This is a genomic window from Polyangium sp. 15x6, assembly GCF_029960785.1.
In the GTDB taxonomy this organism is placed as follows: domain Bacteria; phylum Myxococcota_A; class Polyangia; order Polyangiales; family Polyangiaceae; genus Polyangium.
Genome location: NZ_JASBQE010000061.1, coordinates 1 through 57,671 on the forward strand (window position 1 = coordinate 1; position 57,671 = coordinate 57,671).

At 69.7% G+C, this 57,671-nt stretch carries 32 protein-coding genes (1 of these 32 running past the window's edge); 9 read left to right on the top strand and 23 right to left on the bottom strand.

Annotated elements, in window-relative coordinates:
* Positions 1–126: 126 nt before the first annotated feature.
* Entirely contained in the window at positions 127–1,614 is a 1,488-nt protein-coding gene (locus QHF83_RS34165; protein WP_282422209.1) for a hypothetical protein, read from the bottom strand.
* A gap of 230 nt (positions 1,615–1,844) precedes the next feature.
* Here QHF83_RS34165 and QHF83_RS34170 point away from each other — a divergent pair, with 230 nt between their 5' ends.
* The 5 genes from QHF83_RS34170 to QHF83_RS34190 all read left to right on the top strand — a co-directional run bounded on the left by QHF83_RS34170 (position 1,845) and on the right by QHF83_RS34190 (position 8,343).
* Positions 1,845–3,068, top strand: a complete 1,224-nt coding sequence (locus QHF83_RS34170) for a hypothetical protein (RefSeq protein ID WP_282422210.1) — start codon at positions 1,845–1,847, stop codon at positions 3,066–3,068.
* Positions 3,069–3,109: 41 nt separating this feature from the next.
* Positions 3,110–4,381, top strand: a complete 1,272-nt coding sequence (locus QHF83_RS34175) for a hypothetical protein (protein ID WP_282422211.1) — start codon at positions 3,110–3,112, stop codon at positions 4,379–4,381.
* 2 nt (positions 4,382–4,383) lie between these two features.
* Positions 4,384–5,217 carry a hypothetical protein gene (locus QHF83_RS34180; RefSeq protein WP_282422212.1) on the top strand — a complete coding sequence of 278 codons (834 nt, stop codon included), beginning with the start codon at positions 4,384–4,386 and terminating at the stop codon, positions 5,215–5,217.
* Between the two features lie 11 nt (positions 5,218–5,228).
* On the top strand, positions 5,229–6,752 hold the full coding sequence (locus QHF83_RS34185) for a hypothetical protein (protein ID WP_282422213.1): 1,524 nt from the start codon (positions 5,229–5,231) through the stop codon (positions 6,750–6,752).
* Between the two features lie 142 nt (positions 6,753–6,894).
* The gene (locus tag QHF83_RS34190; RefSeq protein WP_282422214.1) at positions 6,895–8,343 is read left to right on the top strand and encodes a hypothetical protein; all 1,449 of its coding nucleotides are present in this window, start codon (positions 6,895–6,897) and stop codon (positions 8,341–8,343) included.
* Between the two features lie 335 nt (positions 8,344–8,678).
* Here the strand turns inward: QHF83_RS34190 and QHF83_RS34195 are convergent, their stop codons facing one another.
* A complete protein-coding gene (locus QHF83_RS34195) occupies positions 8,679–12,629 on the bottom strand; it encodes a hypothetical protein (protein WP_282422215.1) in 3,951 nt (1,316 codons plus the stop codon).
* 465 nt (positions 12,630–13,094) lie between these two features.
* The gene (locus tag QHF83_RS34200; RefSeq protein WP_282422216.1) at positions 13,095–14,099 is read right to left on the bottom strand and encodes an aspartate-semialdehyde dehydrogenase; all 1,005 of its coding nucleotides are present in this window, start codon (positions 14,097–14,099) and stop codon (positions 13,095–13,097) included.
* Positions 14,100–14,178: 79 nt separating this feature from the next.
* On the opposite strand from QHF83_RS34200, the gene QHF83_RS34205 reads away from it, so the two are divergent.
* Positions 14,179–17,286, top strand: a complete 3,108-nt coding sequence (locus tag QHF83_RS34205) for a hypothetical protein (RefSeq protein WP_282422217.1) — start codon at positions 14,179–14,181, stop codon at positions 17,284–17,286.
* A gap of 331 nt (positions 17,287–17,617) precedes the next feature.
* Here QHF83_RS34205 and QHF83_RS34210 read toward each other — a convergent pair whose 3' ends face one another.
* From QHF83_RS34210 to QHF83_RS34265, 12 genes are all read right to left on the bottom strand, one after another.
* Positions 17,618–18,391: a class I SAM-dependent methyltransferase gene (locus QHF83_RS34210; RefSeq protein ID WP_282422218.1), complete on the bottom strand. Its 774-nt coding sequence runs from the start codon at positions 18,389–18,391 to the stop codon at positions 17,618–17,620.
* A gap of 11 nt (positions 18,392–18,402) precedes the next feature.
* On the bottom strand, positions 18,403–19,362 hold the full coding sequence (gene tsaA / locus QHF83_RS34215) for a tRNA (N6-threonylcarbamoyladenosine(37)-N6)-methyltransferase TrmO (protein WP_282422219.1): 960 nt from the start codon (positions 19,360–19,362) through the stop codon (positions 18,403–18,405).
* A 117-nt stretch (positions 19,363–19,479) separates the two neighbouring features.
* Positions 19,480–22,536, bottom strand: coding sequence for a hypothetical protein (locus QHF83_RS34220; RefSeq protein WP_282422220.1), 3,057 nt, complete (start codon positions 22,534–22,536; stop codon positions 19,480–19,482).
* Positions 22,537–22,584: 48 nt separating this feature from the next.
* Positions 22,585–24,231, bottom strand: a complete 1,647-nt coding sequence (locus QHF83_RS34225) for a hypothetical protein (protein ID WP_282422221.1) — start codon at positions 24,229–24,231, stop codon at positions 22,585–22,587.
* A 65-nt stretch (positions 24,232–24,296) separates the two neighbouring features.
* A complete protein-coding gene (locus tag QHF83_RS34230; RefSeq protein WP_282422222.1) occupies positions 24,297–26,639 on the bottom strand; it encodes an HAD family hydrolase in 2,343 nt (780 codons plus the stop codon).
* A gap of 185 nt (positions 26,640–26,824) precedes the next feature.
* Positions 26,825–27,466 carry a hypothetical protein gene (locus QHF83_RS34235; protein ID WP_282422223.1) on the bottom strand — a complete coding sequence of 214 codons (642 nt, stop codon included), beginning with the start codon at positions 27,464–27,466 and terminating at the stop codon, positions 26,825–26,827.
* A gap of 227 nt (positions 27,467–27,693) precedes the next feature.
* A complete protein-coding gene (locus QHF83_RS34240) occupies positions 27,694–28,764 on the bottom strand; it encodes a hypothetical protein (RefSeq protein ID WP_282422224.1) in 1,071 nt (356 codons plus the stop codon).
* A 226-nt stretch (positions 28,765–28,990) separates the two neighbouring features.
* The gene (locus QHF83_RS34245) at positions 28,991–29,776 is read right to left on the bottom strand and encodes a CPBP family intramembrane glutamic endopeptidase (RefSeq protein ID WP_282422225.1); all 786 of its coding nucleotides are present in this window, start codon (positions 29,774–29,776) and stop codon (positions 28,991–28,993) included.
* A 26-nt stretch (positions 29,777–29,802) separates the two neighbouring features.
* Positions 29,803–30,411, bottom strand: coding sequence for a hypothetical protein (locus QHF83_RS34250; RefSeq protein WP_282422226.1), 609 nt, complete (start codon positions 30,409–30,411; stop codon positions 29,803–29,805).
* The gene (locus tag QHF83_RS34255; protein WP_282422227.1) at positions 30,408–34,649 is read right to left on the bottom strand and encodes an aminotransferase class V-fold PLP-dependent enzyme; all 4,242 of its coding nucleotides are present in this window, start codon (positions 34,647–34,649) and stop codon (positions 30,408–30,410) included. Before QHF83_RS34255 ends, QHF83_RS34250 begins: the two co-directional genes overlap by 4 nt.
* A gap of 614 nt (positions 34,650–35,263) precedes the next feature.
* A complete protein-coding gene (locus tag QHF83_RS34260; protein WP_282422228.1) occupies positions 35,264–37,354 on the bottom strand; it encodes a hypothetical protein in 2,091 nt (696 codons plus the stop codon).
* An 87-nt stretch (positions 37,355–37,441) separates the two neighbouring features.
* On the bottom strand, positions 37,442–38,605 hold the full coding sequence (locus tag QHF83_RS34265; RefSeq protein ID WP_282422229.1) for a hypothetical protein: 1,164 nt from the start codon (positions 38,603–38,605) through the stop codon (positions 37,442–37,444).
* Positions 38,606–38,756: 151 nt separating this feature from the next.
* On the opposite strand from QHF83_RS34265, the gene QHF83_RS34270 reads away from it, so the two are divergent.
* A complete protein-coding gene (locus QHF83_RS34270; protein WP_282422230.1) occupies positions 38,757–41,831 on the top strand; it encodes an FAD-dependent oxidoreductase in 3,075 nt (1,024 codons plus the stop codon).
* A gap of 328 nt (positions 41,832–42,159) precedes the next feature.
* Here the strand turns inward: QHF83_RS34270 and QHF83_RS34275 are convergent, their stop codons facing one another.
* Positions 42,160–43,446: a hypothetical protein gene (locus QHF83_RS34275; protein ID WP_282422231.1), complete on the bottom strand. Its 1,287-nt coding sequence runs from the start codon at positions 43,444–43,446 to the stop codon at positions 42,160–42,162.
* Between the two features lie 123 nt (positions 43,447–43,569).
* Positions 43,570–44,076, bottom strand: a complete 507-nt coding sequence (locus QHF83_RS34280; RefSeq protein WP_282422232.1) for a MarR family transcriptional regulator — start codon at positions 44,074–44,076, stop codon at positions 43,570–43,572.
* Positions 44,077–44,173: 97 nt separating this feature from the next.
* Here QHF83_RS34280 and grxD point away from each other — a divergent pair, with 97 nt between their 5' ends.
* Positions 44,174–44,488, top strand: coding sequence for a Grx4 family monothiol glutaredoxin (gene grxD, locus QHF83_RS34285; RefSeq protein ID WP_282422233.1), 315 nt, complete (start codon positions 44,174–44,176; stop codon positions 44,486–44,488).
* A gap of 336 nt (positions 44,489–44,824) precedes the next feature.
* On the opposite strand, the gene QHF83_RS34290 is transcribed toward grxD, so the two are convergent.
* Genes QHF83_RS34290 through QHF83_RS34300 form a run of 3 tightly spaced genes read right to left on the bottom strand, consistent with a single transcriptional unit; the run spans position 44,825 to position 50,370 of the window.
* Positions 44,825–45,532 (bottom strand): uracil-DNA glycosylase, encoded by a 708-nt coding sequence (locus QHF83_RS34290; RefSeq protein ID WP_282422234.1) that lies wholly within the window; start codon positions 45,530–45,532, stop codon positions 44,825–44,827.
* The gene (locus tag QHF83_RS34295) at positions 45,529–46,731 is read right to left on the bottom strand and encodes a hypothetical protein (protein ID WP_282422235.1); all 1,203 of its coding nucleotides are present in this window, start codon (positions 46,729–46,731) and stop codon (positions 45,529–45,531) included. The genes QHF83_RS34290 and QHF83_RS34295 overlap by 4 nt, the downstream gene beginning before the upstream one ends.
* A gap of 15 nt (positions 46,732–46,746) precedes the next feature.
* A complete protein-coding gene (locus tag QHF83_RS34300) occupies positions 46,747–50,370 on the bottom strand; it encodes an FG-GAP-like repeat-containing protein (RefSeq protein WP_282422236.1) in 3,624 nt (1,207 codons plus the stop codon).
* Positions 50,371–50,477: 107 nt separating this feature from the next.
* Between QHF83_RS34300 and selA the strand changes: the two genes are divergently transcribed.
* Complete coding sequence (gene selA, locus QHF83_RS34305) at positions 50,478–51,878, top strand: L-seryl-tRNA(Sec) selenium transferase (RefSeq protein WP_282422237.1); 1,401 nt, start codon at positions 50,478–50,480, stop codon at positions 51,876–51,878.
* A 3-nt stretch (positions 51,879–51,881) separates the two neighbouring features.
* Here selA and QHF83_RS34310 read toward each other — a convergent pair whose 3' ends face one another.
* From QHF83_RS34310 to QHF83_RS34320, 3 genes are all read right to left on the bottom strand, one after another.
* Complete coding sequence (locus QHF83_RS34310; protein WP_282422238.1) at positions 51,882–53,285, bottom strand: MBL fold metallo-hydrolase; 1,404 nt, start codon at positions 53,283–53,285, stop codon at positions 51,882–51,884.
* A gap of 9 nt (positions 53,286–53,294) precedes the next feature.
* A complete protein-coding gene (locus tag QHF83_RS34315) occupies positions 53,295–55,943 on the bottom strand; it encodes a TonB-dependent receptor (RefSeq protein WP_282422239.1) in 2,649 nt (882 codons plus the stop codon).
* A gap of 77 nt (positions 55,944–56,020) precedes the next feature.
* A protein-coding gene (locus QHF83_RS34320) for a serine/threonine-protein kinase (RefSeq protein ID WP_282422240.1) crosses the window boundary here: on the bottom strand, positions 56,021–57,671 show its 3' portion. It continues 41 nt past the right edge of the window; 1,651 of the gene's 1,692 nt are visible here — the last part of the coding sequence; the start codon falls outside the window, past its right edge; the stop codon is at positions 56,021–56,023.

Here is a 57,671-nt window from a genome sequence, read left to right on the forward strand (position 1 = left end):
CACGGGCCCGTCGGATGAACCGCGCATCGCGCGGTTCATCCGCCCTCGGTCCAGGCAGTGCCTGGTCCGGGGTGCAGGGGGCGGACAGCCCCCTGCTGGGGTGCGGGGCAACGCCCCGCTCCGCTGTCAGGGCTGCGCTTCGGCCCCGGTGCCGAGCGCGCCATTGGCGTCGCGGCCGCCCCACACGAGGATGCGCGCGCCGGTCCATACGGCTGTCGCGTCGCGGCGTGAGCTTAGCGTGGGCACCTCGGGGATCGGCTCCCAGGTCCCGCCGTTCATGCCCGGCGTATACCGCCCGCCGTCGCCGAGGCTCCCGGTGCAGACGAGATCGCCGCAGCCTCCCCAGACGACCATGGACGACCCGGTCCAGACCGCGACGTGGGATCGCCGCGCGCTCGGCGCGCCCGTCGTGCTCATGGGCGCCCACGTGCCTTGCGCGCCCTCCTTGGGGTCGAAGATCCCGCCGGTGTCGAGGTAGGGCCCGCCGTTCCATCCTCCCCAGATGTAGATTTCCGAGCCCGTCCATACTGCCGTGTGGGACTCGCGGAAGGATGCTGCGTTCGTCGTGGAGGTCTTTGCCGTCCACTTGTCGTCGAACGGCGAGTACATCGCGCCGTCGCCGAGCCAATCGAAGAAGTCCATCCCGCCCCACACGATCATCTGCTCGCCGGTCCATGTCGCGGAGTGCTGCGTGCGTGGGCTCGGCGCGCCCACCGTGCTCGTCGGGGTCCAGGTCTTCGTCGGGATGTAGTAACGGCCGCCGGAGAGCAGCGCCTGGTTGTTCCCCGACGTCCCTCCCCAGACGATCATGTACAGGCCCGTCGCGACGGCCGAGTGCCGGATGCGCGCTGCGGGCTCGTTCGCCGTCGGGAGCGGCGTCCAGGTATCGGTCTTCGGGTCGTAGCTCGCGCCTGCGCCGACCATCCCGTTCGTCGAATAGCCGCCCCACACCATCATGACCTGGCCCGTCCAGACCGCCGTGTGCCCGAAGCGCGGGGAGGGGGCGTTGACGGTGCTCATGGCTTTCCACGTCTTCGCCATCGGATCGTAGAGCGCGCCGTCGCCGAGCAGCGGATCGAGGCCACCGCGCTCGCCGCCCCAGATGATCATGTGCGTGCCGGTCCAGATCGCGGTGTGGTTGAAGCGCGGCGAAGGCGCGTTCTCCGCGGGCAACGGGACCCACGAAAGGCAGGCTCCGCCGACGGCCGTGTGTGAGATCATGCCCGTCTGCGGATCACAGGAATCGCTCGTGCACGGATCGCCGTCGTCCGTGGCGACTGGCTTCGGCGCGCACGCGCCCGCCGCGTCGCAGGCGAAGCTCTCGACGCAGGGCTCCGGGGTGCCGCACGACGTACCTATCGCGAGGGGCGTCGACGCGCATGCGCCGGCTGTGCATGTGTCTGCCGTGCAGGGGTTTCCGTCGTCGCAGCTCGTGTCCGAGGTGCAGCCTGCGTCGCCGCCGCTGTCGGGCGCGCCTGCGTCCGGGGCGTCCGTGTCTTCGGGGATGAGATCGTAATCGATCTCGGCGATGAGCACGCAGCTCGTGACCGACGACGCGGCGAGCGCGGCGAGGAGCGCGCTCGCGAGGGCGAGCGACGCGCGGCGGGGAGACATCCCTTTTCGGTACCAAGGATGTCGTCGAGCTTCAAGAACTCCTTCCCATCGCGGGAATAGGGGCGCATAATCCGGATCTGATCTCTCCTCGTCCTCGATCCTCGAGACGAGGCGAATCGAGGCGAGGACGTGCGGATCGATGCCGGACAAGGCGCGCGCCCTCGGGTTCCCGGGCCTCCCCGGGTGGACATGCATCGATCCACCTGGATCACCCTCGATCCTTTATGGCAGTGAAAACTTCTCGTGAAATCGGATCCTGGAGCCGCTCCATTCTGGGGCTGCTCTTGTCGCTCGGCGTTGTGGTCACGATCGCGGGGATGAGCGCGTGTTCGAGCAATGACTCGGAGGGCTCGTCGGAGGGGACTGGCGCGAGCGGGGGCGGGGGCGGGGCCGGTGGGGGTGAGCCTGCGGGGCCGACGCCGTACGAGCTTTTCCTGAAAATCGAGCCCGACCTCGTGGCGAATTGCAACATCTGCCACAAGAAGGGCGGCTCGGCGCCGGCGCCGTTCCTCGCGGGGGAGACGCCCGAGGAGCGGTACCAGACGATAACGTTCTGGCCGGGCATCGTGGTCAACGCGGCCGAGCAAAGCATTCTGCTCACGCACCCGGAGTCGGCGAACCATGGCGGCGGCGAGGCGCCGAGGATCCCGGAAAACGTCAAGCCCGGCGTGATCACGTGGCTCACGGCGGAGGCCGACGGCTTGCCGGATAGCAGCGTGGATATCGGGCCGAGCGTGCGTCCGTTCCGTCCTTTGCCCGGCGGCGCGCTGAACACGGTCTACCTCGACGCGCTCGGCGACGATTTCCAGTACATGTCGATCGCGTTCTTCGCCGAGGCGCTCGGCGGCACGAGCGACGCGCCCACCATGCTCCGGCTGACGAACATCACGGTCCACCCCGTGGTGGACAAACCGCTGCACATCGTGCACCCGGTCTTCACGGTGTACGTGCCTGGACAACCGGGCGATCCGGACCCGGTCGACAGCTTCTCGAACCTCGACCAGACGTTCACGCTCGGCGGCGACAACACGCTCGGCACCGGCGAGGTCGTCCTGACGAACTGGCAGAAGGGGGCCTATCTCGGGATCGCGTTCGAGCTCATCGAGGTCTACGGCGGCAATGCGGGCCCCGGGACGGGCTGCAACGATCTCGTGAACTTCCAGCAGAACGTCGTGCCGGCCATGCAGACGTGCATGATGAAATGCCACGGCGGGGCGAACCCGCAGGCGAAAGGCACGATGGATCTGTCGGAGCTCAACGCGATGATGCCCACGGCGGCATGCCAGGAGGTGCGGGCGCGCATCAAGCCGGGTGATCCGGCGGCGAGCCAGATCCTGCAGGTGACGGATCCGGTTCAGCCGATCGTGCACATGTACAAATTCGACGGTGATCTGAACGCATACAACGCTTTCAAGACCAAGGTGGAGCCTTGGATCATGGCGGAGCAGCAATGACAATGAAATGGGGCAAGAGAGCGTGGACCGGGACCGCGCTGATGGGACTTTCTTTGGTCCTTTCTGCGTGTAACCCGGACGATCCCAACCAGCTCCTCGGCGGGCCGCCCGCCAATGGGGGCAAGCCCTGCCCGCCCTCCGCGGGCGGCGAGGGCGGATCCACGGCGTCGGCCACCGTCGGCAATGGTGGATCGGGCAGCGATCCGACGACGACGAGCGGCGGGACGACCGGCGGCGGCGTGAAGACCGTGCTCGACGAGCGCATCGTCTCGTACAGCGAGGCGCTGCGCACCGCGAGCCTGAAGCTCGTCGGCAAGCTGCCGAAGAACGACGAGATCGAGGGCATCCGGAGCGCCGCGGACCCGAAGCAGGTCTACGAGACGTTCGTCGACGAGTACATGAAGTCGCCGCGGTTCGCCGCGATGATGCTCGATTACTGGAAGAACACGTTCCGCTCGGGCGCGATGGCGCCGAACGAGGCGCCGAACCGCAACAACGCGCCGCTCTTCGCGGCGAAGATCACCGTCGAGGGCGGCGATTATCGCCAGATCTTCACGGCCACGAGCGGCACCTGCCCCTCGTTCGATCCGGCCACCGGCACGTTCACGCCCGTCGATTGCGCGAATGGCCCCGCCGCCGCGCCCGCGGCCGGCGTGCTCACGGACGCGGGCCTCATGGCCCAGTACGCGAGCGCGCTCGCGTTCCGGCGCGTCCGCTTCATCCAGGAGACGTTCTCCTGCCGCAAGATGCCGGCCGAATACCGGGCCACGCCGGAGCCGAAGGGCGGCGGGTTCTATACGTCGCCCTGGCCGTTCGAATCGATCGGCGGCGCGGCGAACGGCGGCCGTGTCGACTTCCTCGATGCTTCGTCGACGATCTGCGCGAACTGCCACGGCTCGATGAACCATCGCGCCCCGCTCTTCGCGGCCTACGACGACGCCGGCAAGTACGTCGAGCCCGCCGCCGGAATGGACGGCGTCCTCGAGTTCGCGGCCACGGTGCCCATCGACGGCAATCCGAAGGTCAAGATGAGCGATTACCTGCCCCCCGGCGAGACGACGGCCTTCAAGTTCGGCCAGCCCGCGGCGAACCTCCTCGAGTTCGGCCAGCGCATGGCGGCGGACGACGAGGTCGCGCGTTGCGCGGTGGTCCGCGTCTGGAACTACGCCATGTCGAAGGGCGACGCGGTCTACGATCTGGCGGACGTGCCCGATTCGGTCATCGCCCCGCTCGTCACGCAATTCAAGACAAACTACAACCTGCGCGAGATCATCCGCGCCGCGTTCGTCCACGACGACTTCGTGAGGTATTGATCATGGCGCGGAGCTTCCTCGGCTGGGCGCTGCCCGGCCTGTTCTTCACGATCGGCTTCGGATTCGCGGCGTGCCTCGGCAGCGCGGATCCGATGGGCGAGGACTGCGTGCCGACGACGTCGGGCCCCGGCGTGGGCGGCAGCGGCGGCACGGGCGGTACGGGCGGCGCGGGCGGCGGCAATGCCGGCGCGGGCGCGCAATCGAACGGCGATCCCGAGACGAGCGAGAATGGCAGCAACAACTTCCACCACCCGATGGACCCGACGCAGGCGGGCCAGGACGATCCGTTCGAGATCCTGAAGAAGCGCGCGGCCGAAGGACCGCCGGAGATCCGCACGCGGCTGCATTCCTGCAGCAAGCTCACGTATGCGGCGCTCGGCGATCTGCTCACGACGCGCGGCGTGGATCTCGACAAGGTCGCCGCGGCGGGCCAGCCTCCGACGGCGGGTCAGCTCTACAAATCGGCGGCGACGAAGGATTCGCTCGGCGTGGCGAACTTCGACGCGCGCATGGGCGAATCGTATTTCTACACGATCTCGGCGGCCGCGAAGGTGCTCGACATCTTCATCCAGGCCGCGCCCGAGATCATCCAGAACATCGAGAACGCCGAGGAGTGCAAGATCAACGGCGTGGGCAATCCCATGTTCGACGCTGCCACGGGCAGGTGCGTCTACAACTCGCTGAGCTGCATCATGGGCCGGCCGGCGACCGAGGACGACATGGACCTCTGCAACCTGATGATCGAGCAGGCGAACAAGGCGGATCCCAAGGATCTCGCGAACAAGCGCGCGCTCACCGTCGCTGCGTTCCTGAGCGCGGCGCATACCTGCGAGTAGGAGATCGGGCCATGGCAAACTACAAACTCAAGGATTTGCGCGGCCCTCAGCGCCGGAACTTCCTCCGGCTGATGGCCGCGGCGGGCGCGGGCTTCGCGCTCGAGCGCTCGCGGCTTCTCAATTTCATCGCCGACGAAGGCGGCACCGCGCTCGCCGCCGAGGCGTGCGGCGAGACGAACCGCCACGTCGGTATCGTCTCCGGCGGCGGCAATTTCTGCCTCTGGCAGCTCATGTGGCCGCTGCCCGACGTCGCCGCGGCCAAGAACGCGGCCTTCGCGTACGACGCGATCGACCAGGGGTTCATGACGAACTACGTCGACGAGACGTCGTATTTCAAGTCGGGCGCCGCCGACCGTCCGTTCTATTACGGCCCGGATTCGCCGTTCGTCGACCAGGCGTCGCAGACCGTGATCCGCCCGATGAGCGCGTACCTCGTCGCCGACACGGCCGTGCACCACCGAAAGCCGCTCCGCCAGATCACGATCGACGGCGCGCTCCCGGGCAACACGAACAACAGCGGCGACGGCATCGTTGGCAACAGCGTCACGCTCTTCGCCGCGATCGGCGCATTGCAACGCACGACGACCTCGATCCTGCCGTCGATCGGCGTCGCGCCCGCCTCGATTGGCTCGGCCCCCGGCGCGCCCACGCTCTCGGTCGTGCCGAGCGCGGACTCGATGGTCGACCTGTTCAACAGCGCCGCGTCGAAGGCGATCCTGCTCGCGCAGGAGGACAAGTCGATGTTCGAGACCTATTACAAGGCGATCCTCGGCCTGCGCGAGGCCGCCGGGCGCCCGACCTGGGCCCGCGAGCTCGACATCGCCAAGAAGGCCTCGAACCTGATTGGCCGAAACCTCGCCGCGCAGCTCATGCCGACGACCGCGGACCTCGCGTTTTACGGGGCCACCGAGGTTCAGGACATGGCGGCGAGCATGTTCTTCGGTGGTCAGAACGGCAAGGACAGGCTCCTCAACCTGGCGAAGGCCCTCATCATCACGAAGAAGGCATTCTCGCTCGGATTGACGAACCAGGTGATCATCGGCGTCATCGCGGAGACGGGCGGCGGCATCTTCACCGATCCGCACGAGACCTTCGCGCAGATCGCCGGCGCGCGGAACGTGATCAAGTATTACGGCATGTTCCTCGACCGGTTCTACCAGGACCTGGCGAACTCGCCGGATCCGGCCTGCACCGCGAAGAACCTCGACAAGACCGTCATCACCACGGTGCACGGCGATCACCCGCACGACCCGCTCACGCGGCCGGCGTGGCCCGACTCGACGCCGGGCGGCGCGAACTGGATCTACGTGATGGGCAATGGCTACCTCCCGGCCGGTTGGCACGGTCATCCGAAGACCAACAACACGGCGCTCGGCATCGACCCGACGACGGGCCTGAGCACCGATTACAACGGGACGAAGTCCGTGCACGCCGCGAGCGCCGCGATCCTCTACGCAATCGCGAACGGCGACATGAAGAAGGTGACGGAGTTCTACAAGGGCGACGCCATCACCGCACTCGTGAACAAGGTGTGACCGAGTCACCTGTTCGATGACGTCGGCCGCGGAGCGATCCGCGGCCGATGTCTTTTGTGGGTACGAACGCCGAATCGCGCGACGGCGAAGAGGTGTAAGGTCGAGTCCGGCGCGAACGTTGTGCGGAGGCGAGGTGGAGCGAATGAAGCGGAGCATGGTGTGTTTTGCGGCATTTTTCGCCGCGGGTGTCGGGCTCGCGATCGGGTGCGGGGGTGGGCCCGCGGTCGTGCAAAGCAGTGATCAGGCCGCCGAGCCGCTCTCCTCGCAGGGGAAGCAGGCGAAGACCGAGCCCACGGGAATCACGACCAGCGCGGGGCCCGAGGTGGCGACAGGGCCGACCGAATGGGGGATCGTGGCGCCAGCGCCGGAGCCGACCGTGAATTACCAGAGCGTCGTGGCGAAGGTCGAGTCGATGATCCGCGACCGCGATGTCCTCGAGGGGGCGAATCGCCGCGGTTTGTCGGTCACGAAGGTGACGTGGGAGGACACGGCCCGGGCGAAGGGGTCGTCGCTGGGACCGAACATTTCGGATCTGACGTTGCAGGTGCGGTTCCACGACGAGAGCGGGAGTTATTACAAGACGGCGCTGATGCCGGTGCTCCGATTTCCGAATTTCACGGACCGCACGGGCGACGTCCCGGCCGACCGGTTTTTCGTGCGCGTCGGCAATCAGAAGGCAGACGGCGGGTCGATCGAGTCGGTGCCGCTGAAGGACGTGCTCAAGAACATTCGCGCATTCGCCAGCCTGCCGAGCTCGATCCTCGGCAGCGGCAACCTGCTCGCGCCGCGGGACACGCATTTCCTGGTGAGCGCGCAGGCCGTGTTCCTGCCGATTCCGAAATCCGGTAAGGCCGAGTTCAACCCGGTCATCTTCAATTATCAATCGGCCCCGAAGTCACCGGCCGTGCTCACGCTCCTGGTGACGCGCGAGGGGACGAGCATCAGCGTGATCGAGAACCGCCGCGAGGACATGGGCATGCGCGGGGGAGGGCAAGATCTCTATTTCAACAACAAGGGCCAGCGCGCCGCGTTCACGGCCGAGCGCCGGAGCGACGTGAAGGCGCGCATCGAGGCGCAAGGCGGGCCAAAGACGGAGGCGGATCAGAGCGCCCTCGCAAAAGGAGCGGACGTGCTCTTCTTGGTGCAAGTGCCGCTCGTGCACGCGAACCGCGGGCAGCTCGGCGGTCCGATTCCGACCATGCCGAGCCTGGAGCCGAAAGGCGGCGGGGCGCCGATGCCCATGGCCACGGCCACGACCAAGCCGTCGAAGAAGGCAGCCGACCTCGCAGTCACAGAGGACAGCGACGTGGAGCAAGCGGTGCTCGGCCACGGCCCGAACCTGGGGCCCTACAACGAGGGGCGAGACCTCAAGCTCGTGCGCGATCCCAAGTTCCCGATCCGGGTGACGGTGCAGTTCTACAAGGCGACGAGCAACGGAGTCGTGGACGAGTCAGACCTCGACGGAATCGCAAAGTCGATCGGGAGCGTGTACGAGCACGCCGATTTCGTCGGCTCACTCGTAGTGCCGGAAGGAGATCCGCGCAGGCCGACGGCATGGCAGACAATCCCCGGGGAGTGGTTCCCCTGGTGATGTCTCATGTCGAAGCCGCTGCGCTGGGGCTTCGCCCCAGGCCCCACCAGGGGCTATCCGCCCCTGGACCCGGACCAGCGCAAGCGCTGGACCCGGGGTCGATGAACTGCGCGATGCGCAGTTCATCGAACAGGCCCGAGCCAAGACCAGCCACGACCCTGCCAGCCAAGACAGCCGCGCTGCCCTTTCGACGGGCAAGGCTCTCTCACCGGCCGTTGGAAGAACTGCGCGGAGCGCAGTTCTTCCACCCCGAGTCCAGGGCTTGCCCTGGTCCGGGTCGAGGGGCGGACAGCCCCCGCGGGGTCCGGGGCAGAGCCCCGGCGAAGCGCTCCGCCTCAGGCTGGGAGCGAGAGTGCTTCCTCCACCCACGCGCGCGCCTTCGCGGCGAGCGCGGACAGGCGCTCGGCGTCCCACATCGCGCGTGGCAGCAGCATCTCGCGGCGGTTCATGGTGTTCCTCGTGTCGAAGAGCTCGCAGAAGGACAGGAGCGCGAGGGCCTTCCGGAATCGATCCACCGGCGCGCCCTCGTCTTGCTCGTGTAGATACGCCTCTGCGAGCCGCGCCATGCTCTGGAGCTCGTTCGCTTCCCAGAGGAGGGGGACGTCGAGGAGCCGCTGCGCCGCGCCTGCGTCCCCTCGCGCGAGCGCCTCGTCTGCGGCGACGACGATACGCAGGTAGTCCCGCGTCAGGGCTTGCGTGGGCGTCCATGACCTCTCCTCCGAGAGCGGCACGCAGAGCGGGATGAGCACCTCGGGCTCGCACTTGCCTTCCTCGCATGCGGCCGAGCGATCGAGCTCGACGAGCGCCGCCTCCGGTTCGTCGAGCATCATCAGCGTGATCCCGCGCATGTGGTGAAGGTGCTTGGCCTCCGCGGGCTCGCGGAAGCGCGAAGGATCGACCCCTGCGAGGTGATCCAGCACCTCGCGCCACCGTCCGGCGATGGCGAGCGACCGGCTGTGTCCCAGCCGGATCCTTGGATGATCGGGGAACCGATCGCATCCAAGCGCGTTGACGAACCCTGCGCTCGTCCCCTCGCGGAGACGAAGAAGCGCGTGCTCGAGTGCCAAGACCTCGTCGGGACCTGCCTTCCGCCGCGCCCACTCGATGCGCCGAGCGATCCCTTGCTTGCTCTCCCGCCGGAGCGCGCGCTCCTCCGCGACGGCCGCTGCGAGATTTTTCCCCGTGGGCTTGTGGCAGTCGAGGTGCTTCGCGTGCACCGTGCTCCTGGGCAAGCTCGGGAACTGGAACGCGGCGACGGCTTCGCCCTCGACGGCCTTCGGGGGCACCGGGCCGAGCGGCACGATCTCGTGGTGATCGTCGTGCGCCACGACCAGCGCCGCGCGCCTCCCGTCGGCGGTCCCTGCGATCAGCGCCCGCCGGGGCACCCGCACCCGGTACTTGATCGCGAGCCCGTCCTCTCCGTCCTCCAGGCCGAAGAGCAAGCGCCCATCGTCCTCGAGGTCGAACAGCACGAAGCACATCCCCGTGTCGAGGCTTGCGATCGCCGTCGCTTCGCGCACGGCGTGCACGCCTTCGAACAGACGCATGGGCCGCGCGCCGTGGGAGTCGATCTCGAAGAAACCCCACCGCGCGGCGCGAGCGTCCTTTGGGCCTTCGGGATCGCTGGTGACGCCGACGATACGCTCACCGTCCGGGGCTGCGACGACCGAGCGCGCGAGGAGCGCGTCGCTCGGCAACGTGGGGCCAGAGGGCGACCCACGGGAGCCGTAGAAGGTCGTGCGGCCCTCGTCCTTGTCGTCGTCGAACTGGCAGACGACCACGCGAGGTACCTTCGATCCGACGACCGCGCCCGAGTGGACACGCGTGGCGCGATGCTCGCGGATCTCGCGCGCGAGCCGCAGGTCCGCGAGATCGTAGACGGAGAGGAGCCGGCGAATGCTGTCTTTCCTGCTGGTCGACAGCGTGTTGAGCCAGAGCCACCGCCCATCCGCGGTGACGGTCGCCTCCTCGACGTGCACCTCGGGCAGGACCATCTTGTCGACGTCCTCGAACTCGCGGGTCGGCAGGACCGCGTCACCGTTGCCGAGCACGTTCGAGCACCACCGCTCGACCGTCCAGTCATCCATGTCGATTTCGAGCAGGCTCGCGCGCTTGCCGGCGAGGAGCAGGCGTCGGTCGCGGATCGCGGCGGCCAAGAGCTCGATCGGGTTTGGCGTGCGGAGCGTGACGCGCGTGAGGAGCGCTCCCGTCGCCATGTCGATCACGCGGACGAACACCCACGCGTCCCTCGTCTGGGGGACGATGAGGACGACCTCCTCGCGCCCGTCGCGCATCCGCACGAGCATCGTCTCCCACTTCCACCGCGGCGGGACGCGTGCGTCGTGGAGCTTCGCCGCCGGGGCTTCGCCTCCCTCGAACGTCTCGACCTGCACCGAGAACTGGCGCCGCACCTCCGCGCGGATCTCCCCGCGCAGGGCTGCGATCCGCGCCGTGTCCTCGCCCTCCACGCGCGCGGCGAGCTCTTCACACACGGCGAGCGCGCGCAACGTATCCCCCTCGCGCCGGAGCTCTGCGATCGACGCCGCGAGCGTTTGCCGTTCGAGCTTGCGCTGCACCTCCGTGCGAAACCGATCGAAGACCGAGGCCTCCTCCTCCGGCAGATCCTTTCGTTGCACCTCGCCGAGGATCTTGCTCGCCTGCGCCGTATCGCCTTCCTCCATCACCCGCCGCGCCGCCTCGACCCGCCCCGTCGCCACGCGCCGACGTTCCTCCGCGATCGCGGCCTGCGCTCGCTTTCGTACGTCCTCCGCAGGACCGAATCCTTGCAGCACCTTCGCGTGTCCGTCGACGAGCTCCATCGCTGCCTCCGGCGCTCGCTCGGCGATCTCCGCGGCGCGGTGGAGCGCGACGATCGCGGCCACCGCCGGCTTCACCTTCGCGCCCTCGCCGGGCGGCGTGACGGCATCCATCCACGCGAGGAGCTTCGATCCCGCGTGCTCCTTCACCTGGATGCGCCCTGCTGCGGGGAGCGCGGCGTACGCGGCGAGCCCCTCGGCGAGCGCGCCCGCGCCGATCATCTCGGCGATCGACGCGGCGTGCGCTTCGTCTTCCCGCGCTCGGGCCTCGGCGAGCTTCGCGGCGATCCGTCGTTCGGCGGGCGCCGCCTCGTGCTCCGGCAGCCCGAGGCCCTTCGCCGCTTCGAGCAGCGCGACGGCTTGCACGGTCTCCCCCTGATCGAGCGCATCGTGCGCGTCGTCGAGCTTTCGCCGCGCCTCGTCTCGCTTCTTTTGCTCCTCGACACCACGGAGGATCCTCCGGGCGACCTCGCTCTCCGGGTGATCCGCGAGGATCTCGCGGGCTCGTTCTTCCGCCCCGCGGAGATCACCCTCCGCGAAGAGCCGTGACGCCTCCGCTTCTGCGGGACCTCGCGTCGCGGCCCGCGCCTTCGCGAGCGCGCTCGTGAGGCTGGCGAGCTCCGGGTGTGTGGCGTCCATGGCTCGTGCCCGCGCGAGATCGTCCGCGGAGACGGCGAGATTTCCCGCCGTGAGCGCGCCTCTCGCGAGCGCCACGAAGATCTCGGCGAGGCGCGCCGGTGGAGCCTTCGCGTTCGCGGCCGGAAGCAGACGAAGGGCGCGGGCGCGGTCGTCGAGCCTCGCGGCGGCGAGCGCGAGGAGCAGACGCACGTGCACATCGGCAAGCGTCTCCGCGGGGAGCGTCTCGCCGAGCTCGAGCGCATCCGCGTCGACGCCGAGCGTGGTCACGAGCAGCGAGAGCAGCGCGCTCGCGGCTCGTGCGTCACCGCCGCTCCGGGCGAGCGCCTCTTCGAGGTGGTTCCGCGCGAGCTCGTAGTCGTACTCCGCGAGCGCATCCTCGGCCGCGCGGAGCAGATCCGGCACGGCCTCGCCCGCGCGGCTGCCTTCGTGCGGCCGTGGCGTGGTTTTTCGCGGCGCTTCGGGGGTCGGGATCGCAGGGGATGAGGCCGTGTCGATCACGCGCTGGACGAAGGAGCGCGCATCGTCGTCGAGCTCCGCGATGACGGCGTGGCAGGCGTCGAGGCCCGAGGGACGATGGTGGAGGAGGACGACGCCGGGCTGATCGGGCTCGGGGCGGATCTCGATGTCGTCGCGAAAGTGCGTGACGAGCACGCTCTGGAGGCGGCTCTTCAGGGCATACCGCCGCGCCGTCTCGCGCCGATCGAGGCCGAGGTCGGTGGGGTTGACGTCGCGGATCAGGGCGACGAGCTCTCGCGCGTCGGGGCGTACCCGGCCGGCGATGACGTCTTCGGGGTCGAGCGAGGCGCCTCGCTTCTTCTTGTCCTTGGCCATGGGCGTGGGGGGACGGCGTGCCGTTCGGACCATCGGAGGTCCGGACGGGGCGTCGTGTCAAGGGAAGGGAAGGGGGCCCACGTTGGAATGCTCCCCTCAGCGCGTGGACCGCTCTTCAGGGCGCAGGGGGTGGTCCCGAAGCCCCGGAGAGCCTGCACGTCGCGCTCCGGGCTACGTGGGACGAAAAAGCAATCGCGTGGGAAGGTCGCGCGGGCCTGCATGAGGCAACGGCACACGCCCGGGGAGCGAAATGCTTTTCCGTGGGAGTGAAATGCTTTTCCGTGGGAGTGAAATGCTTTTCCGTGGGAGCGAACCGCACTTCCGTAGGAGCGAACCGCACTTCCGTAGGAAGGTAGGCGTGTGATGTAGCTTTCTTTACTCGGACCGGTGGGAAGCTCGCTCGAACGTGTCGGAAGGAACGGCAGGGCCGCAGGAACGATCCGCGGCCCTGCCCTCCCGGCCCCCTCAGCCGACGAGCCGCTCCGCGATCTGCACCGCGTTCAGCGCCGCGCCCTTCCGCAGGTTGTCCGCGACGATCCACAGGTTGAGCGCCCCCGGCACCGCGAGGTCGTCGCGCACGCGGCCGACGAAGACGTCGTCCGTGCCGGCCGCCTCGCGCGGCTGCGGGTGGTTGCCGGGCGCGTAGGGCTCGTCGAAGAGGCGGACGCCTGGGGCCCGGCGCAAAAGCTCGCGCGCCTCGGTCGCCGTCATCGGGCGGTGGAACTGCGCGTGCACGGCCTCGCTGTGGCCCGTGACGACCGGGACGCGCACCGTCGTCGGCGTCACGCCGATCTCGGGATCGCCCAGGATCTTGCGCGTCTCGTTCACCATCTTGAGCTCCTCCTCCGACCAGTCGGGCAGGCTCCCGGTCTTCCAGTCCATGAGGAGGTTGCCCGCGAGCGAGCCCGGGAAGATCTTGGCCGTGGGCTCGGCGCCGGCCGCGAGCTCGCGCGTCTGCGAGATGAGCTCGTCCATCGCCGCGTGGCCCTTGCCGCTCGCGGCCTGGTACGTGGAGACGACGACGTGCTTGAGCCGCGCCGCGGCGTGCAGCGGCCCGAGCGCGACGACCATCTGGATCGTGCTGCAGTTCGGGTTCGCGATGATGCCCTTCGGGCGGTTCTTCGCGGCGTCCATGTTCACCTCGGGCACGACGAGGGGGCAGTCCGGATCCGCGCGCCACGCGCTCGAGTTGTCGATGACCACCGCGCCGCGCGCGGCCGCGAGCGGCGCGAGCTCGCGCGCGGCGGCGGCGCCGGCGCTGAAGAGCGCGATGTCCACGCCGTCGAAGGCCTCGGCGCACGCGAGCTTCACTTCGAGCTCGCCGCCGCGGAAGGGGACACGGCTCCCCGCGGAGCGCGCCGAGGCGAGGGCGCGCACTTCGGTCGCCGGAAAGCGCCGAAGCTCCAGGGTCCGCAACATCTCCCGCCCCACCACGCCCGTGGCGCCCACGACAGCAACGACGCACGACATGTGCCCGCTATAGCGCCCGGCGCGCGGTCCGCGCAAGAACGCTGCGCCTCGGCGAGCCGCGCGCTAGCATGCTTGCGTGATGCGAGGCTCCTCCCGCGTTTCGACGTGCCTCCTCGCGCTTCTCGCGCTCGCGCCGCTCACGTCGCTCACCGCGACAGGCTGCAAACCCGGCGCCTCGGGTCGCGCGGTGCAGGGGGCTCCTGCTCCCGCGGCGAACGCTGCGGCCGTCCCGGAAAAGCTCGTCCCGATGGTCTCGCCGTCGCGGCTCTTGCCCGACGTGCGCGGCGATCGCGGGTTCGTCGCGTACGAGGCGGGCGCGCGGCGCGTGCTCGTCGATCGCATGCGGCTCATCGTGTACGAGGACGGGACGACGGAGCGAGCGAACGAGCTCTTGCCGCTCGGTCACGTGAACGCCGTGGCGCTGCCGAGCCGGCTCGGCGGCGGGTTCGTCTTCCACGCGACCTCGGGCGGCGGCACGCAGCTCTGGCGGGCTTCGTCGTGGCTCGGAAAGCTGCGGCCGCTCGTGCAGTTCTCGTCGACGACGAGCGAGGTCGTCCCGGGGTTCGACAGGCTCTACCTGCGGCTCACCGCGAACGGAAAGCTCGTCGCGGTCGATCCCGAGTCGGGCGAGGTGCGTTCGCTCGCGCCGCTTCCGCCGGCCGCGGCGTACGGCGGGCTCGCGTTCGCCGACGGGTTCACGGGGGTCGTCGACGCCGATCTGCGCGGCGTGCTCGCCACGTTCGACGCGGGCGCGACGTGGAGGCCGCTGAAGCTCCCCGAGCGCCCCGCGGCGATCTCGATCGCGGGCGGCGAGCCGACGATGTTCGTGGCAGGCGGGAAGTACGTGCTCGATGCGCGCGGCAACCTGACCTTCCGCGCGAACCAGGTCGCGACGGACGACGAAGGCGACGTGACCACGGCGGCCGCGCCGAAAGGCCCGTTCGGGAAGAAGGTGCTGCGCGCGGCCGTGGAGGACGGTTTTCCCGACACGCCGCGCACGGCCGTCGTCGCGCGGGCCGGGGCGCTCGCGCGCGTGTCGCTCGACAAGGGCACGATCGTCGATCTGAACCTCACGGCGTTCCCCGAGCGCGAGGCGAACTGCCACGCGGTGCGCCTCGGCGCGTCGTACGGGTTCGTCTGCGGGGAGCGCGAGGGGCCGACGAACGTGTACGCGTTCGTGCCGCCACTCGCGATGCAGAAGGTGCTCTCGTTCAAGGGTCCGCGGTTCGTGTCGGCGAACGGCGCGGGCGCGCTCGTGGTGCGCGGGACGTGCGGGGACAGCGAGAGCGAGGCGCGAGGGCCGGGCGCGAAGGCGGCGAGCGCGGCGAGCGACGCGGGCACGCGCGTGTACTGCGTGCGCGCGGCGAGCGGGGCGACGCGCGAGGTGCGGGTGAAGGGGGATCTCGGGGTCGAGCGGGTCGTGGCGCTCTCGGACGAGCGGGTCGCGATCCTGGTGCCGCCGCGCGCGGGCAGCACGGGGCAGCTCACGATCCTGAAGGGCGCGGAGATGACGAACGTGCCGCTCGCGCTGCCGCAGAAGCCGCGCAGCGTGGCGCGCGAGCTCAGGCGCGGGATGTGGCTCGAAGGGTTCGAGGAGCGCGAGCCCGGCGTGCTCGGCGGCTGGGTCGAGGCAGGCGGGCCGGTGATCGGCGTGCGCGTGAAGCTCGACGGCACGGTGACCGCGGGCGAGGCGCGCGACAACGAGAACGGCGTGGTGATCTCGGGTCGGTTCGCGCTGTCGCCGGGCGAGGGCGGGCGCGCGGCGGAGTCGAGCGACGGGGGCATGACGTGGAAGGTCTTCGATCTGCCCGAGCACGACGTGGAGCCGGGCGACGCGCCGACGCGGGCCTGCGGGCCCGTGGGGTGCGTGCTCGCTGGCTGGATCCGCGTGGGCTGGGGCAAACCCGCGATCTCGGGGGATCTCGGCTCGGCCGAGGCGCCGCCGTCGCTCTACGTGCCGGTGAAGACGACGCCGACGGTGCGCGTCTCGTGCGCGCCCGTGGGCAAACCCGTCACCGAGCCGCTCCCGGACAAGCCCGCGAAGAAGGAAGTCGCGGTCGCGCCTCCGCCGCCCGGCATGGGCGGCTTCGGCGGCTTCGGCGGCTTCGGGCGCATGCCGCCGCAGCCGCAGAAGACGCCCTGGAGCACGTTCCGCAACCTGCCCGCGCCGACGCTGGAGAAGGACGAGATCGGGATCGACAACGGCGCGCCCTACGATCTCGTGAGCCTGCGCGCGTACGCCTGGGGCAAGAAGGGCTCGGACTGGTCGCGGACGGGGCATTTCCTGGTGCGATTCGACGATCGCTTCGATCCCGCGGGCGGCGTTCGATCCACGGCGACGAGCGCGCCGCCCTGGCCCGACGAGATACAGGCGGCCGAGGGGATGGGCGTCGGCTCGTACCCGCTCGCGTCGTGGGGATCGTTCCTCGATCCGAGCGGCCGTCACGCGCTTTCGCACGTGTGCCGAGGCACGAGCTGCTCGCTGCTCGCGGCGAGCGAGGGGCAACCGGTGTTGCTTCTGCGCGACGCGGCGGGGCGGACGACGGGGTTCGCGAGGCCGCTGCCGCAGGGCGCGGTGCGCCTCGGCGAGAGCTGGTTTCTCCTCGTGCAGGGCGTGTCGTACGACACGGTGACGCTGCACCGCGTGGATCTCGGCGTCATGCGCCTGGTGACGTCGTTCTACCGGCCGAGCCCCTCGCGGTACGCGCTGCCGGAGCCGCCGCGGCTCGTGCGTCGCGCGCTCGGGACGGGTCTCGGGCTTCTCGTGACGAGCATCCCGGATCCAGGCGATCGTTTCGGCGGGATGTACGTGCACCCGCTCGATCCGGAGACGGGCGCAGTGGGCGAGCCCATCGCGCTCGGCAAGCGAGATCTCGGCGGGATGCTGCCGCCGCGCTGCGCGGAAGGGCAGGACGGCTGGATCATGGATACGTCGCTCGACGCGTCGCCCGCGGTGGATATCCCAGGCGGGCGGGCCGCGCTCGACTCGATCGAGATGCGGCTGCGTGTCGATCCAGGATCGGTGTGCGTGGAGGGGATCGCAGCGCGTCTCGACGGGACATTCGTGCCAGACAAGGAGGCGAAGGCGTCGCCCGCAGAAAAACCGTCGCCGGCCGGGGCGGTGCCGCTCGCAGCGACGGAGCGATCGACGGGGCGGCGGTGGAACTTCGCCTGCAGTCGGCGCTGAGGGGAGCGTAGCGCCGGGGTTTCACCCCGGACCCGACGAGGGGTTGTCCACCCCTCGACCCGGACCAGCGCAAGCGCTGGACCCGGGGCGACAGCGCGCGATGCGCGCAGTCGACAGGGAAGACGTCCCCAGCACGTACGGCAGCGCTGCTGTCTCGCTGGGCAAGGCCTTCGTGGTCTTGCCACGGCCTCTGTTCGATGAACTGCGCATCGCGCAGTTCATCGACCCCGAGTCCAGCGCTTGCGCTGGTCCGGGGTGCAGGGGGCGGACAGCCCCCTGCTGGGGTGCGGGGCAAAGCCCCGCGCATGCGCATCCCTGTGACAGCACCCTCTCAGGGTTTTTTCGCGATGACGATGTACTGGTCGGGTAGGGTTTCCTGGATGGTCTCGGCCTTGAGGCCTGCGGCCTCGAGCTCGGCGATCATCGCCTCCGGCGTGATGCGGTGCTCCTTCGGCGGGCCCTTCGTGGCCTCCATCGTGAAGTCGACGATGACGAGCAAACCGCCGGGCTTGAGGCCGTCTTTGAGCTTCGCGGCGTAGTCCTTTCGTCCGTCGATGTGGTGCCACGTGTCGACGATGAGCACGCGATCGACGGTGGCCTGCCCGAGCCCCGGATCGGACAGCCCGACCTGACGCGCCTCGACGTTGTCGAGCTTCTCCTTCACCGCGCGCTCGCGCAGGTAGCGCACCATGTCGGCCTCGACGTCGAGGGCGAGCACCTTGCCGCTCGGCCCGACGGCGCGCGAGAGGTGCGGCTCGAAGTACCCGGTGCCCGCGCCGATGTCCGCGACGACGAGGCCCGGCGTGATGCGCATCGCGGCGACGACCTCGGCCGGCTTCTGCCACGCGTCGCGCGCCGGATCGTCGAACTCCTTGGCCCAGTCCTCGGCCTTCTCGAAGCGATGCACGAGCGGACCGCCGTGCCCGTGATGGCCGCCGCCATGCCCGTGATGCGGTTTGCCGGGGAGTGCCCCATGCCCCTGGGTTTGCCTCGCCACGAGCTCGTCATGCGGCATCGTCTCCGCCGTGCTGTAGACGGGCTTCGGGGGAGGTTTGCTCGCACAGGCGATGACGGGAAGCAGGAGGAGGCAATGGTAGGGCCGCATCGGACGATGCGTTAGCACGCCGCCGGTTCCCCGCCCGGGGGAAAGCGGGCGTTGAAGGCGCGGTGGACGGCGACCGCAGGATCGTCGGACAGCGCGAGATCCCGCTCGCGGTAGCCAGTCCCGATCGACAGGACCGTCACGTCGCGGCGCTCGACCCGGAACCGGATGCGGAAGTCTTTGTGCGCGAGGCGCAAGGTCCCGTCGGGCAACGCGCGGATGCGTCGGTACGGGTGCGGCTGCGGGCCGAGGCGGAGGGTGCGCGTGACGGGCGCGACGAGGTCGATCCCGTGTTCGTCCTTCAGGTACGCGGCCTGCTCCGCGGCGTACGGACTCCACGTGACGGAAAAACCCGGCTCGGGATCCGCCGGGATTTCGCCCGCGCTCTCGTTCTCCGCGGCGAGCGGCTCGAGCCAGCCCGTGCGCGCGCCGGGGCGCGCCTCCGCGTAGGGGATGTACGGTTTGATGTCGAGGACCGGGCTCTCGTCGATCATGTCCACGTCGCGCACGTGGATCACGAGGCCCTCGACGGAGACGAGCCGCACGAGCGAGAGGCCGATGGGGTTCGGTCGGTGCGGTGATCGCGTGGCGAGCACGCCGCGGCGCTTTCCTGTGCTGCGCGGGGGCAGAACCTTGGGCCTCCAGTGGTACACGCCGGGGGCTCCGCTCGGACGAGCCGAGCTCTGCCCCCGGACCCCCGCGTTGAGGTGGAAGCAGAAGACGACCCAGAGGTACTCCCAGCCTTCGAGGTCGCTCACCGCGTGCTCGAGCCCGAGGCCGGAGGCGAGCTCGATGCGGCCCTCCGCGCCCTCCGAGGCGTGTGGCTGGCGCGGCGTGCTCACGCGATCGGGGAACGGCGTGCGCAGGATCCCGATCGGCGTGAACGAGAACGGCTGGAGGCGGGGATCGTCGGGAGGCAGCAATGGGCTCGGGGGTTTGGGGGCGAAGCTCGGCTCGCCGAGCGTAGCCCCCAAGCGTAGACCATCAATGGGGGCGAAGCTCGGCTCGCCGAGCGTAGCCCCCAAGCGTAGACCATCAATGGGGGCGAAGCTCGGCTCGCCGAGCGTAGCCCCCAAGCGTAGACCATCAATTCACTCGGTCCACATCGACTCGGTCTCGCCCATCGTGCGGTAGTTCGTGTCGATGTGGTTCATGAGCTCGAGCCACCACGTCTCGAGCTTCGCGCCGCTCTGGAGCGGGCTCTCGCCGAAGAACGTGCCGCGAATGCACTCGGCCTTGCCGTCCGGACCGACGCGGCAGCGGCCGTCGACGAAGACGAGGATCATCTTCGGCAAGCGGCTCTCCGCGCTGTCCGCCGGCGAGTTCATGAACGTCTTGATCAAGGCCGACGCCGCGACGAGATCCTGCGGCTCCTGGCCGTAGCCGTGCAGCGCGTAGACGACCGGGTAGCGCCGATCCTTCTGATCCTTGTGCGAATAACCGGGCGGCAGCGCCACGCTGACCGGGCCGACGCGGCCGAGCGATGATTTGAACTCGAACGAACAGGCGCCCTGCACCTCGCACGACTCCGCCTCCGGATCCGGGTCGTCGTTGCTCTCCAGGACGAGCGTGCGCAGCTCCGGATCGGGCCAGCGCGAGCTGATGAAGTAGAGCGCGCTCTGCAAGCGGGCGACGAGCTCGTTCGCCGTGCCCACGTGCTGGCCGCTGCCGCTCTCGATGTCCTCGGCCGTCGGATCGAGCTTGCCGTACCGCTGGAGCACGATGCCCGGCAGGTCCTCGTAGGGCACGCGCGAGGGCGCGTAGCCGCTCAGGTTGCCCGGCGTGAGCTCGGGGTGCTGCGTGAAGTCCGAGAAGTACGTGACGTTGCGCCTGCGCGCGCCGAACGCGCCCGCGAGGTGCTGCGCGCTGACGGCGAAGTTGAAGAGGTCACGCGTGCCGCCGTCGGTCCACACGTCGATGCGACGCATGGCCGCGTCGTCGAGCTCGCCGCCGGGCGGCGTGTCGCGCGTGATGCGATGCACGATCGAGTGCGCGTCGCGCTCCCAGAACCGATCGAGCCCGCTCGCGACCGTGAACTTCCCGTCGCCCTCGCCGACGTCGTAGCCGTCGCCCTCCTTTTGCCAGCCGCCGGGCGGTTGCTGCTTCGTGCCGGCCACGCCGTCGAGGCCGACGTCCTGGAACGGCTCGCCGTCGTCGAAGCGCATGTTGCGCTCGGTGCCGCCCGGGTTGTACTGCGCGTCGTAGTCGTCGCCGGCGGGATCCTCGTTCACGCCGGGCATGTAGCCAGGCTCCTGGGTGCTCGGGATCCCGTCCTTGCCGACGTCGTCCCAGGGCTCGTGGCCAGCGCGGATGATCGGCTCGAGCTCGTCGCGCTTGCCGTTGCCGTTGTAGTCGACCGCGAGCGCGAGCTCGAGCGGGAAGCCATTGCTCTCGTCGGTCCACCAGTTCGAGTACGGCGTGCGCTCCTGCTTCTGCGGCGAGCCGTCGCAGACGGTGATCACCGGGAAGGTGCCGTCGGGGTTGAACTCGTCGTCGAAGTAGTTCGTGAGCGTGAGCGTGTTCGCGCAGCGCTCCGTCGGGCAGTTCTGCGCGAGCTCCTCCTGCTTGTCCTTGTCCGGCCCGTCGAGCGGATCGACCCAGAGCGTGCACTCGTCCGTCGGACGACCACCGGTCTGGCTCGGATCGTTCGGACGAACGCCGGCGGGCAGGTTCTCCGCGCCGGGCGTGAGGTTCTCGCCGTTCGGGTTGCCGAACATGACGGCGAGGTCGCGGAAGATCTGCACGTACGCCTCGCGGTTGAAGCTGCCGCCGGTGCCGCTGCGCGGGTACTCGAACCACCACTGGTTGAAGACCTGCGTGTGCTCGTACGGGTCGCGCGGCGGCAGCATCCAGGCGCACTTGCCGGGCGATCCGTCGATCACGCCGATGCACGTCTCGTCCTGCGCGCACTCGGCGTTCGTCTGGCAGAGCGTGGGCTCGAGGTTGATGTCGCCGAGGACCGTGCCCTTCTGGATCGGTCGGAATCCGCCGACGTAGTGGCGTTTGACGGCGTCGAGCATCCACGTCCAATCGACCGGGCCGCCGAGCGGGGCGAGGACGTCGAAGAGGTGGTGGTGGCGCATGCCGAACATGGCCGTGCCGCCGCCGCCCATGGAGACGCCGAGGATCGCGCGGTGGGTGAGCCTGCGCGGGAAGGCGTTCGTGCCCGCGTCCTCCGCCACGACGGCCTGGTAGGTGCCGAGCCGCGGCGCCTTGAACGAGAGCGCCCATCCGTCGCCCATCTTCACGAAGCGAGCGTCCGCGACGGGGACGACGCGCGGCTCCTTGAAGGCCGGGCCCGAGTACGAGACGGCGAGGTGCCGGAGGCGCGCTTTGTCGGGCAAACGCGCGGGGTTCACGGGGATGGTCATCGGCACGTCGCGCTGGAACTTCGAGGCGACCGGGCCGAACGTGACCGCAGGGCCGAGGGCCGTGTAGCCCGCAGGGGGCTTCGTGTCGGCGCAGGCGATCGTCGCGTCGAATTTGGGGACGCTCCAGAGGAAGCTGCCGCTGTTCGGGTTGCTCGCGCGCTCGGGCAGGCCGAGGCTCGCCGCGGCAAGGCTGCCCTTCGCGGTGAGCGTCGTGCCGCCCTCGACGGGGCCCGCCGCGCCGTCGCCAGACGCGCAGGTGAGGTCCGCGGTGCCAGACGTGTCGAGCACCTCGACTTCGAGCGTGGCCTCGGCGTCGGTGCCGTCGCCGCGGGGGAGGAAGGCCTTCACCGTGGCGCTGCCGCCGGTCTTGCCAGGGGCGACCGCGACGTCGACGCCGGCCTTGTACAGATCGAGCGTGTCGGCCTTCGGCGCGGGCGTGACGTCCGCGCTCGAGGTCTCGAAGCGGATGGCGGTCTTCGTGCAGAAGTCGGGCTCGGCGACGAGGCGGACCGACCGCGACGCGCACGTCGCGCCGTCCGCGCACTTGGCGAGGAACACCCGGCTCGGCTCGAAGCGGAGCTTGACCACGTCGGGCGACGGCGCCGAGCAGTAATCACCCGGCCGGAGCGTCGGGTCCGTGCCGCCGGGGTTCGTCCCCGGCGTGGTTTCGGTGGTGCAACTCGGCGCGGCGACGGCGCCGATCGCGCCGAGCAGCGCGAGGACGAAAGCCGCGCGTGTGCGCTTGGAAGAAAAGCCCCCTAGGCGAGCGGTTGTCATGGGGACGGGAGGATACCGAAGCCGCGCGCCGCTCGCGACGGCCGTGAATCAGGGCTCGGGCGCTCCGGGATCGGGCGCAGGCTCGGGCGGCGGCTCGGGGGGCATCTCCTCGCCGAGATCGGGGAGCACGCCCGTGACCGGAGACTTGTCGATCGGCGCGACGATCACGCCGTCGGTCACGGTGCCGAGCCACGAGCCCTGGAGCGAGACGGGCACCGCGATGTCGTCGACCGTCGCGCCGGCCGCCGCGAAGATCTGGATGAGGCCGATTTTTCCCTCGATGGCAGAACCATCCTGGGCCGCGTCCCAGCGCGCGGTGAGCGCTTCCTGACAGAGGCCCGCGAGACACGTGGCGTCGCAGGTCCCGAAGCCGCCGAGGGCTTGGCCGAGCGCGTCGCAGCCCGCGATCGTCGCGAGCGCGTCGCCCATCGTGCTGCCTTCGGGCGCGCCTTCGAGCGCCGCGCTTTTGCACGCGCCGCCCACGTAACGCGTGGGCAGCCAGAAGATCTCGCCGCTCGTGGAGATGTTGTCGCCCGGCTCGGACGCGATCTTCACGAGGTGCGTGCCGGGCATGCCGGCTTCGTCGGCCGGAACGACGCCGAAGCGGCTCGGCGAAAAACTCCCGTACCCGGGGACGGCCGTGATCGCGGTGAGGCGACCCGCGAGCTCGGTCGGCGGCGCGGCGGTGGCCGTCTGCAAGAAGCCTTCGATCGCCGCGCGCAGCGACATCGGCTGCGCGGCGAGGTGATCCTTCGTGATCGTGTCCCAGCCGCTCGCCGCGCGAGCCTCGGCGAAGAGCACGGCGTCTTGCTCGGACACGCGCGCGGCCATCTCGTCGAGCAGCACGCTGGCCATCTCGACATCGGCGGGCGAGAACCCGTCCAGCAAGCTCTTGCCCGCGGCCGTCATCATCGACAGGAACGGCGTCTGCGCGGGCGAGAAGGTGAACGTCACGTCGAGGTCGGTCTTGCCGACCACGACGGGTTTGTCGATGATGTTGACCTTGATCGTCTGCGTCGTGCCGGCGATGAGGCCGCTCGCCGTCGCGCAGCCCCAGGCGTAGTGGCCGGCGCGCACCGAGACCGCGATCGTCGGGCCCACGGGCGCTTTTTCCACGAGCAGCGGCGTGTCGACGGGCGCGCTGCCCACGAACTCGGCCGGGGCGTTCTCCGGCAGGAGCGGCGCGACCGCCTCGCACGTCGAGCGCGGCAGCAAGCTGACCGTCCACTCCGTGACCTCGCGTTTGCCCTTGTACTGCGGCACGACCTCGAGCGTCGCGAAGCCGTCGCTGCTCACCGTGACCGGGAGCTCGGCCTCGGGGCCGTCCTTGATCCATGCGCGAAGCCGGTACTTCGTCGCCTTGTTCGGCGCGCGCATCGTCACCGTGGCGGTGCCCGCCGCGTCCATCGGCGCGGCCACGCGATCGAGCGTCGCGTCGAGCGAATCGCCGAGCAGGATGAACCTGACCTCGTCCGACGACGGCGGCTCCGTGCGCACCGTGATCGTGGCCATTTCACGCATGCCGAGCGTGAGAGGTCCCTCGTTCGTGAAGATGAGCTGCGTCTTGCGGGCCGGTTCGACGGGCGGCGACCAGGGCGTCTCCGCGCGATTCTCTTCCTCCGCGGAGCAGCCGAAAACGGCCGGCCCCGCCGTGGCGAAGAGGACAAACCAGGAAAGTCGAGAAGGAAAGCGCATCGGGGGGGAGTTTACCCCGGAACGAGGCCGGCGGCGACCTCTCTCTCGCACGATCGCCAGGTTTTTCAGGGCGGGAGCGGCACGCGGTCTGTCCGGACGTGCGCGAGAGCGCCCGCGGCGGGCAAACCCGGAGGCGCCGAGGTCTTGCCGGGTAGCCCGGGCGAAACCAGGAGCCGCGCCGCGTTCCCGCAGAGAATCAAGGCCTCGCCGAACGCGAGGCCCGCCGCGACGAGCGGGCTCAAAAAGCCCGCCGCGCAGAGCGGGATGACGGCCGCGTTGTAGACGACGGAGACGAGGAGGCTCTGCCGCAGGGTCGCCCGCAAGGCGCGCGCGAGGTCGACGAGCCACGCGATGGTCTCCAGGCGGTCGTCCGAGAGCACGAGGGGCGCCGGCACCGCCACGGGCAAAGCGCCCGGGGCGACGGCGAGCGAGACGTCCGCCGGGCACTTTTTCGCGCGGTCTTCCTGGCCGTCGCTGATGTGGAGGACACGCGCGCCGGCCTGCTGGAGGTCACGGACGTGCAGGGCTTTCTCCACGGGGCCGAGGCCGCCGAGCGCGGGCACGCCGAGCCGGTGCGCGAGCGCGAGCGTCGCGTCCGGACCGTCGCCGCTCACGAGCCGGCAGCCGAGGCCGCGCTGAAAGAGCGCGCGGAACGCCTTCTCCGCCCCGACCCGCGGCGGATCCCAGAGCTCGAACCAGGCCTCGACGGTGCCGTTTCGACGGACGCACACGACGCTCGCACCCTCGCGCGCGTCCGGAGGCAAGGGATCGCCGGGGCGCGCGGTCGAGACTTCCACGAGCGCGCCACGCGCCCGGCCGACCACGCCGTCGTGCCGCACGTCCGGGGTCTCGTCGAGCGGGCCCGGACGCACGCCGGCCACGGCGAGGTGATGCGCGATGGCGCGGCCTGCCCGGTGCGTCGCGCAGGATTGCAGCGCGGCGACGTCTTCGAGGATCGAGATGTCCGGGAACTCGCGCCACGCAAGGCGCGTGACCCGCGGCGTGCCCAGCGTCACGGTGCCCGTCTTGTCGAAGCAGGCGACCGTGGCGGTCGCGAGGCTTTCGAGCGCCGCCGGATCCTTGACGACCACGCCGGCCGCGCGCGCCCGCAGGACGGCGATGGTCCGCGCCGCCGGCAGCGCGATCAGGAAGGCCGCGGGCGAGGCGCCGATGAGCACCGCGATCGCCGTGAGATAACCGTCGGGGTGGAAGGGGCCGCGGCCGAGCAGCGCGTGCACGACGAACGCGAAGCCAGCGAAGGAGACGGACGCGACCGAAAGCGCGAGCGAGGCGATGTGCGCGAACGATTTCCCGCTGCGTTGCCGCGCGTCGCGCTCGATCCGCAAGGCGGCGCGATGCACCTCGGCGTCGGCCGCGGCGGCGACCTCCGAAGAGGGCGCGCGCGCCACGCGCCCCGTGACCTCGCCCGAGAGGAGCCGCGCGCCGGTCTCGAGGATCTGCCCGCCAGCCCGATCCTCGGCGTGGCCATCCGGCAGGGCCACGCGCGCCGCGCTGTCGAGGACGATCTCCACCGGCGCGATGTCGCCTTCGCCGAGGCGCACGCGGTCCCCGGGCGCGAGTAGGGCGCACGCGACGCGCTCGTCCACGCCGCCCGCGCCCACGCGGCGCACGCGGGCCTCGCGGGCCGATGCGGCGTGCGAGAGGCTCCGGAAGGCGCGCGTGAGCAGCGCCGTGTGGGCGTAGAGCCCGAGGATCGAAAAACCCAGGATCGCGCCGGACGCCTCGAACGCCGCGAGCGACAGGCCGTCGAGCTCGAGCCCGAACCTCGCGAGCTTCTCCATGATGGAGGCGGCATGGCTCGGGTCGAACAACATCGCGAGGACGCCCAGGGCGAGCGCGACCGTGGCGCAGGCCAGCGTGACGACCTCGGTGCCGAGGACGCCGCGGCGGACGAGGGCGCGGGCGCGGTGGAAGAGGGGCGGTCCGGCCACGGCGAACAGCAGCAGCGTGAAGCCGAGCTCGACCCAGGCGATCTCCCGCTCGGGGGCGCGCGTGGGCCGCCACGAGGCGAGGGCGATGAGGTTCGCGAGCAGCGCGACGACCAGGCCGAACCGTCCGGCGTCGAGCCGCGCTCGTTCGCTCGGCTGTGCGCCCGTAGCGGCCGTGAGCGTGAAGCCGCGCTGGGCCATGGCCTGGGTGATCTCGCGCTCGCTCGTGACCCGTACGTCGTAGATGGCCTGGGCGATCTCGCCGAAGAAGCCGACGGAGGCCGCGCGGACGCCGGGCAGCGCGCGCAAGGCTTGCTCGGCGTGGCGGGCGCAGCTCCGGCAGGAGAGGCCTTCGACGTGGAAGGTCGCCTCGTGCTCGAACGCGGGGCGCCCGCGGCCGCCCTCGCGTCCGGGACGAGCGTCTCCATCGACCAGCGCAGTGGGGAAGGATTTGTGCATCGTCGCCGCGAACCGGAGTCGCCGGGTGCGCTAGCGAACTTCGGGCCGACCGGCCCGGGCAAGTCGTGCACGGGCCGAGGTCGGTAACACCGCGTAATTGCGGAAAATCGTGACGGGAAGGGAGAACGTGGAGGGCCGCCGGGACGATCGGCGGGGAGGCGGGGGGATCCGACCCTTCCGGGTCGTTACTTCTTGTAGATCTGGGCGGCGGCGAGGCCGGCGCCGCGGGTGGCCTTCACGATGACCTTGCCGGGGCCGCCGATGGGCAGCGGGTTCTTGAAGCAACCGTTCGCCTTGCCGCCGAGGATGGCCGTGGCGCCCTGGCCGCTGCTCTGGGCGAGGACCTGGGGGGGCAGGGGGGCGGCGTGGAGGACGAGCTGCACGTCGAGCTGCTGGATGCCGACGCCCGAGGCGATGACCGAGTAGCACTTGCCGGCCTCGATGTTGATCGCCTGCTCGAGGACCTGGCCCTCCTGGAACTGCGCGGCGAAGGGCTGGCCGTCGGGCTGCATGCCGGGGGCCTCCGAGGAGGCGAGGCCCTGGAGCGCGAGCGTGGCGACCTGGGCGGCCGCGGGGGCGATCGGCGTGGCCGGGCTACCCCCCGTGGCGCCCGTCGCACCCGTCGCGGCGGGCGCCGGGGTGGTCGGGGTGGGCGTCACGGCGGGGGCGGGCTGCTGGTACTGGTTCGGGTTGTACGAGCCGGGCTGCTGGCCCTGGGCGTACTGGTTCTGCTGCGAGGGGTCGTTCGGGTCCGGGGTGTCGCTGCCGCCGCAGCCGACGGCGAAGAGGCCCAGCAGGGCCACGGGGAGGATCATCGAGAGGCGCATGGGTTGGCTCCTTGGAAATCTATGCTGCCGTGGTTCGGGAGCGCGGCGGCGTCGCCGCACCTCGGAAGACGCTCGGGGCCGACGCTGCGGCTCACCGATGCTTGGGCTTTAAGACGGCCCAGGCGTCCGCTACTTACACCGAATTCGTGCTGTGAGGGGAGGGGTTTGGACGCGGCGTTCGTCGCAGAACCGTGCTCGGGGCCGAGGGGCCTCGGCCCCGGCCGGTTTCACTTGGGCTGCTCGATGCAGCAACCCGTGAGGCAGTAGTAGCCGAAGTCGCAGGGCTCCTGGCCGGGCAGACCGCAGGGCTGGATGCCGGTCGGGCACTGCTCGGGGGGGGGGTCGCCGGCGTCCGTGCCACCCATGCCGCCGCCGCCGTCGACGCCCGCGTCGGGGGGCGGCGGGAAGCACTCGGGCGGCAGGGTGTCCTTGCCGATGCAGAGCTCGCACTTGCCGCATTCGTTGTAGCAGGCGCCCTTCACCTGGGTGCAGGGGGCGCACTTCTTCGGGTCGTCGAGGTTCTCGAGGTCGCAGGCGAAGTTGCCCTGGCCGTCCTCGGTGCCGAGCCAAACGGGACCGTACGCCTGTCCGTTCTTGTGAAGGACGCAGCAGCCGAAGCAATCGCAGCCGTTCGGGGTGAGCGACGGGCAGATCTGCTTGCAGGTGTCCGGCTGATTGTTGAGCAGCTCGTCACAGCTCAGGCCCGTGCCGGGCGTGTTTGCGTTCGGATTGTACGCGCACGAGCTACCGTTCCACCACTCCGGGTTGTAGCCCGGCGCGACGGAAAGCGGGTCGCACTTGTGGTTCCAGTAGCATTCGTCGTTGCCCGAGCCGGAGTTCGAATCCCAGAAGCAGTCCGTAATGCACGCTGCGCCGGAGCCGCCGGGGATGCTCACGCCGAGGCCCGTCTCGCTGTTGTCGCAGGGGCCGAGGCACTCCGAATCCTGCCAGTCGATGAAGCCGTCGCCGTCGTTGTCGATCGTGTCGCCGCACTGGTAGACCTGGTTGACGCATGCGGCCATGACGAACCCGCCGTCGGGGCCCCCCCAGCCATCCGGGCCGGCGTCCGGGATGTTGCCCGTGCCGCCGGAGCCGCCCGTGCTGCCGCCCACGCCGCCCACGCCGCCCACGCCGCCCGCGCCGCCCGCATTGCCGCCCGCGCCGCCCGCGCCGCCGCTCGCGCCCGAGCCGCTGGGACTCTGCGTCTGGGGATCATCGCTACAGCCCACGGCAATGAGGGACGCGACGAGGGGGCTCGCGAGGAGCAGGACCATTACGCTCTTGGAGAAGGACGGCATGTAAAGTCTCCTTGCCTGAAGCTCTGGCTCCGGGGGGCTCGGGTTCCCGGGCCGTGTCCACGGACGAACGAAGCGAAGGCAGAATGCACGAGGCGCGCCAGGCAGGCAAGGCATGGATGAGCGCCGAAATATCGCATTTCAACGCGGGCGGCCGGCGTGGGTGGTTGCACGAGTGACCAGGTGTTGTCGTCAGTCGGGAATCGCCCGACGACGGCGCGGGCAGGATTCAGACGAGGCGCGAGAGGATGGCCCAGGTAATGTGGACCATTGCATGGGCGAGGATTGCGGCTTCCAGGCTGCGGCGGAAATAGAGCCAGCCGAAGACCATGCCGGCGCATGCATTCAAAACGATGGTCCGCGCGACCACGGGGACCGTCAGCGAGACGCTCAGCCCGAGGACGGCGGGCAGGTGGGCTGCCCCGAAAACGAGGGCGGCGATCACGACCGCGGCCCACATCGTCCCCGCAGGAGGGCTGCCCGAGGCCTTCCCGCGGATACTTCCGATGAGCCAGGCGAGAAAGGTCGCGAGGCCCCATCGAAAGATGAGCTCCTCGTTGATTCCCCCGGCGAGGGCGCCCGCGACCCTCTGGTTCAGGGGGAGGTCCTGGAGGATGCGGAGGCGCTGCGCCGCTTCGCCCATGGAGGGGGCGAAGAGTTGGTCGAGGACGGGGAGCACGAGCGCGGCGAGGACCCCGAGACCGAGGGCGAGCGGCGCTTCTTTCGAGAATCCCGGAGAAAGCTTCGGTTCACGCCCTGCCCATGCGGCGATGTGGGATCGCAGGTGCAATCGGGGCGCGAAGGCCATCCCGACCGCGACGCCCAGTGCCACGAAGAGGAGGGACTGGAACACCGACGCGACCACGAGCGCTGTCAGCGACGGCACGGGCGTACCGCTCGTCGTCGCCAATTGCCGGAGCTGCGGGATCAGGATGGGGAGCAGGCCGAGGACGCCCACGACCCCCATGCCGAAGAGTACGGCGAACTTCCTTCGTGAATGCTGCCCAGTTGCCATATCGGCTTTCTGGGGCAAGCGGGCGTTCAGCGCAAGACCTCGATCCCACGCGCCGCGATGCGATCGAGGACCGCAGGGTCGTCGACCGAGCCGAGTCGAACGTCGAGATGCGCGAGCTTGGGGAGCGTTTCCAGGCTCGCCGCGTGCGTCCAATCGCCGGTCAGGGTGAGATGCGTGAGCTTGGCCAATCCTTCGAGGGGGCGGAGATCGCGGAGCTCGTCGAAAAAGCCGTGGCCGTCGAGATCGAGCGTCTCGAGGGCCTCGAGCGCGCCGATTCCTGCGAGCGAGCGGAGCGCATAGGTGTCGTCCTCGCCGCCGGTATAGACGCCGGCGCCGCTTTCCATCATCATGTAGATCTCGTTTCCGCCGTCGAAATCGAGCCGATCGAGCCGCGCGACCTTCTTGCGATCGAGCTTGATCGAATGCAGCCGGGCCATGGCCGCCCGGAGCCGATCCGTATCGTCGTCGCCCTCGATCCCTTCGAGCTTGGCCTCGACCCGCTCCGGATTCACGGCCTCGGCCTCCATCAGCGCGCCGAGCACGGCGATGTGCAGGCCGGGATCCGGGAAAACGATGCGGGTCTCGTCCTTGTCCTTGTCCGCGGCCTTCTTCGTCGCGGCTTTTTTCGTGGTCATTGGGGTGTTTTTTCTCGGAAATCGTACGCCCGGCGCGCGCGGAAGGCCTCCAGCGGCGTCGGGAACCAGCGCAAATGGCGGAAGGCCTCCGGGATGTCGAGCTCGCCGTGCGGATCCGGCGGACCCTCGACGGGGGCGCTCGCGAAGATCGAACGCGCTTCGTCGAGGTACGCGGCCAGCGCGCTTTCCGGCTCGCTCGCGCGCATCGAGCGATATTCGAGCTCGCCCCCGCGGTAGGTCAAATCGTTCAGGCGGAGCGCGGGCCGGGGACGGCCGGCGACGTGTGTCCACGTGCCCGTTTCGGCGTCGCACCGGTACATCGGGAGCAGCTTCCAGCCGTCGCTCGCGATCATGTGGATCGCGGCGACGATGTAGAGGAAGACCGCCTCCGTGATGAAGGAATTGAAATGAATCCGGACCCAGCCCGGCCGGATCACGCCGCTGCCGGCCTCGAGCGCGCCCGCGAAGGCCGCGGAATGCTCGTGGCCTTTGCCGAGGATGCGGCGGCCATGAGGAGCCGCCGAGGCGCATTCGCCACGCGCCTGGATGCCGAAGAGATCGTTCAGCAGGGCGACGACGAAGTTCCAGTGGAGGAACTGGTCGCGGTCGTGGCGGATCAGGAGCGATACGAAGGACAATCGTTCGAGGCCCGGATCGCCGAGCAGCCAGATCTTTCCGTTCGTCCGGAACGAGGCCATGGCGCGGCTGACGAAATCGTTTTCGCGGGCGCGAATCGTGTCCGTGCCGATGGCCGCCTTGAGCTGGAAGGCAAGGCCCGCGCGGATGGAGCCGAGGACGGCTTCCGTGCCCGTCTCCTTGCGGCGGTCGACGAGCGAGCGCTTGGCGACGAGGACGCCGGGCGCGCCGGCGCCGCCGATGAATTCGTGCGGCGAGAGGAAGACGGCGTCCTTGTACGCGAGGGCGCCGTGGCCCGCGGGGTTCATTCGAATGTCGAGGGAAGGCCCCGCGGCGGTGTAATCCCAGAAGGAGAGCGCGCCGTGCCGGTGCAGGAGGGTCGTGATCGCGACGTCGTCCGAGAGGATGCCCGTCACGTGGGATGCCGCCGAAAAACTCCCGATCTTGAGCGGGCGGTCCGCATGTCGGACGAGCTCCGCTTCGAGCGCGTGCAGATCGATGCGGCCCTCGGCGTCCACGTCGATCGTCACGACGTCGGCGATGGATTCGCGCCAGCGGAGCACATTCGAATGGGGCTGGTAAGGTCCGATGAAGACGACGGGGCGCTCGTTCTCCGGGATCCGAGCCCGCAGGCGATACCGTTCGTCGAGCGCGGGCGGGACCTGGAGCCCGAGCGCGCGGATCACCTCGTCGATCGCGGACGTCGCGCCCGATCCGCAGAAGATGACGATGTCGTCGCTGCCGCCCCCCACGCTCTCGTGAATGATTTCACGCGCGTCCTCGCGGAGGAGCGACGTCTGTGTGCCGGTGCCCGAGGACTCCGCGTGTGCATTCGCGTGGAGCGGCATCACCTCGTTGCGGAGAAACTCCTCGAGGAAGCGTAGCGAGCGGCCGGAGGCCGTTTCATTCGCATAGACGAGGCGCCGTGGTCCGAAGGGCCCGGGAAGGACCACGTCGTCCCCGATGACCGAGGCGCGCACCTTCGCGAGGAGCGCCTCCTTGTCGGAGCGCGCGTCGCGCGGGCATGCTTGCGGGCGGGTCGCGTCCGCATCGTCGATCGGGGCGTGCGGGACGTCGAGCAGGGTCCGGAGGCCTTCGACGAATCCGCTCAGGCTTTGCTCGACGAGCGTTTCCGTGCCAGCCGCGGCGGCCCGCATCGTGCTCGCCAGGGTCATTCGCATCAGCGTCTTCGTGCCCATCGTGCGATCGCTGTGCGTGCCCACGAGGAGTGCCTGCGTCGCACGCCGGGCGATGCCGGCGTCCGTCTGCTGGAGGGCGTCGATGAGGTCGCGATTGATGGCCTCGGCGAGCATGAAGGCCATGGCGGGGCTCCATGCGAAGAGGCGCGCGAGCGGCTCGGGCGCGAGCTCGAGGAGCACCACGTCTTCCCGCGCGATACACGTGACCCGCTGCGGGCCGAGGTCGAGCAGCGCTTCCATGCCCATGGTCTTTCCGGGCCCGAGGACGGCGAGGTGCGTTTGCCTCGGGCCCGAGCGGACGGTGATCTCGACGGCGCCACGCGCGAGGATGAAGCCCGAGCCGCTGCGCGCGCCTTCGGCGAAGATCGTGCGCCCGCGCGGCACCACGCGCTCGACGAGGGCGCCCGCGACCTGCGCGATCTGTTCGATGCTGAAGGATTCGAAGAAAGGAAGGGCACGGAGGGAGACGGCGATGTGCGGGGAGATCGGCTGGCCCTCGCCGAGGTCCTCGGCCGGGGCCACGGCGGCGGAGGGCGCGGGCCCCGCCATTTCACGGGTGACGGCCCTGAGCTCGTTGCAAAGGAATAGGGAGAGGCGGCGGAGGACCTTCAGCGCGGCGGGGTGGCGCGTGCGCCTGAGGTGCTCGAATTCGGCGATCTCCAGCGTATACCCCGACGCGCGCCGGACCGCGGTGACGGTGGCCGCGCGGAGCATGGGCTGGTTCAAGGCGAGCTCGCCGAGCACGCCGCCGGGGCCGCTCTCGCCGACGAAGATGCGGTCGTCGCCGGGCGTCCGGCTCGAGACCGCGAGGAGCCCGTCCTCGACGAGATAAAGCTTGTCGGCCGGCGAGCCCTGCATGCAAAGGACGTCGCCGACCTCGGCGCGGAAGGGCCGCATGAGCGAGGCCATCTCGCGGATCTCGTCGCCGTCGAGGTCCGAGAAGAGCGCCGTTCCGCGCAGCAACGAGGCGATCGCGTCGGGGCCGTTCGCCGTCCGCGTGGTGACGCCGGAGTCCGCTTTGGGCTCCACCTCCGCGCCCGCGGCGCGCCGAATGCCGCGGAGCACGGCGCCCGAGAGCTGCTCCCAGGCCTGGCTCCACGCCTCGGCGAGCTCGTCGGGCATCTGGCCGCCCTCGGAGAGATCGAGCTCCGCGCGGAGCGCCTCGCCGAACGAATCGACGTGCACCTCGCGGACGCCGTAAAGCACGTGCCGCGCGCCGAGCTCTTCGAGCATCGCGTGGAGCCCGTGCGCATCACGCAGGCAAGCGACGCTCGCGGTCAAGGCGGTGACGAGCTTGCGCCCCTGGCCGGAGAGGTCGTCCGGGAAGAGATGCCGCATCTCGGGGTGGCGCGCGAAGAGGCGATCGTAGAATCGCTGGGAAAAGCTCGATCGCGAGAGCGCCCGCTTGAACATCATGCGCACGAGCTCGGCTTGTCGTTCCGACGGCGAGGCCGCGATCTCGGGGAGCAAGCCGAGCGCGCGGCTCGTCGCGACCACGCCTTCGAGGGCGTCCGCGAGCGCGTCCGCGGAGGCGAAGCGCTTGGCGGGATCCTTTTGCACCGCGCGATCGACGGTCGCGGCGAGCTCGAAGGGGACGTCGGGCCGGAGCGCGGCGATGCTCGGCAGGGGCTCTTTGAGGATCGCCTCGACGAGCTGCATCAAAGGCCGCTTGGGCCCATACGGCGGCGCGCCGGCGAGCAGCTCCCAGAGGATGAGGCCGAGGGAATAGATGTCGCTCGCGATGGTCGCGGGCGCGCCCTTCCACAGCTCGGGCGCGAGGTAGCGGGGCGTGCCGAGGATATCCCCTTTTCGGGTGACGTCGGCCGAGGGCATGCCCGCGGTGGCCACGAAGCGCGCGATGCTCTCGGGGCCCGCCTCCTCGGGCGCGGGCCGCGCCGGGACCTTGGCGACGCCGAAATCGATGAGCTTGCCAGCGCCCGCGCGGGTGCGCATGACATTGGCCGGTTTGAGGTCCCGATGCAGGACGGAGGCGCGATGGGCGGCCGCGAGCCCACGCGCGACGTCGACGCCGAGCGCGAGGCTCTCCTGCCAGTCGAGCGTGCCGGCGAGCGTATCGAGGCTCTGCCCGGCGACGAGCTCGTACACGATGTAAGGCTGCCCGAGCGCCTCGCCGCTGCGGTAGACCGCGACCACGTTCGGATGCTCGATGCGGCCGAGCGCGAGGGCCTCGAGGCGGAAGCGCTCGCGGTCGCGCTCCGCCGGAGAAGCGCCGCGGATCATTTTGATCGCGACGTGGCGATCGAGTGTGAGATCGAGGGCGCGCCAAACCTCGCCCATCGCCCCTTCGCCGAGCCGCTCGAGGAGGCGATACCCATCGAACTCCGTGAGGGTCCTCGCGGCAGAGGAAGCAGGCGGGGGGGTGGAGGGGCCCGATTCGAACACGCGGCGATGGTAGGCCAGCGTGTGGGGGCGGCAAGGCGAATCAGCGCGGGAAATCTGCGGCGGTCAGGACAAGGCTTACGCCTCGCCGTGCGCGGGCGATGTCTGCTCGACTTCACCGGTCTCCGGGTCCACGTCCTCAATGGGCTTGCGCTCGCGCAGGTAGCGGCGGATCGCCTCGTTCCGCACGAGGATCGGCCCTCGCCGCGCGCCGCGGGCCTTTCGATCGGCGCCGCTGTCGGAGGGATACTCGCCGAGGATCGATGTCCCGCGAGGGCGGGATCGTTTTCGGGAAGGCCGGGGCGATGTCCCGCGAGGGCGGGATCGTTTTCGGGAAGGCCGGGGCGATGTCCCACGAGGGCGGGGAGACGTCCCGCGAGGGCGGCCCGGCGTCCCGCAAGGGCGGGGCGATGTTCCGCAAGGGCGGGCCGGCGTCCCGCAAGGGCGGGGTGATGTTCCGCAAGGGCGGGGTGATGTTCCGCAAGGGCGGGGTGATGTTCCGCAAGGGCGGGGCGGTGTTCCGCGAGGGCGGGCACGCGTTCCGCAAGGGCGGGGCGGTGTTCCGCGAGGGCGCCCAATGTGTGCAACCGGAATCTTGGGAGAGGGGACCGACCGCCTCAGTTCCCTGCGTCGAGGAGCGGCAGCGTGCCGACGTTCTCGGGGAGAGGGCCGTCGAACACGGTGCTTCCACCGGCGGTGAGCTTCAGCGTTCCGCCGGCCTGGTCTTCGCCGAAGACGACCTCGACGCTCGTTCCGTCGTCGAAGGCCACGCTTGCGCCAATCGTGCCGGCGCTCGACGTCGGCGTGGAGGTTGCAATCGTGCCCCCCTTCGCGAGCAGCGTCAGGAAACGTGCATGTCCGCCCGCGGCCGGGTCGCTGACGTCGAGCCGGTAGCCGCCGCTCATTTCCGCTTCGAGGGATGGCCAGGCGAGCACCTCTGCGCTCGGGAGCGCGGGGAAGAGCGGCTTTACCTCGAGGGAGCCTTGCGCGCCGCTCACCTCCCACCCCTCGCCGAGGGTTTTTGGCATGATGGGCGCATTGAGCTGCCACACGGCCTGGGCGCCGTCGTTCGTGTCCACGCGATCCATCACCAGGTAGGCGCCTGGCCCCTTCAAGAAGAGCACCTCGCGATCCACGCGGCCCACGGCCGCTTTGCCGCCGTAGACGGGCGTGATGTCCGCGCGCAGGTAAAGGAAATGCGGCGTATCGTGCAGGGCCACCAGGTGGGCCGCGCCATTCTGCATCGTGACCGTGGCGCCGTTCTGCTCGATGCGCACGAGGTTGTGCGCCTCTTCGTTCTGGTAGATGCCCGATTGGGACTGGATGTTCTGATCGTAGGCGAGCCATTCGCCCTGGTAGATCAAGAGCGAACCCTGGTCGCGGTGCGCGTGGCTCTCCGTGAAGGGGCCGGCGATGAAGGCGCCCCACGAAGCTTTCGTGTCCCAGCCGTTCCGGAAGTAGACGCTCCCCGTGCCCGGCGCGTGGTAGGTCGGGTGCAGGTCCGAGAGCGGGCGTTTTCCGTGCGCCTGCTTGTAATAGAGGAAGTCGTCGATGTACATGAACCGCTGATCCATCTGCGGCACCGCGCAATCGTCGAGCCACGTCTGCGCCACGTCCGTGAGCGGATCGTCCGGGCCGAGCAGGTGGGACAGGGTCAGCACGTACGAGCGGTGATAATCGAAGAGGGCCGCCGTGCTGTCGCGCGCGTGGTCGCCGATCGGCGCGACGCGATCGAGCGTGGGCACGGTGGAATGGAGGAAGCTCGGCAAGGACGCGCGCGTGTGGCCCGTGAGATCCCAGATCCGCTCGCCGGTGCTCGATTCCCACAGGTCGTAGAGCCGGAAGAGGTTCTTCATCGCCACGCCATAACCGGTCCCCTCGCGTGAACCGCCGCCCTGGAGATCACTCGTGAACGTGGGCACGAGCTCGTTCTGGATCTTCGTCACGCGGAACGTGTCGATCCACGTCTGCGCGCTTTCGTGCTCTCCGAGGGACGTGAGGCCGAGGAGCATCGTCGCGCGCAGGAAGGAGTAATAGTAGTTGTTCGAGGGGTTCTCGATCGACCAGCCGCTCCACGGATAGGAGACGCCTCCCCAGCTCGCCTCCTCCGGGTGCCACACGTTCCAGACCGCCTGGTTGGCATAAGCGAGCCAGCGGGTGCGCTGCTCGGGCGTGGTGGCGTCGAAGCACCAATCGTGGACCAGCGCGAGGTCGCCGATGGTCTCGCCGACGTGGAGGTAGCTGTCGAAGGCCACCTCGGCGCGCTCGCCGGCGGCGATCAGCGCCTCTTCCGCGGCCACGCGCGCTTCGACGGTGTCGACGGCGTATTTGCAATAATCCGCCTCGCCGGTAAGAGCGCCGAGGAGCGCGGCGAAGTGCGCCTCGAATGCGTAGACATTGCCGTTTTGCAGGTGGCCGTCCACCATGTCCCGGAAGCGCACGGCGGCCGGTTCGGCGCTTGCGAGCGCGGAGGAGAGTCGCGTGTGGTTCGCCTCGTTCAGGTAGATCCGCGGGTGTTCCGCGGGGATGACCGGGCCGCCCCCGCCGGCGGCGCCGCTCCCTCCCGTACCGCCGGAGCCGCCCTCCGCCGTCCCACCGCCGCCGCCCTGCCCGCCGGTGCCCGTGCTCCCGGGCGTGTCCGAGCAGGCCGCCATGAACAGAGCCGCGAGTGCCGCGGCAGAGCTGAAAAATAGTCTGGAAGAAATCATGGCTCATCATGCCCGATACCCCGCGCGGCAGGGGCGAAAATCAACGCCCTGCCATGCGGGGTACCGTGCCGTGGCCACCGTTTCGCCTCAGTGTCGCGATAGGCAAGAAAGGATTGCGCCCCGCGAGAGTTTCACGGCGCTCTCGGGCGGGCTTTCTTCCGATTTCACGAGGGCCTCGTCGAGCCCCGCGTAACAATCACCGCCCACGCGCTCCGGACCGAAGGACGCCACGTAGGTGATTCCCGCCTCGAGGATCTCGGCCTCCTGCGCCGGGAGCGCCACGGTCCGATACCCCGAGGTGTCGCTCCAGTACCCTTCGACCCAGACGAGCTCGCCGGGGACCCACGCCCCCTCGACCCAGTGCCCCTCGATCCAGATGTCCACCCATTGCCCCGGGGCGCACTCCGTCTCGTAGACGTCGGTGCACTCCTCGTACGTATACGCGGGATCGCATTGGGTCTCGTAGTACCCCGTGTCCACCCACTCGTCGGTCCACTCGATGCAGTTGCCCTCGTCGTCGTACCAGGAGCAGTAGCTCTCCCAGTAGCCATCTTCGACATACACGTCGTAGCAGGTCTCCTCGACCGAATACGTGTCGCACTCCGTGCCGACGTATTCGTCGTGGCAGGTGCCTTCCTGCCAGACGGATTCGTAGTATCCGTCGACCCATAGCTGCTCGTAGTACCCGTCCGTGCGGACCCAGGCTCCCTCGACCCAGGTGCCGCTTTCGACCCAGACGTCTTGATACGCGTGCTCCGATTCGGTGAGCACGAGGTAGAGCGATTCCCAGACGAGCTCCCCGGTGGGCTCCATCCGCGCGTCGGCGAAGCCCATGTCGCGGACGGTGCGGTTCCAGGCCGCGATGGCCTCGGTGTCGCTCCGGAGCACCCGGTCCGCGGCGTGCCCGAGAATGTCCACCCGGCTCTGCTCGGAGCCTTCGATCGGCGCCATGACGTCGGCCGAGATCAGCCCGATCGAGAGAAATGTCTCGACTTTGTCCCAGGTCGCTCCGACGGCAACGACCTCGCTCGGCCCGGGTCCCTCGTCCACGCGACGCGCAAACTCGGCGTCGAGCGTGCGCGCCTGATCGTCGAGCGTGCCCCGGGACATCGTTTCGTCGACCATCCGATCGAACTCGGCGAAGAAACCCGCGCTGTGCTCGACGGGCGGGAGCTCACGCTCCCCCGATCCGAAGAAGCAGCCGCCGAGGAAGGGGACCATCAGGAGCGAGAGCGATCGAAGCAAACCCATGGTGACTCCTTGCGAAGTATCACGAAGCTTGACGTACGCCGCCGAGGTCTTGCAAGCAGTCTTGCAATCGGCGGCACCCGCCCTCCCAAAAACGCCCAGACCCGGCGTCGCGCCGTGCAAGCCCGCTCGGGCCCACTATCCTCGCGGCTCCGTGAACCGCGAAAGAATCATCATCCTGGGCGGAGGAATGGCCGCCCTGACCACGGCATTCGAGTTGACCAGCACGCCCGGCTGGGAGGATCATTACGAGGTCACTGTCTATCAGCAGGGGCATCGCCTCGGCGGGAAGGGCGCGAGTGGCCGGAACCACGAGCGATTCGATCGCATCGAGGAGCATGGCCTCCACCTCTTCTACGGCTTCTACGACAACGCATTTTCCGTGATGCGCCGCTGCTACGAGGAGCTCGGGCGCCCCGCGGGCGCGCCGCTCGCGACCCTCGAGGACGCGTTCGAGCCGCACTCGCTCATCGTCTTCGAGGAGCAATTCGAGGGCGTCTGGCAGCACCAGCCCCTGCTCTTTCCCCGGAACAGCGAGCCTCCGGGCCTCGGCCGGAAGGTCCCCACCCCGGCCGAGCTGATCCCGATCATGCTGCAATTCCTCCTCGACCTTTTCGACGCGCAGCCCGCGCTGCGAGGCGGCTCGGAGGCGAGATCGCGGCCGCTCGGCGTCGGGCTCCGTGTCCTCCGTCGCGGGGTCGCAGGCCTGCTCGCGTCCTTGCGCGAGCTAGTCGCCGCGCCCGCGGAAGACCTCGTCGCCGTGCGCCGCGAGGAAGTCCTCCGCCGGCTGCTCGCCTGGTCCGCGGCCGTGTTTCGCCGCTGCGAGCGGCTGCTCGCGCGGCAGCCGGAGATCCGGAGCGCCTGGGCGGCCGTGGACATCACGCTGGCGATGGTCCGCGGGATGATCGCCGACGGCCTGACCGACCACGACGACGTCGATTGGTTGCGCCTCGACCACGAGGATTTCCGGGCGTGGCTGCGGCGGCACGGCGCTTCCGAGGCCTCCGTGCGGGCGTCGACGGTCTCGGGCGTCTACGCCGGGGCCTACAGCGCCGGACGCGAGATCGGCGCGGGGACGGCGCTGCACTGGACGCTGCGGATGCTCTATACCTACCGCGGCGCGATTTTTTACAAGATGCAGGCGGGGATGGGCGACGTGATCTTCGCCCCGCTCTACCAGGTCCTCCGCCGGCGCGGCGTGCGCTTCCGTTTCTTTCATCGCGTCGACAAGCTCCGCCTCTCGGCCGATCGCCGGCGCATTGCGTCGATCGAGATGGGTCGGCAGATCGCGGTGAAGGGCGGCGCCGATTACGAGCCGCTCTTCGACGTGAAGGGTCTGCCCTGCTGGCCGAGCGAGCCGCTCTACGAGCAGCTCGTCGGGGGCGAGGCCCTGCGCGCGAGCGGCGAGAGCCTGGAGGACTGGGGCTCGCGGTTTCCCGATCAGGAGCCGCCCCTCGTCCTCGAGGACGGACGCGATTTCGATCGGGTCGTCCTCGGCGTGGGCCTCGGCGTTTTGCCCGCCCTTTGCGAGGAGCTCGTCGCCGACGCGAACAATCCGCGCTTCGCCGCGATGATCCGGGAGATCACGACCACGCCGACCGTGTCGGCGCAGCTCTGGATCCGCGACGATCTCCGCGCGACCGGCTGGCATTTGCCGTCACCGGTCATGATCCCCTATGCCGAGCCCCTCGATACCTGGGCGGACATGAGCCACCTCCTGCCGCGTGAAAGCTTCCCCGAGCCCGGGGGCCCGCAGAGCATCGCTTACCTCACCGCCGCAATGGACGACGACGAACCGCCGCCGATCGAGCGTTCCGCCTACGTCGGTCACGCCGCCCGGCAGCTCGAACGCGTGCGTGCACTCACGGCAGCCCACCTCGACGCGTCCGTGGCCCACCTCTGGCCTGCGATCGTGAAGCCCGACGGCGCGCTCGATCGGAGCCGCCTCCACGCGCCGGCGTCGATCGACGATCCTCTCGCTTTCCAGCACTTCAGCCCGGTCCAGCACCCCTCCGATCGGTATGTGCTCTCGCCGCGAGGGACCACGCGCCACCGCCTCGCCGCGGACGAGTCCGGCTACGAAAACCTCGTGCTCGCCGGCGATTGGACCCTCACGCCGATGAACCTCGGCTGCGTCGAGGCGGCGACGATGTCCGGCATTCGCGCGGCCCAGGTGCTCACGGGCCTGCCCATTCCGATGCACGACGACTGGCTCCGCGGCCGCCCACGTGCGCCGGCGAGCATCCCCGGGCCGCTTTACATCGAGCGAGGCGTCAACGAGTCGACCTCGCCGCCCTACGACGCGCGGTCGAGCGTGATGGTCGCCGCCCTCCTCCGCGCCGATCCGCGCCGCCTGCGTGATCTCTGCGCCCGTCACCTCGGCCTGCACGAGGACCGCGTCTACATCCCGCTCGGTCCTTCGGTGGTCTTTTACGCGCAGGACAACCGCCTCCTCTCGGCCATAGACGCGCCCGGCGTGGTCGCGGAGCGTGATTTCGGCTTCCTCGTGCCGGTGGCGATTTGCGAGCGCCGCGGTGGACGCCTCGAACCGATCGCCGTCGGCGCCTATACGCCTTACCTCTGGGTCGATCTCGGGGCGGCGCTCGTCGGCGGCCGCGAGGTCCTCGGTTTTCCCAAAGGACACGCCGATCTCGGCTTCGATGCCACGGCCACGGGGAGGCTCGCCCTCCACGTCGACGCATGGTTACCGCCCGAGGGCGGCGGTGCTTCTACCCCGTGGCGCCATGAACGGATCGTCGAGGCCCGCGACGCCGGCGAGGGGGCCAGCGAGACCTCGCTCCTCGACGCCCTGCGCGCGAGCCATGACGCGGCCTGGCTCGGGGCCGCGGGCCTCGACGCGCGCGCGCAGGTCAAACTCCTCGGCCTCGCGGCCGAGTGCTTGCGGACCGGCGCATTCACGATGGTGTTCCTCAAGCAATTCCGCGACGCCGCCCGGCGCGAGATCGCCTGCTACCAGGCGATCGTCGAGGCCCCTTGCCGTCGCATCGGCGCCCCCCGCGCGAGCGCGAGGCTTCCTCGTCCCATCGAGCTCTCCGTCTCGCGGCGTTCCGGCCTCGCGAGCACGCTCGGGCTCGTCGGCGAAGGCAGCGACGAGCGAATGCGTCTGCGAGCTCTCGCCGGCTTTTACATGGAGCTCGACTTCACGATCGGCGTCGGGGAGGTCGTGGCCCCGCGTTCGTCGCGAGCGAGTCGAGCGCTCATTGCCTGAGCATTGGTCTCATGAGGAACCGCCGCGCCGGGGTTTCACCCCGGGCCCGACCAGGGGTTGTCCACCCCTGGACCCGGACCAGCGCCAGCGCTGGACCTTTCATGGAAGAACTGCGCGTCGCGCAGGTCTTCCAACCGGCCGGTGGGACCGCGTTGCCGGTTGAAAAGCCAGGCCTGTGCGATGAACTGCGCACCGCGCAGTTCATCGTCCCGGGTCCAGCCCCTGGCTGGTCCGGGTCCAGGGGCGGACAGCCCCTGGTGGGGCCTGGGGCAACGCCCCAGCGCAACGGCTTCGACACGAGACCCGTGCGCAGCCCCGTGCGCGGGCGCTACTTGCCGCTCAGCGTCGCATACAGGATGTTCGTGCACATCTCGTCGTTCGTCCCTTCGCCCCACGTCGTGGGGGTCGTGCGCCCCCGCGTGTCGAAGTCACACGAGATACCAAAGGTGCTCCCGGGGGCCACGTCGATGGGCGTCTCGTACCACCACAGGTCTTGCCAGTGGAAATTCCACCGGTCGACGTCGGTGAGGCATTCCTCCCCGTCCGCTCGTTTCAGGAAGGTGCGCTGCGTCCGGCCGATCACGTGCATGTGCGGCATTGCGCCGTAGACGCGGATGCCGCCGGACGCATCGACGCCGCCGTAGGACCCCAGCAGCGAAAGCGACAGGTCGACGCTGACATTGGCTTGCGCATCCTTGGGGGGCAGCGAGAACTGAAAGCTCCCGACCGGCAGCAAATACGCTCGCGTCAAGGAGGTGTCCTTTTCGAGCTGGTACGTGACCTTGGAGCGGTCCGTGAAAGGTCCTCCCGTGAGCGGTACGTTGTAATGCACCTGGAGGGCGATCTTGCGGCCCGCGCCGTGGAAGATCCCCGTGCCCGCGGGCAGGATCGTCGCTCCGCTGCCCGGGACCCAGACACCGTAAAGGACGGAGTTTTGCACGCCGGCGGCGCCGAAGCACCGATACCCAGGCCCGGGATCCGCGGCGTCCAGGGCCTCCGCGTCGGCGTCGGCCTGGTCGTCGGCCAGGTAAAAGAGCGATACATGGTGCACGACGCGCGCATCCCCGGGCTGGATGTCGTACCCCGTGATGAACGTGTCCTCGGTGATGCCGGGGTCGACGACGAAGCAACGGTATTCGTCGAGCTCGCCCGGAGGAGGCTCGGGCGTGTAATCGAGGCCGATGTCGAAGGTCGCGAGCTCGCCCGCGAGCTTCGGGGTATCGAAGGCCGGCGGCGGGGGCGCGTCCTTCGGATCCCCGAGCGGCGCGCCGGCCTCGGACCAGCGCTGAAAGAGCGCGATCTGCTCGTCGTTCAGCCACCGGGCATTCTTGTAGGTCTGGCACGATCCGTCGTTGTTGACCGGCATCGGCGGCATCGTACGGGCCTCGGTCGCGGCCGCCATGGCCCCGGCCATGTTCGCCGCGGTCTGGGCGTCGGTCAGGGAGAACGGCGCGATACCGCCGGCCTCGTGGCAGCTCGCGCACGCCTCGTTCACGAGCGGCGCGATGTCCTTGTAATACGTGGGACCGGTCGAGCCGCCGGGGTTCTCGGCGCCGCCGCAGCCGGCGACGCAGCCGAGAGCCAGGAGCAAGGACACGGCGATGGGACGTCTCATGGTTCCTCCATGCGCAGAGGGCGACAAGCAAAGACGAGCGGCCCGCCCGCTCGCACGGAGAGTATCTTTGGAGATGTATCTGTCAAGATACATCCGAGGATGGATGTATCTGGCCAGATTCATCTATCCACGTCGTGGCGTTTTCTTTTCGGGCGCCTCGGAGCCATCCTCGCGCTCGCCTGCGCGCAGGACGAGGTCGTGGATCAGCTCCAGCGCCGCGAGCACGCGGGCCTTTTCGCGCGCGGTTGCGTGGGTGAGGAGGGGCTCGAGCGCCTCTTCGACGTTGCGCGTCATGCGCTGTTCGACGGCTTCCTTGTAATGCACGGTGGCCTCGATGCGCTGCTTGCGCCGGTCGTCCGCGTCGGGGTAGCGGCGGACGAACCCGTTGCGTTCGAGCTCGGCCAGGACCTGGGAAATGCGGCTTTGCGCGATCGAGAGCTGCGTGACGAGGTCGCTCGCGGTGAGCCCCGGGCGCTCGATCACGGCGCGCAGCACGAGCCGCTCGGCCACGGCGCGCAGCACGAGGTGCTCGACCGATGGCTCGTCGGGCACCCCCTCCGGAGCGGCCATCGCGCGCTCGGCAAGCATGGCCAGCCTTCGGCCGACGAGATAGAGGGAGGCAGCATCCATCCGCCCTTGCTCACGAAGATCACGCGTGCTGTCAAGACGGAAGCCCCCACCTCCACGCCTCGCCCCGCCGCTTCCCTTACGCTACGTTGTCGCCGCCATGAGCGACGTGCGTCAACGGATCCAGGAGATCATCGTTCAAAACCGCGTGGTCCTCTTCATGAAGGGGACGAAGAGCTTCCCGCAGTGCGGGTTTTCTCAGCGCGCCGTGCAGATCCTCAAGGAGGCGGGGGCCGAGTTCGTGGACGTGAACGTCCTGAAGGACCCCGACATCCGCCAGGGCATCAAGGAGTTCTCGAACTGGCCGACGATCCCGCAGGTCTACATCGACGGGAAGTTCGTCGGCGGAAGCGACATCCTCCTCGAGATGCAGGCATCGGGCGAGCTCGCGCAGCTCCTCACGCCGAAGAACTGACTTCTCGAGGCCGCTGCGCTGGGGCGTTGCCCCAGGCCCCACCAGGGGTTGTCCACCCCTGGACCCGGACCAGCGCAAGCGCTGGACCCGGGGTCGATGAACTGCGCGATGCGCAGTTCATCGAACAGGCCGAGGCAAGACCAAGGGCGACCCTGCCAGCCAAGACCGCCGCGACGGGCAACGCTGTCCTGGTCTTGCCACCGGCCGGTGGAAGAACTGCGCATCGCGCAGTTCTTCCATCACGAGTCCAGCGCTTGCGCTGGTTCGGGTCGAGGGGCGAACAGCCCCCGCGGGGTCCGGGGCAGAGCCCCGGCGCGGCGACCCCAAGCAAAGACCCTAAACGCGCGCTCGCTTTAGCGCTGCGGCCAGCACCTCGTCGAACATCGCCGCCGTGAGCCGGCCCGTCTGCGTGTTCTGCTGGCTCACGTGGTAACTGCCGAACAGCCACGCCTGGCCCCTGCCGCCGCGCGGATCCGGGATTTCTGCGCGTGCTCCGTGGGCGAAGGGAGGCGCGGCGGAGACATCGCCGTGCTTCTTGGCGAGCGTGAGGACCGCGTCGTAGCCGGTTTTTCCGAGCGCGAGGTAGGTGTGGGCCCGGTCGAGCAGCGCGAGCTCGGCTTCGAGCCAGGGGCGGCAGGAAGCGAGCTCGGCCGGCGTGGGCTTGTTCTCGGGCGGCGCGCAGCGGCATGGGGCCACGATGAAGGCGCCCGTGAGCGTCAGGCCGTCGCCGCGGCGCACGCTCGTCGGCTGCGAGGCGACGCCGGCTCGGTGGAGCGCGGCGTAGAGGAAATCGCCCGAGCGATCCCCCGTGAACATCCGGCCCGTGCGGTTGCCGCCGTGCGCGGCTGGCGCGAGGCCCATGATGATCAGCGTGGCGTCGGGGTCGCCGAAGCCGGGGATCGGGCGGCCCCAGTAGGTCTCGTCCCGGTAGGCGCGGCGTTTGACGCGCGCGACCTCTTCGCGCCACGCGACCAGACGATCACAGCGGCGGCACTCGACGAGCGCTTCGTGCAAGAGCTCGAGCGAGCGCCGCTTGCTCGTCATGACACCCCACGCACGCTCGCCGGGGCGCTCTTCGGCGCGCGCTCGGACAGGGGCGTGCGCGCGTCGCGTAGCTCCTCGCCCACGATCATGCCGGCGACGATCCGATCCATCACCACGTCGAATCGCACGCGCTGGAACCGCGCGCCACTCGCGAGCCAGTCCGTGTGGCCTCCCGCGCCCGGGAAGTGACCGACGATGTCGAGGTGGTCCGCTTTGCCCACCCAGACGAGATCGCCCCAGATCTGCGAGGTCAAAGGAACCACGCCGTCGTTCGCCGTCGGAGGCAACGCCTCGCCGAGCATCGCCTTGAGCTTCGCTTGCGCGGCGCCGTCCGCCGCCGCGCACGGGTATCGCTCGTCGAGGCGGCTCGTCAGGTTGTAGAGCGCCGTGAAGATCGTCGCGCTCATGGCGGTCCACGGCGAGCGGAGCGCGGAGATCCAGTCGCGCACCGCGTTCGAAGGGGCATAGGTCGCGACGCACTGGTAGCGCACGCCGGGGCGGTCCTCGACGCCAGCCTGGAAGAGGTCCATCGCCTCGGGCATGAGCTGCACGATGGCGCCCTGATCGCCGCGCAAAAGGTCGAGCCAGGTGCGCAGCTCGCGGCTCGAGGCCTCATCGAGGACCTTGGCCACGGCGTCGACGGCGCGGTTGACCATCTCCAGCTCGAAGTTGCCGATCGAGAGGCGGCCGAACGCGGCGACGAGCGCGGAGGTGGCGGCGAGCGGGGGCGCGCCGAGCTTGAGCGCGGTCACGGTGAGCGCGGAGATCGCGTAGAGCATGCGCTGGCCGCTGACGGTCGCGAAGAAGGCCGCGAGCGGCGTGCCGTAGTGCGGCGTGTTCATGGTCGTGATCGACGAGAGCCGCGGCAGCCACGCGAGCTCCTTGCGGGTGACGCCGGGCAGCCGCGCGGTCGGGGAGGCGACGAGGCGCGCGTCGAGGCCGCCCGTCGAGTGGCCGACCACGTGGATGGGGCCGTCGTCGTCGCCGGCCGTGGAGGCGATCATGTGCGCGAGCTTGGCCGCGCGGCGGCAGACGCTGGCCGTCGGGTGGACGTCGCAGACGAGGACCTTGGCGATGCGGCCGCGCTGGCGGAAGCGCTCTTCGAGCGCGACGACGAGGTGCTCGAAGTACTCGAACGACGCGAGCCGCGCGAAGCCGAACATGCCGGGAGAGAGGTAGATACGAACGGGAGGCGACACGAAGGAGAGGGTAGCCTAGCTGCGCGCAGGTCGCCGCCTCGCCAGCACGAGCGCGAGGCCCACGAAGAAGAGCCCCGCCGCGCGCCCGCCTTCGCGGCCCTGGCCGGCGGCCCGGCAATCGCAGCCTCCGGCGGCCTCGAGCGGCCGGGGGAGGCGAGCTTCCTCGCAGGTCAGGGCCGTGAGCGGGGCTTTGGCCTTGAGCAGCGTGCCCTGCGCGAGGCGGGTCTCGAGGCTCCCCGTGTTGCGGTTGTCGTGGTGGTAGCTCTCCCAGGCGATGACGCCGTCGGTGCGGCCGCGCGTGTGCCAGACGTGCAAAAAGCCGCTGCGCGTGCCGGCCGCGACCTCGAGCGTGCCGTCGCCGTCGAGGTCGCCGACGGCGGCCGTGGAGGCGATCCACTGGCCCGTGAACTTGGGAAAACCCGCGGGCTCGCGGCCGCAACCGTCGTAGGCGTGGAGGAAGTAGCCGCCCGAGCCGGTGATGATCTCGGGGTAGTCGTCGCCGTCGAGATCGGCGATCGCGTGGTTGTTGAAGAACGTGAAGTCTTCGAGCAGGAAGGGCGAGCCGGGGAGCATCGCGCCGGTCTTGCCGCTCCAGACCGCGAGCAGGTGCTCGCCCGCGCCCGTGCCGCCGCCCTGGAGCGCCTGCGCGAGCGAGAGCGAGCCGCCCGAGGCGACGACGTCGGGCACGCCGTCCTGATCGAGGTCGCCGACGGAGGGGCTCGAAAAGAGCGGGAGCATCGCGTTCGGCTGGGAGGCGCGCGAGAGCGGGCCGAAGATGCTGGAGGGATCGAGGCCGCGGATCGTCTTGTCCGGATCGCTGGGATCGGGGCGAGCGGGAAGGGCGTTCGCGGGCAGCGTGCCGAGCGAGGTTTGTTCGCCGGGCTCGGTGGGCACGACGAACGGCAAGCTGACGTTGCCGTGCGCGACGGCGGCGAGCGTGCCCTCGAAGCGCGCGATCGCCGGGGAGTTCGGGATGCCCTCGGCGACGAGCGGGAAGATCTCGAAGGAGCTGAGCGAGACGGGCCAGCCGGCGAGGATCGGGCCGTCGGGGGCCTTGGTGCCGCGGCCGTCGACCACGGTGATCCCGCCGAACTGACCACTCGTGCCGAGCCGCTCGTTCGAGCCGAGCACGAGGTCCATCACGCCGTCGCCGTTGAAGTCCGCGACCGCGGGCGTCGTGAGGATGCGGCTGCGCTTCGTGGGGTTGTTCTCGGGGTCGATGCGGATCTCGACGGGGAAGCCGGGCAGGGGGGCGCCAGCCGGGTCGAAGACGTGGACCTTGCCGTCGAACGCGGCCTGCACGATGTCGAGCCGGCCGTCGCGATCGAGATCGACGAGCACGGGCGCAGCGAAGGCGCCCCGCGTGATGCGCTGGTCCTCGTCCATGCAAGGGCCAGCGGGCGGAGGGAGGTCGACGCCGCGCGGGCACGAGGGGATGCGCGGCAAGCGGCGCGGAAAACCTTGGCGAACGGAGCCGTCCGCTTCGAGGACGTAGATCGTCCCGGCGAAGGTGGTGGCGACGATCTCGATCGTGCCATCGTCGTCGAGATCGGCGATGGCGGGCGCGTTCATGAAGCCTTCACGCGCGAGGCTCGGATCGACCTTGCCCGACGCGTAGCCGGGCGCGGTGATGTGGCTCGGCGTATCGCTCTCGGGCGGAGCGGTGAGGCCGTCGATGGTGGTCGTCTGGAAGGGGAAGCCGGGGAAGGGGACGGGGCCGGCCTTCGTGAGCGTGAGGACGTGGATCGCGCCGCCGCCCGTCGGGACCACGAGCTCGCGTACGCCGTCGCCGTCGAGATCGGCCATCTTGGGGCTCGCTTCGAGGCTGTCGCCGAGCCAGACGGGAAAACCGCGCGCGAGGTCGGGATCGCTGTGCACGTAGTAGGTGCGGCGCATCTCGCCTCGCACGTCGCCGACGGCGCCGCCGTAGTGCGCGGTCGCGCGGACACGCACGGTGATCGTGTGATCGTTTTCCCCGAAGGGGCTGTCGACGTCGCGCGGGTGGCTCACCGTGACGTTGCGGACGTCGAGGAGCGCGAGGGGCTCGGCGCTGCCGGCGACGAAGGTGGGATCCAGGTTCTCGCGATGATCGAGGACGTGCTTCTGGAAGTCTTCTTCGAGCGGCTGCACGCCGCTCGCCCACTCGACGACGTAGTCGTAGGCGTTCGCCCGCGGCGCGGAGATGGTGCCGCGGATCTGGATCGGGCCAGAAGCACGATCCTTGTAGAGGACCTCGAACCAGCGTGGCGAGACGATGTCGACCGAGGGCGGGATGCGGCCGTCGCGGATCGCCTCGAGCGCGCGGCTGGCGTTGACGCGGCCGTAGCCGAAGCGTTGATCGAAGCCGGGCTGCGAGAAGCGGTAGATCGATCCGGGCTCGCGCGACTCGGGCACGTCGATGTCGTCGGCCGTGAAGAAGAAGATCGACTGCGCCTCGCCCGGCGAGAGCTGCGGCACGGTGTTGTACTGGAGCGCCGCGGAGTAAAGCAGGCCCGCGATGCCGCTGAGCTGGCCCGTGGCCTCGCTGGAGCAAGAGTTACCCGAGGCCGAGAGGAGGTTCTGGCCGCCGTAGTTCGAGCAGGGGTGGAAGTCGACGAAGCTGCGCGAGGTGCGGGCGCTCGCGCCGTCGTACTGGATCGCGTGCACCGGCAGCGTGTGGTTGCTCGCGGCCGGCATGTTGTGGTGGCGCGAGTTCTCGTCGGCCATCGAGGTGATGACGAGGACCTTGTTCTCGTACGCGTAGTCGAGCGCGGCCTGCGCGTAGCGCGTCATGTTCAGCGTGCCGAGCGCGCACTGCACGACCTTCGCGCCACTGTCGGTCGCGTACACGACGGCCTCACCGAAGGCCTGCACGTCGCCGATGAAGCTGTCGCCGACGCGGAGCGGGAGGAACATGCACCGCGGGCAGGCGCCCGCGAGGCCGATGCCGTTGTGGGCCTGGGACGACGAGTCTTCGGCCTCGCCCGTGCCGTGCCCGTACCGCGTGTCGTCGTACGGGTCGTTGTCGTTCTTCATGAAGTCCCAGCCCGAGATGTCGTCGATGTACCCGTTGCCGTCGTCATCGATGCCATCCGAGAAGGCGAGGATCAGATCGCCGGCGTCGAGCACGCCGTTCGCGTTGCGATCGGAGGCGGGCAGCGGCATCGAGGTCGCGTAGTCCGAGACCGAGAACACGCCGTCGCCGTTGCAGTCGAAGCCGGCGAGATCGCCGGCGCCGCCGCAGGGGCCGCCGCCCGCCTGGAAAGGTTTGTGCGTGAGGAGCTCGCGGCGGTTCAGGTACGCCTTGTCGAGGAGATCGGGCTTCTCCCAGAAGATGCCGCTGTCGGTCACGGCGATGACGACGCGCGGATCGCCGATCGAGACGCGCCACGCGCGATCGATGCTCATGCCAGACGCGACTTCGTCGGCGCGGCGGACGACGCCCGGCGCGGCGGGCGGGAGGAACGAGTAGTAGTTCCACTGGCCGTCGCGATCGTCCGAATGGGCGTAGCCCGGATCGTTCGGCCAGTTCGCGGGATCGGCCATGTCCGCGTCGGGCGACGGGGGCCAACTGGCGGACGCGGGGTGGGGCAGCAGGGCGCTCGCGAGGGCCAGGGCGGCGAGCAAGCCGCCGCGCCACGAGGGGCGGTACGTTCGCATCGTCTCCTCATCGGCCCCGCGCGGCGCGGTTTCTGGCGAGGCCGCGTAAGTGTGTGTGCGCAAAAAGTACGGGAGAAGGAGCGGAGAGCAGCTAGATGTAGCAGCCGATGGGCGAGGAGGAAACGCGAGGGACAGGGAGCGTGGATCTGCGGGGCATCCCACGGGTGGACCGTGTCCTCGCGAATCCGTCCCTCGCAGAGGCCAAGCGTAAGCTCGGCGCCGCTACGTTGACGCGCCTCGTGCGGCGATTTCTCGACGAAGCACGCGAAGCGGTGCGCGGCGGCGCGCCGTGTCCCTCCGTGGAGGACGTGGCGCTCCGCGTCGCAGCGCACGCCGAGCGAACGCTCCGGACGCGCGCGCGGCGGGTGATCAACGCGACGGGCGTCGTGCTGCACACGAACCTCGGGCGCGCTCCGCTCGGCGCGCGCGTGGCCGAGGCGCTCGCGAGCTCGGCCGCGGGGTACACGTCGATCGAGATCGATCTCGCGACGGGCCGGCGCGGGCGTCGCGGCGCGTTCGCCGAGGACGCGCTCTGCGAGCTCTCCGGCGCAGAGGCGGCGCTCGTCGTGAACAACAACGCCGCGGCCGTGCTCTTGATGCTGGGCGCGCTCGCGGCAGGCCGGCCCGTCGTGGTGTCGCGCGGCGAGCTCGTGGAGATCGGCGGAGGGTTCCGGGTGCCCGAGGTGATGGCGCGATCGGGCGCGCGGCTCGTCGAGGTGGGTACGACGAACAAGACGCGCATCGCGGACTATGCGTGCGCGCTCGACGCGGCGCCCGACGCGGCGGCGATCCTGCGCGTGCATCAGGGAAATTTCCGTCAGGTGGGGTTCGTCGAGCGGCCGGAGCATCGGTCGCTCGCGGCGCTCGCGCGCGAGCGGAAGGTGCTCTTGCTGGAGGATCTCGGCGGCGGCGCGATCGTGGAGCTCGAGCCGCTTGGTTTCTCCGAGCCGAGCGTGCGGAGCTCGGTCGAGGCGGGATCCGACGTGGTTTGTTTCAGCACCGACAAGGTGCTCGGCGGGCCGCAGGGCGGGGCGATCGTGGGGCGCGCCGATCTCGTCGCGGCGTGCCGGAAAGATCCGCTGGCGCGCGCCTTGCGCCTCGGCCGGCTGCCGCTGGTCGCACTCGAAGCGACGCTCGCCGCGTACCTCGAAGGTGACCTCGACGCGATCCCGACCCTGGCCGCGCTGCGCGCGCCGCTCTCCGCCGTGCACGCGCGGGCCGAGCGGATCCAGGCCGAGCTCGCGCAAAAAGGCGTGACGTCGTCCGTCGTGGAGCTCGGGGGCGCCGTGGGGGGAGGCGCGTGTGCCGAGGAGCCGCTGCCTTCGTTCGGCGTGGCGCTCGAAGCGACGGGCGGCGCGCTCGCGGCGATCGCGGAGCGCCTCCGCGCGGGAGATCCGCCGGTCCTGCCGCGCGTGCAGGAAGGCCAGATCCTCTTCGACGTGCGCACGTTGCTCGACGGCGAGGACGAGCCGCTCACCGCGGCGATCGTTCACGCCGTGAAAGGTTGAGCCTCAAACGATCTCGAGCCTGTCGTTCGGCGCGGGGATCACGATCGTGCCGTGCCCCCGCTCGCGCATCTTGTCCGCGAGCACGCGTTGCGGTTGCGGCTCGCCGTGCACGAGCGCGATCGTCCCGGCCGGCCCCCGCGATCGGCAAGCGTCAGCGTAGGCCACGAGATCCCGCTGATCGGCGTGTGCGCTGAAGCCGTTCAGGACCACGACATCCGCGCGCCGCTCGCGCTCGACCCCGAAGATCCGGACGCGCGCTCGTCTCTCCACGAGCCTCCGGCCGAGCGTGTGTTGCGCCTGGTAGCCCACGATCAGCACGGTGTTCCGTGGATCCTCCACGCCGTTCTTCAGGTGGTGGAGGATCCGACCGGCCTCGCACATGCCGCTCGCCGAGATGACGATCGCGCTGCCTTCGCCGCCGAGCTCCTTGCTGCGCTCCTTGTCCTCGATGTACTCGAGGTCCTCGAAGTCGAAGGGCGTGTCCGTGCCACGGAGCAGCTCGCGCGCCTCGGCGTCGTAACACTCGGGGTGGAGCTTGAAGACGTCCGTGATGCGGACCGTGAGCGGCGAGTCGACGTAGACCGGCACGCGCGGGATCTGCCCGGCCTTGCGCAGCTTCTTCAGCGCGAAGATCACCTCCTGCGCGCGCTCGAGCGCGAACGAAGGGATGAAGACCTTGCCGCCCCGCGCGACCGTTCGCGTGACCACGCGCGCGAGGTCATCCTCCATCTTGTCGACGCCGTCGTGTAGCCGATCGCCGTACGTGCTCTCGGTGACGAGGACGTCGGTGCCCTCGGGGACCTCGGGATCCCGCAGGATGGGCCGCCCGGCACGTCCGAGATCCCCGGTGAAGACGAGGCGCCGCTTCTTCCCGCGCTCTTCGAGGTCGAGCACCGTGATCGCGCTGCCGAGCACGTGCCCGGCGTCGAAGAAGGTCAGGCGCACGCCGTCCGCGATCGGGATCGAGCGGTGGTAGGGGACGGAGACGAACCGCGAGATCGCGTCGAGCACGTCCTCCTCGCCGTAGATCGCCTCGACGAGCTCGTCCTCGCGGCCCTCCCGCACGGATTGCTTGTTCAGGTAGCGCGCGTCGGCCTGCTGGATCGCCGCCGCGTCGCGGAGCATGAGCGCCGCGAGATCCCGCGTCGCCGGCGTCGCATACACGAGCCCGTCGAAGCCGTTCTTCGCGAGCATCGGCAGCGCGCCCGAATGATCGATGTGCGCGTGGGAGAGCACCACCGCCGAGATCTCGCGCGCGGGCACGCGCAGGCGGCGGTTGTACTCGAACGACTCGCGCCGCCGCCCCTGGAACAGGCCGCAGTCGAGCAGCACGGTGGCGTGCTCCGTGCGGACGACGTGCATCGAGCCAGTGACGGTCTGCGCCGCGCCGACGAACTGGATGTCCACGCGAAACCTCTACAGCGTGTGCTGGAAGAAGCCCATGATGCGGCGACCGACGCGGTTGCCGAAGGGGTGCATCTGCGGCGCTTCGTCGACGAGGCCCCCGAGCGCGTTGTACACGACGAGCGAGACCTCGCCGGTCGTGCTGGCGATCGGGAAGCGCCACCCGACGCGCCCGTTCAGGAGGGCGTAGCCGGGGATGTCGAAGGTCTGCACCTGGATGCCCGAGAGCGTGGCGACCTGCTCGGCCCACGTCTGCGCCGACTGGTAGTGGAAGGTGATCTCGCCGTCGATGCCGGGCTTCGTGCGGAGCTGGACGCCGGCGTTGATCTTGTGCCGGCTCGTGCGCTGGTCCGTCGGCGCCGAGCAGCCGTCGGGCAGCTCCTGCGAGGAAATGTTCAGCGCGTAGTTCGCGAAGATGTCGAGGCCCTCGATCGGGTAGAGGCGCGTGCCGACCTCGCCGCCGAACACGTTCTGGATGTCGCAGCGGTTCAGCCACCCGCCGAAGCCGACCGTGTAGCGGCCCGTCTCCGGGTTGAGCCCGCCGAGCCCGTCGGCGCGGTTCGCCAGCGTGAGCGGCCGCTCGCCGGCGAGCGCGATCAGATCCGAGATGCGGTTGTAATAGGCGGTCGCTTCGAACTCGAAGCGATCACTCATCTGGTTCAGGTAGCTCGCCTCGGCCGTGATGATGCTCTCGGGCCGGAGCCGGAAGGCCGTGTCCTCGTAGCGCTGCGACGCCGAGATCAGCTCGACGCCCGGGAGCTGAAGCTGGATCGGCAGATCGAGGTACGACTCGAGGAAGGTCGTGTTGCGGAACGCGGTCGAGCCGCTCACGCGGATCGACTGGAGATCGGTCGGCTTGAAGATGAGCGAGCCGCGCGGCGAGACCTTCACGGTCCCGAGGTAGGGCACGTAGTCGGCGCGGCCCGAGACGACGAGCTGCACGCTCTTGCCGAAGTGCAGCGTGTCCTGGAGGAAGAGCGAGCCCCAGTTCTCGATCGGCGTGTCGTCCTGCAGGTACGTCCAGGTGATCGACTTCAAGCGGTACGCGGCGCCGGCGCGGAGGCTGTGCTCGACCGACTTCGGCCACGTGACGTCCTTGAAGAAGTTGAGCTCGGCGTCGACGACGTTCTGGTTCGCCTGGCTCGGGAAGAGCGTGTGGCCGTAGTAGTCGTGGTTCGACGAGGTCTGCGCGGCGACGCGGGCGTAAAAGACGCGCGCGGAAAAGTTCTCGGTCTTGAAGAGCGCGGTGATGTCGGAGTTGTCGAAGCGGGCGCGGTAGTCGTTGAACGGGCCGATGCCGTAGACGTCGATGTCGCTGCGCGCGAAGCCGCCGCCGATCTGGAGCTCGCGGTTGTTCTTGAAGCGCTGCGCGAGGCGGATGTCGACACGCAGGTTCTCCGCGCCGAGGTTCTGGTTCGGATCGAAGACCACGATGTCCTTTCGTCCGTCCTGCACCTCGCGGGTCCAGCGTGAATACCGGGTGTAACCGACCGACGCGCGATACCCGAGGTCGCCGTCGCGCCCCGTAGCCCACGCCGAACCGTAGCCCTGGCCGCTGTCGCCGTATCCCACGCGGAAGCCCGTGCGTCCCTCGCCCGGCGCGATCGTGATGATGTTGACGACGCCGGCGAACGCGTTCGCGCCGTAGAGCGCGGAGCCCGGGCCACGCACGACCTCGATGCGCTCGATCTGATCGACGTCGATCGAGAGCGTCTCCCAGAACGTCGCGCCGAGGATGTCGAGGTACGCGGGCCGCTGCCCGTTGATGAGCACGAGCAGCTTGTTCGCGAGGCGGCTGTTGAAGCCGCGCATCGAGACGTTCGTGTCGCCGCCCGTGATTTGCATGACGTCCATGCCGGGCACGCGACGCAAGAGCTCGGGGATACGCGTGATGCCCGAGAGGCGGATGTCCTGCCGCGTGATGATCGTGGTCGAGTTCGGCGAGTCGAGCGGGCTCTGGGCGCCACGCGAGGCCGTGATGACCGTCTCGCGGTAGACGTCCTCGTCGCGCGCCTTGCCGACGATCTTGTTGACGTCGGCCTGCGCCTGGCCGTCGCCGGACGTGGTGTCGCCGGGCTTGGTATCGCCGGGCTTCGTATCGCCGAGCTTGGTGTCGCCGGGCTTCGTATCGCCCGGTTTGGTGTCGCCGGGCTTGGTATCACCGGGCGTGGTGTCACCGGGCTTCGCGTCGCTCGGTTTGGTGTCGCCCTCGTTCGTCTTCGGCGGCTCGGTGTTCTTCGTTTGCTCGGCGCGCTGCAGCGCGAGCTTCTCTTCGAGCTGCTTCAGGACCTGCGCGGCCTCGGCGCGGTCGGGCGGATCGGACGCGACGTACTGCTTGTACGCGTTGATGGCCTGCTCGAGGTTGCCGGCCTCGGCGTGCGCGCGGGCGATGTTGAAGAGGACGTTCGGGTGCGGAAGGATCTCCTGCGCGCGCTCGAGCTCCTTGATGCCCTCGGGATAGTTGCCCTTGCTGATGAGCTCCATGCCCGCGCGGAAGTGCCGCCTCGCCTCGGTGCGCGCGTCGGCCATCGCGGGGCCCGCGGCGAGGGCCGTGGCGAAGGCGAGGGCGAGCGCGACGAGCGCGCGCGTCGAGCGCGTGCGTCGTGGCTCCGTGGAGGAAGAGGGCGCGTCACGGTGGGCGGATGAGGGCTCGGACGACATGGCGGTTCCTCGGGGGCAAACCGCACTCTACACGAGCATTCAACCGCCCTCACCGCCATTTCGGCGGACGGCGCGCGTCAGTATGGATTGCCTTTGTAAGGATCCGGCTTGTAGTTCGGATCCTTGTTGCCGCCGGTCTTCGTCGTGGCAGGCGCGGTGCGCACGCCGCCCGCGGCGGCGTCGAGCGTGACCTTCACCTTCTCCTCGACGACCGTGACTTTGATGGTCTTCGACTGGTAGCCCTTCTTCGACAGCGTGAGGCTGTGCACGACGTCGGCCGCGGCGCCGGCGCCGCGGAACGTCACGTCGCAGGGCGTGCCGCCGCAGAGCGTCTCGTTGCCCTCCATGACGCTCGCGCCGGAAGGATCACTCTCGATGTGCACGACGCGATCGCCCGGACGCGCAGGCGCCTGCGGCGTGGTCTGCGTGGGCGTGGGCGGCGGCGTCGTCGCGGGCGAGGCGCTGCCCGCCGTCGGGTCGCCGGAGCCGCGGGTCTGCGTGAGCGTGATGATGATGCCCACGAAGCCGAGCACGAGGACGCCCGTGATCAACATGAACCGACGTTTGCCGCTCTGGCCGGCGAGCGCGTCGGGGTCGGGCAGGGGCATCGGCTGCGAGGCCGTGAGCGGATCGCTGAGCGTGTTCGGGCCGCTGAAGCCGAGCGCCGCGGGACGCGCGCCGGAGAGCGAGAGCGACGTCGAAGGGCCGCTGTCGCCGGGCGGACTTGAAAGCCTGCGCAGCGGGCCCGAGAGGCCGGTCGTGTCGCCGGGCGGGAGGCTGTCGAAGCTTCGCGGCCGGTGGAACGCGCCGGAGTGCGCGTAGGCCTGGTACGGCCCCGTCATCATCTCTTCGGCGCCGCCGCCGCAACGCTTCAGCGCGCTCAGCAGTTCGTCCATGGTCCCGAAGCGACGCTGCGGATCCTTCTCGAGACAGCGGAGGACGATCGCCTCCATCTCCTCGGAGATCGCGAGGTTCGGGTTGTAATGGATCATCGGCGGCGGCGGGTCGTTCACGTGCGCCATGAGCGTGCCGACGCCGGGGCCCTTGTCGAAGGGCACCTTGCCGCAGAGCATCTCGTAGAGCATCACGCCGAGCGAGTAGATGTCGGTGCGGCCCGAGACCTCCGCGCCCACGATCTGCTCGGGCGCCATGTACTTCGGCGAGCCCATGAACAGGCCTTGCTGCGTGAGATCCTCCGCCTCGCCGGTCACGTCCTTGACGAGGCCGAAGTCGAGGACCTTCACGTTGTCCCGTTCGTCGCCGTGTTGTGTCAGGAGCACGTTGCCCGGCTTGAGGTCGCGGTGCACGACGCCGATCTGGTGCGCCTCGCGCAGCGAGCGGCAGATCTGCCGGGCGACGTGACACGTGCGGCCCTCGGGGAACGGGCCTTCTTCGCGCAGCACGCGGTGGAGCGTCTTGCCGTCGACGAACTCCATCGCGATGTAATAGATGTCGTCGCTCTGCCCGTAATCGAACACGGTGACGGTGTTCGGGTGCGTGAGCTTCGCGGCGATCGACGCTTCGAGGAAGAAGCGCTTGTGGAACTCCGGATCGCGGTCGCCCTCGTACTTCGGGGAGAGGACCTTGAGGGCGCAGATGCGTCCGAGCGGCGCTTGCTCGGCCCGGTACACCTTGCCCATGCCGCCGCGGGCGATGACGCCGACGATCTTGAAGCGACCGCCGATGGTCATCCCGATGAGGGGATCCGGCGCGGCCCCCCTCGGGTCA

Excerpts from the sequence above, each read along its gene's own strand:
- QHF83_RS34165 (WP_282422209.1), bottom strand. The coding sequence starts at position 1,614 with ATGTCTCCCCGCCGCGCGTCGCTCGCCCTCGCGAGCGCGCTCCTCGCC.
- QHF83_RS34175 (WP_282422211.1), top strand. The coding sequence starts at position 3,110 with ATGGGACTTTCTTTGGTCCTTTCTGCGTGTAACCCGGACGATCCCAAC.
- QHF83_RS34180 (WP_282422212.1), top strand. The coding sequence starts at position 4,384 with ATGGCGCGGAGCTTCCTCGGCTGGGCGCTGCCCGGCCTGTTCTTCACG.
- QHF83_RS34185 (WP_282422213.1), top strand. The coding sequence starts at position 5,229 with ATGGCAAACTACAAACTCAAGGATTTGCGCGGCCCTCAGCGCCGGAAC.
- QHF83_RS34190 (WP_282422214.1), top strand. The coding sequence starts at position 6,895 with ATGAAGCGGAGCATGGTGTGTTTTGCGGCATTTTTCGCCGCGGGTGTC.
- QHF83_RS34195 (WP_282422215.1), bottom strand. The coding sequence starts at position 12,629 with ATGGCCAAGGACAAGAAGAAGCGAGGCGCCTCGCTCGACCCCGAAGAC.
- QHF83_RS34200 (WP_282422216.1), bottom strand. The coding sequence starts at position 14,099 with ATGTCGTGCGTCGTTGCTGTCGTGGGCGCCACGGGCGTGGTGGGGCGG.
- QHF83_RS34205 (WP_282422217.1), top strand. The coding sequence starts at position 14,179 with ATGCGAGGCTCCTCCCGCGTTTCGACGTGCCTCCTCGCGCTTCTCGCG.
- QHF83_RS34210 (WP_282422218.1), bottom strand. The coding sequence starts at position 18,391 with ATGCGGCCCTACCATTGCCTCCTCCTGCTTCCCGTCATCGCCTGTGCG.
- QHF83_RS34220 (WP_282422220.1), bottom strand. The coding sequence starts at position 22,536 with ATGACAACCGCTCGCCTAGGGGGCTTTTCTTCCAAGCGCACACGCGCG.
- QHF83_RS34225 (WP_282422221.1), bottom strand. The coding sequence starts at position 24,231 with ATGCGCTTTCCTTCTCGACTTTCCTGGTTTGTCCTCTTCGCCACGGCG.
- QHF83_RS34230 (WP_282422222.1), bottom strand. The coding sequence starts at position 26,639 with ATGCACAAATCCTTCCCCACTGCGCTGGTCGATGGAGACGCTCGTCCC.
- QHF83_RS34235 (WP_282422223.1), bottom strand. The coding sequence starts at position 27,466 with ATGCGCCTCTCGATGATCCTCCCCGTGGCCCTGCTGGGCCTCTTCGCC.
- QHF83_RS34240 (WP_282422224.1), bottom strand. The coding sequence starts at position 28,764 with ATGCCGTCCTTCTCCAAGAGCGTAATGGTCCTGCTCCTCGCGAGCCCC.
- QHF83_RS34245 (WP_282422225.1), bottom strand. The coding sequence starts at position 29,776 with ATGGCAACTGGGCAGCATTCACGAAGGAAGTTCGCCGTACTCTTCGGC.
- QHF83_RS34250 (WP_282422226.1), bottom strand. The coding sequence starts at position 30,411 with ATGACCACGAAAAAAGCCGCGACGAAGAAGGCCGCGGACAAGGACAAG.
- QHF83_RS34260 (WP_282422228.1), bottom strand. The coding sequence starts at position 37,354 with ATGATTTCTTCCAGACTATTTTTCAGCTCTGCCGCGGCACTCGCGGCT.
- QHF83_RS34265 (WP_282422229.1), bottom strand. The coding sequence starts at position 38,605 with ATGGGTTTGCTTCGATCGCTCTCGCTCCTGATGGTCCCCTTCCTCGGC.
- QHF83_RS34275 (WP_282422231.1), bottom strand. The coding sequence starts at position 43,446 with ATGAGACGTCCCATCGCCGTGTCCTTGCTCCTGGCTCTCGGCTGCGTC.
- QHF83_RS34280 (WP_282422232.1), bottom strand. The coding sequence starts at position 44,076 with ATGGATGCTGCCTCCCTCTATCTCGTCGGCCGAAGGCTGGCCATGCTT.
- grxD (WP_282422233.1), top strand. The coding sequence starts at position 44,174 with ATGAGCGACGTGCGTCAACGGATCCAGGAGATCATCGTTCAAAACCGC.
- QHF83_RS34290 (WP_282422234.1), bottom strand. The coding sequence starts at position 45,532 with ATGACGAGCAAGCGGCGCTCGCTCGAGCTCTTGCACGAAGCGCTCGTC.
- QHF83_RS34300 (WP_282422236.1), bottom strand. The coding sequence starts at position 50,370 with ATGCGAACGTACCGCCCCTCGTGGCGCGGCGGCTTGCTCGCCGCCCTG.
- selA (WP_282422237.1), top strand. The coding sequence starts at position 50,478 with ATGGGCGAGGAGGAAACGCGAGGGACAGGGAGCGTGGATCTGCGGGGC.
- QHF83_RS34315 (WP_282422239.1), bottom strand. The coding sequence starts at position 55,943 with ATGTCGTCCGAGCCCTCATCCGCCCACCGTGACGCGCCCTCTTCCTCC.